The organism is Psychrobacillus sp. FSL K6-2836 (assembly GCF_038003085.1).
Taxonomy (GTDB): Bacteria; Bacillota; Bacilli; order Bacillales_A; family Planococcaceae; genus Psychrobacillus.
The window spans coordinates 692057-749727 of record NZ_JBBOOM010000001.1 but is presented as its reverse complement, the minus strand read 5'-3'; the positions used below and the strand labels follow the sequence as shown (position 1 = coordinate 749727).

Annotated in this window: 55 protein-coding genes and 1 other annotated feature (2 of these 56 running past the window's edge); of the genes, 51 read left to right on the top strand and 4 right to left on the bottom strand. The window is 37.2% G+C overall.

Annotation, left to right across the window (positions count from 1 at the left end):
- The 35 genes from MKY37_RS03710 to MKY37_RS03540 form a co-directional block, all read left to right on the top strand.
- Positions 1–1313 carry the 3' portion of a penicillin-binding protein gene (locus MKY37_RS03710; RefSeq protein ID WP_340773902.1) on the top strand. Its footprint begins 853 nt before the window's first position, so 1313 of the gene's 2166 nt are visible here — the last part of the coding sequence; its start codon lies off the left edge, out of view; it ends in the stop codon at positions 1311–1313.
- 113 nt (positions 1314–1426) lie between these two features.
- Positions 1427–3283 (top strand): penicillin-binding transpeptidase domain-containing protein, encoded by a 1857-nt coding sequence (locus MKY37_RS03705; RefSeq protein ID WP_340773900.1) that lies wholly within the window; start codon positions 1427–1429, stop codon positions 3281–3283.
- A gap of 44 nt (positions 3284–3327) precedes the next feature.
- Positions 3328–4299, top strand: coding sequence for a phospho-N-acetylmuramoyl-pentapeptide-transferase (mraY, locus tag MKY37_RS03700; protein WP_340773898.1), 972 nt, complete (start codon positions 3328–3330; stop codon positions 4297–4299).
- Between the two features lies 1 nt (position 4300).
- Complete coding sequence (murD, locus tag MKY37_RS03695) at positions 4301–5656, top strand: UDP-N-acetylmuramoyl-L-alanine--D-glutamate ligase (RefSeq protein WP_340773896.1); 1356 nt, start codon at positions 4301–4303, stop codon at positions 5654–5656.
- A 37-nt stretch (positions 5657–5693) separates the two neighbouring features.
- Positions 5694–6767: an FtsW/RodA/SpoVE family cell cycle protein gene (locus MKY37_RS03690; RefSeq protein WP_340779836.1), complete on the top strand. Its 1074-nt coding sequence runs from the start codon at positions 5694–5696 to the stop codon at positions 6765–6767.
- A gap of 1 nt (position 6768) precedes the next feature.
- Entirely contained in the window at positions 6769–7566 is a 798-nt protein-coding gene (locus MKY37_RS03685) for a cell division protein FtsQ/DivIB (protein WP_340773894.1), read from the top strand.
- Positions 7544–8269 (top strand): DUF881 domain-containing protein, encoded by a 726-nt coding sequence (locus MKY37_RS03680; RefSeq protein WP_340773893.1) that lies wholly within the window; start codon positions 7544–7546, stop codon positions 8267–8269. The genes MKY37_RS03685 and MKY37_RS03680 overlap by 23 nt, the downstream gene beginning before the upstream one ends.
- Positions 8270–8289: 20 nt before the next feature.
- The gene (locus tag MKY37_RS03675; protein ID WP_340773891.1) at positions 8290–9012 is read left to right on the top strand and encodes a DUF881 domain-containing protein; all 723 of its coding nucleotides are present in this window, start codon (positions 8290–8292) and stop codon (positions 9010–9012) included.
- 1 nt (position 9013) lies between these two features.
- The gene (locus tag MKY37_RS03670) at positions 9014–9364 is read left to right on the top strand and encodes a small basic family protein (protein WP_340773889.1); all 351 of its coding nucleotides are present in this window, start codon (positions 9014–9016) and stop codon (positions 9362–9364) included.
- Positions 9365–9464: 100 nt separating this feature from the next.
- Positions 9465–10754, top strand: a complete 1290-nt coding sequence (gene ftsA / locus MKY37_RS03665; protein WP_340773887.1) for a cell division protein FtsA — start codon at positions 9465–9467, stop codon at positions 10752–10754.
- Positions 10755–10796: 42 nt separating this feature from the next.
- Complete coding sequence (gene ftsZ, locus MKY37_RS03660; RefSeq protein ID WP_340773885.1) at positions 10797–11951, top strand: cell division protein FtsZ; 1155 nt, start codon at positions 10797–10799, stop codon at positions 11949–11951.
- 293 nt (positions 11952–12244) lie between these two features.
- Entirely contained in the window at positions 12245–12367 is a 123-nt protein-coding gene (locus MKY37_RS03655; protein WP_340773882.1) for a hypothetical protein, read from the top strand.
- Positions 12368–12788: 421 nt separating this feature from the next.
- The gene (locus MKY37_RS03650; protein WP_340773879.1) at positions 12789–13631 is read left to right on the top strand and encodes a sigma-E processing peptidase SpoIIGA; all 843 of its coding nucleotides are present in this window, start codon (positions 12789–12791) and stop codon (positions 13629–13631) included.
- Positions 13631–14338, top strand: coding sequence for an RNA polymerase sporulation sigma factor SigE (gene sigE / locus MKY37_RS03645; protein WP_211893551.1), 708 nt, complete (start codon positions 13631–13633; stop codon positions 14336–14338). The genes MKY37_RS03650 and sigE overlap by 1 nt, the downstream gene beginning before the upstream one ends.
- A gap of 89 nt (positions 14339–14427) precedes the next feature.
- The gene (sigG, locus tag MKY37_RS03640) at positions 14428–15207 is read left to right on the top strand and encodes an RNA polymerase sporulation sigma factor SigG (RefSeq protein ID WP_340773876.1); all 780 of its coding nucleotides are present in this window, start codon (positions 14428–14430) and stop codon (positions 15205–15207) included.
- Between the two features lie 346 nt (positions 15208–15553).
- Positions 15554–15787: a YlmC/YmxH family sporulation protein gene (locus MKY37_RS03635; protein ID WP_340773874.1), complete on the top strand. Its 234-nt coding sequence runs from the start codon at positions 15554–15556 to the stop codon at positions 15785–15787.
- A gap of 82 nt (positions 15788–15869) precedes the next feature.
- Complete coding sequence (locus MKY37_RS03630; RefSeq protein WP_340773872.1) at positions 15870–16562, top strand: YggS family pyridoxal phosphate-dependent enzyme; 693 nt, start codon at positions 15870–15872, stop codon at positions 16560–16562.
- Positions 16559–17038 carry a cell division protein SepF gene (locus MKY37_RS03625; RefSeq protein ID WP_340773870.1) on the top strand — a complete coding sequence of 160 codons (480 nt, stop codon included), beginning with the start codon at positions 16559–16561 and terminating at the stop codon, positions 17036–17038. The genes MKY37_RS03630 and MKY37_RS03625 overlap by 4 nt, the downstream gene beginning before the upstream one ends.
- Positions 17039–17056: 18 nt before the next feature.
- On the top strand, positions 17057–17320 hold the full coding sequence (locus MKY37_RS03620; RefSeq protein WP_340773867.1) for a YggT family protein: 264 nt from the start codon (positions 17057–17059) through the stop codon (positions 17318–17320).
- Between the two features lie 47 nt (positions 17321–17367).
- The gene (locus tag MKY37_RS03615) at positions 17368–18156 is read left to right on the top strand and encodes a YlmH family RNA-binding protein (RefSeq protein ID WP_340773865.1); all 789 of its coding nucleotides are present in this window, start codon (positions 17368–17370) and stop codon (positions 18154–18156) included.
- Between the two features lie 88 nt (positions 18157–18244).
- Entirely contained in the window at positions 18245–18754 is a 510-nt protein-coding gene (locus tag MKY37_RS03610; protein ID WP_340773863.1) for a DivIVA domain-containing protein, read from the top strand.
- A 49-nt stretch (positions 18755–18803) separates the two neighbouring features.
- Positions 18804–19025 (top strand) — a binding site (T-box leader).
- Between the two features lie 74 nt (positions 19026–19099).
- On the top strand, positions 19100–21856 hold the full coding sequence (gene ileS / locus MKY37_RS03605) for an isoleucine--tRNA ligase (RefSeq protein WP_340773861.1): 2757 nt from the start codon (positions 19100–19102) through the stop codon (positions 21854–21856).
- A gap of 543 nt (positions 21857–22399) precedes the next feature.
- Positions 22400–22876 carry a signal peptidase II gene (gene lspA / locus MKY37_RS03600; RefSeq protein ID WP_340773858.1) on the top strand — a complete coding sequence of 159 codons (477 nt, stop codon included), beginning with the start codon at positions 22400–22402 and terminating at the stop codon, positions 22874–22876.
- Positions 22876–23802: an RluA family pseudouridine synthase gene (locus MKY37_RS03595; RefSeq protein WP_269921344.1), complete on the top strand. Its 927-nt coding sequence runs from the start codon at positions 22876–22878 to the stop codon at positions 23800–23802. The genes lspA and MKY37_RS03595 overlap by 1 nt, the downstream gene beginning before the upstream one ends.
- A 204-nt stretch (positions 23803–24006) precedes the next feature.
- Entirely contained in the window at positions 24007–24546 is a 540-nt protein-coding gene (pyrR, locus tag MKY37_RS03590; protein ID WP_090562776.1) for a bifunctional pyr operon transcriptional regulator/uracil phosphoribosyltransferase PyrR, read from the top strand.
- A 28-nt stretch (positions 24547–24574) separates the two neighbouring features.
- Entirely contained in the window at positions 24575–25894 is a 1320-nt protein-coding gene (locus MKY37_RS03585) for a solute carrier family 23 protein (protein ID WP_340773851.1), read from the top strand.
- Between the two features lie 245 nt (positions 25895–26139).
- Positions 26140–27018 carry an aspartate carbamoyltransferase catalytic subunit gene (locus tag MKY37_RS03580; protein WP_340773848.1) on the top strand — a complete coding sequence of 293 codons (879 nt, stop codon included), beginning with the start codon at positions 26140–26142 and terminating at the stop codon, positions 27016–27018.
- Position 27019: 1 nt separating this feature from the next.
- Positions 27020–28300 carry a dihydroorotase gene (locus MKY37_RS03575; RefSeq protein WP_340773846.1) on the top strand — a complete coding sequence of 427 codons (1281 nt, stop codon included), beginning with the start codon at positions 27020–27022 and terminating at the stop codon, positions 28298–28300.
- Positions 28297–29397, top strand: coding sequence for a carbamoyl phosphate synthase small subunit (locus tag MKY37_RS03570; RefSeq protein ID WP_340773843.1), 1101 nt, complete (start codon positions 28297–28299; stop codon positions 29395–29397). Before MKY37_RS03575 ends, MKY37_RS03570 begins: the two co-directional genes overlap by 4 nt.
- The gene (gene carB / locus MKY37_RS03565; RefSeq protein WP_340773840.1) at positions 29390–32587 is read left to right on the top strand and encodes a carbamoyl-phosphate synthase large subunit; all 3198 of its coding nucleotides are present in this window, start codon (positions 29390–29392) and stop codon (positions 32585–32587) included. The genes MKY37_RS03570 and carB overlap by 8 nt, the downstream gene beginning before the upstream one ends.
- The gene (locus MKY37_RS03560; RefSeq protein ID WP_340773838.1) at positions 32584–33360 is read left to right on the top strand and encodes a dihydroorotate dehydrogenase electron transfer subunit; all 777 of its coding nucleotides are present in this window, start codon (positions 32584–32586) and stop codon (positions 33358–33360) included. Before carB ends, MKY37_RS03560 begins: the two co-directional genes overlap by 4 nt.
- Positions 33357–34271, top strand: coding sequence for a dihydroorotate dehydrogenase (locus tag MKY37_RS03555; protein ID WP_340773836.1), 915 nt, complete (start codon positions 33357–33359; stop codon positions 34269–34271). The genes MKY37_RS03560 and MKY37_RS03555 overlap by 4 nt, the downstream gene beginning before the upstream one ends.
- Positions 34268–34978, top strand: coding sequence for an orotidine-5'-phosphate decarboxylase (gene pyrF / locus MKY37_RS03550; RefSeq protein WP_340773834.1), 711 nt, complete (start codon positions 34268–34270; stop codon positions 34976–34978). The genes MKY37_RS03555 and pyrF overlap by 4 nt, the downstream gene beginning before the upstream one ends.
- Positions 34975–35607 carry an orotate phosphoribosyltransferase gene (pyrE, locus tag MKY37_RS03545; protein ID WP_340773831.1) on the top strand — a complete coding sequence of 211 codons (633 nt, stop codon included), beginning with the start codon at positions 34975–34977 and terminating at the stop codon, positions 35605–35607. Before pyrF ends, pyrE begins: the two co-directional genes overlap by 4 nt.
- A 36-nt stretch (positions 35608–35643) precedes the next feature.
- Complete coding sequence (locus MKY37_RS03540) at positions 35644–35832, top strand: hypothetical protein (RefSeq protein WP_340773828.1); 189 nt, start codon at positions 35644–35646, stop codon at positions 35830–35832.
- Between the two features lie 209 nt (positions 35833–36041).
- Here MKY37_RS03540 and MKY37_RS03535 read toward each other — a convergent pair whose 3' ends face one another.
- Positions 36042–36713 carry a DUF421 domain-containing protein gene (locus MKY37_RS03535; protein ID WP_340773825.1) on the bottom strand — a complete coding sequence of 224 codons (672 nt, stop codon included), beginning with the start codon at positions 36711–36713 and terminating at the stop codon, positions 36042–36044.
- A 246-nt stretch (positions 36714–36959) separates the two neighbouring features.
- On the opposite strand from MKY37_RS03535, the gene hprK reads away from it, so the two are divergent.
- Positions 36960–37898, top strand: a complete 939-nt coding sequence (hprK, locus tag MKY37_RS03530; protein WP_340773823.1) for an HPr(Ser) kinase/phosphatase — start codon at positions 36960–36962, stop codon at positions 37896–37898.
- Between the two features lie 81 nt (positions 37899–37979).
- Here the strand turns inward: hprK and MKY37_RS03525 are convergent, their stop codons facing one another.
- Positions 37980–38801 carry a hypothetical protein gene (locus MKY37_RS03525; RefSeq protein ID WP_340773821.1) on the bottom strand — a complete coding sequence of 274 codons (822 nt, stop codon included), beginning with the start codon at positions 38799–38801 and terminating at the stop codon, positions 37980–37982.
- A gap of 177 nt (positions 38802–38978) precedes the next feature.
- Positions 38979–39251: an alpha/beta-type small acid-soluble spore protein gene (locus MKY37_RS03520; RefSeq protein WP_340773818.1), complete on the bottom strand. Its 273-nt coding sequence runs from the start codon at positions 39249–39251 to the stop codon at positions 38979–38981.
- Positions 39252–39399: 148 nt separating this feature from the next.
- Here MKY37_RS03520 and MKY37_RS03515 point away from each other — a divergent pair, with 148 nt between their 5' ends.
- The 5 genes from MKY37_RS03515 to MKY37_RS03495 all read left to right on the top strand — a co-directional run bounded on the left by MKY37_RS03515 (position 39400) and on the right by MKY37_RS03495 (position 45136).
- Positions 39400–40338: a Gfo/Idh/MocA family protein gene (locus tag MKY37_RS03515; RefSeq protein ID WP_340773814.1), complete on the top strand. Its 939-nt coding sequence runs from the start codon at positions 39400–39402 to the stop codon at positions 40336–40338.
- 352 nt (positions 40339–40690) lie between these two features.
- Entirely contained in the window at positions 40691–41116 is a 426-nt protein-coding gene (locus tag MKY37_RS03510) for a nucleoside 2-deoxyribosyltransferase (protein ID WP_340773812.1), read from the top strand.
- 516 nt (positions 41117–41632) lie between these two features.
- On the top strand, positions 41633–42535 hold the full coding sequence (locus MKY37_RS03505; protein ID WP_340773809.1) for a LysR family transcriptional regulator: 903 nt from the start codon (positions 41633–41635) through the stop codon (positions 42533–42535).
- Between the two features lie 81 nt (positions 42536–42616).
- A complete protein-coding gene (locus MKY37_RS03500) occupies positions 42617–43453 on the top strand; it encodes a YitT family protein (RefSeq protein WP_340773806.1) in 837 nt (278 codons plus the stop codon).
- Between the two features lie 1326 nt (positions 43454–44779).
- Positions 44780–45136: a hypothetical protein gene (locus MKY37_RS03495; protein WP_340773804.1), complete on the top strand. Its 357-nt coding sequence runs from the start codon at positions 44780–44782 to the stop codon at positions 45134–45136.
- Between the two features lie 75 nt (positions 45137–45211).
- Here the strand turns inward: MKY37_RS03495 and MKY37_RS03490 are convergent, their stop codons facing one another.
- Positions 45212–46897, bottom strand: a complete 1686-nt coding sequence (locus MKY37_RS03490; RefSeq protein ID WP_340773801.1) for an Rqc2 family fibronectin-binding protein — start codon at positions 46895–46897, stop codon at positions 45212–45214.
- Between the two features lie 292 nt (positions 46898–47189).
- Here MKY37_RS03490 and gmk point away from each other — a divergent pair, with 292 nt between their 5' ends.
- The 10 genes from gmk to rsgA form a co-directional block, all read left to right on the top strand.
- Positions 47190–47810: a guanylate kinase gene (gene gmk, locus MKY37_RS03485; protein WP_340779835.1), complete on the top strand. Its 621-nt coding sequence runs from the start codon at positions 47190–47192 to the stop codon at positions 47808–47810.
- A complete protein-coding gene (gene rpoZ, locus MKY37_RS03480; protein ID WP_340773800.1) occupies positions 47811–48035 on the top strand; it encodes a DNA-directed RNA polymerase subunit omega in 225 nt (74 codons plus the stop codon).
- Between the two features lie 108 nt (positions 48036–48143).
- The gene (gene coaBC / locus MKY37_RS03475; protein ID WP_340779834.1) at positions 48144–49349 is read left to right on the top strand and encodes a bifunctional phosphopantothenoylcysteine decarboxylase/phosphopantothenate--cysteine ligase CoaBC; all 1206 of its coding nucleotides are present in this window, start codon (positions 48144–48146) and stop codon (positions 49347–49349) included.
- A complete protein-coding gene (priA, locus tag MKY37_RS03470) occupies positions 49346–51757 on the top strand; it encodes a primosomal protein N' (protein ID WP_340773796.1) in 2412 nt (803 codons plus the stop codon). The genes coaBC and priA overlap by 4 nt, the downstream gene beginning before the upstream one ends.
- 23 nt (positions 51758–51780) lie before the next feature.
- Positions 51781–52269, top strand: coding sequence for a peptide deformylase (gene def / locus MKY37_RS03465; RefSeq protein WP_340773794.1), 489 nt, complete (start codon positions 51781–51783; stop codon positions 52267–52269).
- The gene (fmt, locus tag MKY37_RS03460) at positions 52266–53207 is read left to right on the top strand and encodes a methionyl-tRNA formyltransferase (protein ID WP_340773792.1); all 942 of its coding nucleotides are present in this window, start codon (positions 52266–52268) and stop codon (positions 53205–53207) included. The genes def and fmt overlap by 4 nt, the downstream gene beginning before the upstream one ends.
- On the top strand, positions 53204–54556 hold the full coding sequence (gene rsmB / locus MKY37_RS03455; RefSeq protein WP_340773790.1) for a 16S rRNA (cytosine(967)-C(5))-methyltransferase RsmB: 1353 nt from the start codon (positions 53204–53206) through the stop codon (positions 54554–54556). The genes fmt and rsmB overlap by 4 nt, the downstream gene beginning before the upstream one ends.
- 40 nt (positions 54557–54596) lie before the next feature.
- Positions 54597–55334 (top strand): Stp1/IreP family PP2C-type Ser/Thr phosphatase, encoded by a 738-nt coding sequence (locus tag MKY37_RS03450; RefSeq protein WP_340773788.1) that lies wholly within the window; start codon positions 54597–54599, stop codon positions 55332–55334.
- 2 nt (positions 55335–55336) lie between these two features.
- Positions 55337–57337: a Stk1 family PASTA domain-containing Ser/Thr kinase gene (gene pknB / locus MKY37_RS03445; RefSeq protein WP_340773786.1), complete on the top strand. Its 2001-nt coding sequence runs from the start codon at positions 55337–55339 to the stop codon at positions 57335–57337.
- Between the two features lie 11 nt (positions 57338–57348).
- Positions 57349–57671, top strand: partial view of a ribosome small subunit-dependent GTPase A gene (gene rsgA / locus MKY37_RS03440; RefSeq protein WP_340773784.1) — the start only. Its footprint extends 559 nt past the window's final position; the window shows 323 of its 882 coding nt (coding positions 1–323); its start codon is at positions 57349–57351; its stop codon lies off the right edge, out of view.

Genomic DNA, 57671 nt, shown 5'->3' with positions numbered 1-57671 from the left:
ATGGATTATCTACCAACTGGCTAAATGAAGTGACAGAGCAGACGATTGAGCCAGGATCTACCTTTAAGATATTCACGCTAGCCTCTGCAATTGAAGAGGGAGTATGGGCACCTAATGCTACGTTTAAATCTGGTTCCTATACAATATATGATACAACAATTCGTGATCATAACGTTGTAGGGTGGGGGAATATAACGTATTTAGAAGGTTTTCAACGTTCATCTAACGTATCTATGGCTTACTTACTCAACCAAATTGGAGAGAAAACATTCAATGAGTACATTAAACTTTTTGGATTTGGACAAAAGACTGGAATCGACCTTCCACATGAAGCAACTGGAATTATAGCGGATTCTGGTCCAGTTGAACGTATTACTACAACATATGGTCAGGGGACAACTGTTACACCTATACAAATGGTGCAAGCTATGACTGCTATAGCAAATGAAGGCAAGATGATGCAACCCTATATTATAGATGAAATTGTCGATCCAAATACAAATGAAGTAGTACAAAATCATAAACCGACTGAAAAAGAATCTCCTATTTCTGAAGCAACTGCACAACAGGTAAAAGAAATCCTGGCGAGTACCGTAACATCAGAAAAAGGTACTGCCAAGAAGTTTAAGTTAAATGGATATACATCAGCTGGTAAAACTGGAACTGCCCAAATAGCTAAACCCGGTGGTGGTTACTATTGGGGGAAAAATGACTTCCTATACTCATTCTTAGGGATGGCTCCGGTAGAGGATCCACAGTTAATCGTGTATATCATGGTTCATCGACCTAATCTGGAATTAACAGAATTTGGTTCTGATACGACATCTGAAATTTTCAATACAGTGACGGAGAGAAGTTTAAAATATTTGAACATCGAGCCTGAGAATTTGGAACTTGCAAATCCAATTGAAATGCCTAATGTAATCGGAGAAAATATGATAGAAAGTCAAAGCAAACTGGAAGCACTTGGGTTGAAAACTGTAGTTATTGGTCAGGGCGACAAGGTAGTAGAGCAGTATCCAGATGCTAATACATCAACTATTTCTAATGGCACAGTCTTTATAAAGGGACAGGGAGATAGCAGGTTGCCTAATTTTAAGGGGTGGTCAAAAAGAAATGTCATGATCTATAAATCATTATCCAATTTACAGATTGATATTGTTGGAGAAGGATTTGTAACAGACCAGAGCTTGACTGGCGGATCGATTGTAACGGCTGATACTCCAATCGTCGTCCAATTTGCAACTCCAGAGGAAGTTACGAATATGGAGACAAACACAGAAGAAATAAAAACAGATCTACCTCAGGATTAAAAGAGGGAGAGAATAGTTAGAGTCTTTTTCTCATAAGTTATCTAAAACGGACTAAAGGGGATTTGGCAATTTCTAAAATAAAACAAATTATGCGTCTACGAATGATTTGGATTATGATTATTTTATTATTCTTGTTGGTACTTTTCAAATTAGTTCAACTTCAATTCTTTCAATTTGATGAGCTTACGACGAAAGCGAAAGAAAGCTGGGATAGAGAGCTACCTTATGCATCACTTCGAGGAAACATCTTGGATCGTAATGGAGAAGTAATCGTTGGAAATCAGCTTGCACCTACCTTATTTTATATGCCATCTCAAAATGAGGATCCTGAGCAGGTAGCAAATGAAATTGGACCTTTAATTGGTATGGACAAAGGTGAGCTTTTGGAGCAAATAAACAAGAGAAGTTACTTGGTAAAAATCGCACCAAAAGGAAAAAATATTTCTAGTGAACTAGCAATGGACATACAAGATAAGAATATTAAAGGATTGTATGCTGGAGTAGATTATATAAGAGACTATCCTTATGGTAATATGTTATCTAGATTAGTAGGATTCACAGGATATGATGCACAAGGACTTGCTGGAATCGAGTATCAATACGATTCAATTTTAAAAGGAAAGTCCTCCGCTGTTCGAATGTTTACTGACGCAAAAGGAGTACCGCTTCCTCATGTGGACGACGGCTGGAAAAATGGGGTAAAAGGTAATCATGTTCAACTTACAGTAGATTTAGATATTCAAAAAGTAGTTGAACGTGAGCTTACTCAGGCTATGCAAAAGTATGAGGCAACCCAAGCGATTGCAATCGTTATGAACCCTAAAAACGGTGAAATTTTAGCTCTTGCTTCTGCTCCCAATTTTGACCCATCTAATTACCAAGAGGTGGATTCAACTATTTATAACCGAAACTTACCAGTTTGGATGACCTTTGAACCAGGTTCAACTTTTAAGATTATTACATTAAGTGCGGCATTAGAAGAGAAAGTAGTAGACTTGGAGGAGGATCACTTTCATGATATTGGGTATACCATGGTTGAAGGGTCTAGGCTCCGTTGTTGGAAACGTGAAGGTCATGGAGATCAAACATTCTTAGAGGTTGTTGAAAATTCTTGTAACCCGGGTTTTATTGAACTAGGAAATAGAGTTGGTGCAGAAAAGCTATCAGAATACATACGTAGCTTTGGCTTTGGAGAATCAACAGGGTCAGGGATGGCTGGGGAATCCACGGGTATTCTATTTAGTAAAGAAAACTTTGGACCAGTTGAACATGCTACAACATCCTTCGGCCAAGGAATATCTGTTACCCCTATTCAACAAGTGCAAGCTGTAGCTGCAGCGGTTAATGGTGGTTATCTATATAAGCCATATATTGTAAAAAATACAATCGACGGTGAAACAAACGAAATATTGTCAAGTAGCGAGCCGGAGATGAAGCGTCAAGTTATTAGTGAGGAAACGTCAGCTATCGTACGAGATGCTTTGGAACACGTAGTTGCGGAAGGATCAGGTAGAAATGCATATCGTGACCAGCTTCGGATTGGCGGAAAAACAGGTACAGCGCAAAAGGTTCAAGATGGCCGTTATATGGAAGGGGAATACATCGTTTCCTTTATCGGTTTTGCACCTGCAGATGATCCAGAACTTATTGTATACGTGGCAATTGATAACCCAAAGCATAGCAGTCAATTTGGAGGAGTCATAGCAGCACCAATTGTAGGCCAAATTTTGGAAGACTCCCTGAAGACAAAAGGTAGTGGTACCCAACTGGAAAAAGAATATAGATGGGGAGATGTGGAACAAGTCCGTACACCAAACCTAGTGGGAACGAAAAGAAAAGAAATCACGTCCTATATGTATCCTTTCACTATTGTTTGGCATGGTGAGGGAGACGAAATAATATCCCAGCTACCAAAAGAAAATGGGCTCATCCCATTAGATGGAACGATACATGTTTACACAAATAAATAATAGTACATTCATTAATAGTTGATCGTATTTAAGGAGATTTTTTCATGACATTATCTACAACGGTAATTACACTTATTGTTAGTTTTTTACTTTCTGTTATTCTTGCTCCAATCGTTATTCCATATTTAAGAAGAATGAAGTTTGGTCAAAGTATAAGAGAAGAAGGACCTCAGTCGCACCAGAAAAAGGCGGGTACTCCTACAATGGGAGGGCTAATCTTCTTAGCTTCCATTATTATTTCTACACTTGGTCTTTCATTTTATTTTGATAAGTTAACGACTCAATCCATTGTTTTATTAGTTATTTTGGTAGGATTCGGTGTCATTGGATTTTTAGACGATTTTATAAAAGTTGTATTGAAAAGAAATCTAGGTCTAACATCTATTCAGAAGCTAATTGGTCAAATTCTTATTGCAGTCATCGCATACTTCTTACTAAAGCAAGGTCCATTTGATACAACAATTGAAATACCGTTTACACAAATGGACCTGCCTTTAGGTCAATTGTATATTGCGTTCCTAATATTCTGGCTAGTTGGATTTTCAAATGCCGTCAACTTAACAGATGGCTTAGATGGTTTAGTAGCAGGAACTGCAACGGTTGCCTTTGCAACATTCGGTGTTCTAGCACTTGCATATGAACAAACAGATATAGCTATATTTACATTTAGTGTTTCAGGTGCGCTTTTAGGTTTTTTATTGTTCAACAAAAATCCAGCAAAAGTGTTTATGGGAGATACGGGTTCTTTAGCCTTAGGTGGGGCATTAGCCATGGTATCCATTCTAGTTAAACATGAATTGTTATTACTACTAGTTGGGATTATTTTTGTAATTGAAACGCTGTCGGTAATATTGCAAGTAATTAGTTTTAAAACAACCGGTAAACGTATATTCAAAATGAGCCCGATTCACCATCATTTTGAATTATCAGGATGGAATGAGCGTAAAATAGTTACCGTATTTTGGGCAATAGGTTTTATAGCTGCAATGATTGTAGTCTGCTTGGAGGTTTTGTGAGATGAAGAAATTACCAATTGTATTTCATAAAAAAATACTCGTTTTGGGATTAGCAAAAAGTGGTACTGCAGCTGCAGAAATACTTCATGATTTAGGAGCTTTCGTTACTGTAAATGATTCAAAGCCATTCGAGCAAAATGAAAATGCTCAATATTTGTTATCCAAAGGGCTAACTGTTATATGTGGAAGTCATCCGGAGGATCTTTTGGACGAAGGATTTAGCCTTATTGTGAAGAATCCTGGGATACCTTATACGAACCCAGTCATTGCGGAGGCAAAGAAAAGAGGTATTCCTGTTTGGACGGAAGTAGAGCTTGCTTATCGTATTAGCGATGCCCCAATGATAGGAATTACAGGCTCAAACGGAAAGACTACAACTACTACATTAATATTTGAAATGCTTACCGCAGCAAATCAAAAGCCAAAAATAGCTGGGAATATTGGGACGGTGGCAACTAGTGTTGCAAAAGAAGCGACAGCAGACAATATTATCGTAACCGAATTATCTTCGTTCCAGCTCATGGGTACCGAAGAGTTAAAGCCTAAAGTTTCCGTATTACTCAATCTGTATGAAGCGCATTTAGATTATCATAAGGATTTTCAAGAATACACAAATGCTAAATTTAAAATTACTGAAAAACAAGATGCTTCCGATTGGCTTGTTTTTAATGGGGAGCAGCAAATTGTTAAAGACTATGCCCAAAAGAGTATGGCATCCAAAATACCTTTCTATGTAAGCAGTAAAACAAAGGAAGGTATTAGTGCGGATGATCAATACGTTTACTGGAATGGCGAAATATTATTTAAACGATCGATTATTGCCCTACGAGGTAAACATAATTTAGAAAATGTACTGGCTGCTACGGCTACTGCATTAATGATGAATTGTTCAGTTGAAGCTATTATTAATGTGTTATCGACATTCCACGGAGTTAAGCATCGTACTCAGTTCATCAGGGAATGGAAGGGGCGTAAGTTTTATAATGATTCAAAGGCTACAAATGCACTTGCCACTAAAAGTGCTTTGGAGGGATTTACGGAGCCAGTTATTTTAATAGCAGGCGGTGTGGATCGGGGACATTCATTTGATGAACTAATACCATACTTATACCGTGTGAAAGCATTGGTCCACTACGGGGCAACTAGGGATCGACTGCAAAAGTTTGGGGAAGTGCAAGGAATATCTTCAGTAGTTAGTGTCCAAACATTAGGAGAAGCATTTGAAACGGCAATAGAATCATCTTCGGAAGGGGATATCGTATTATTATCCCCAGCTTGTGCAAGTTGGGACCAATACGAAAGCTTTGAGATACGTGGAGAAGAATTTATCGACCGAGTTATTTCTTTAGAAGAGTAATGAAAGGATGACCTAAACGAAAGATACAAGAAAATTTATTTTCCTATCTTCTGTACTGTTTTTATCCCTCATTGGTATATTGTTTGTCCATTCAGCGGGATCCTATTGGAGCGAAGTCCATTATAAAGGGCAAATGCCTTTTGCGTTGAAACAAGCTGCTTATTTAGTTGTAGGGATCGTTGGAGCATATATTATTCAAAGATCGAATTTCATACTGTCTGATGGATTTTGGAAAGGCTTATATATAGTTGCCATCCTTATGCTAATTGGCGTTTTGATCCCAGGTATTGGAGTAGTTCGAAATGGATCTCAAAGCTGGATCTCACTTGGATTTATGAATTTTCAGCCAGCTGAGTTAGCTAAAATAGCTGTTTTAGGAGTTTTAGCTATCTCTCTAGCAGATGAAAAAAAATCTAGAATGAAAATGTATATTCAGAGTGCAGTCCTGCTATTATTGCCAATTGGCTTTATCATGGTTCAACCAGATTTTGGCTCAGCATTTGTATTGGTCGTTGCTGTATTCTTTTTATTGTTTGCAGCAGGTCTTCCTTTTAAGTTCTTCCTTTGGATAGGCTTAAGTGGAATTATTGCTTTTGTGTTATTAATCGTTTCAGCACCATACAGACTTGTACGAATTCAAGCCTTTTTAGACCCTTGGAACGATCCACTTGGCTCCGGGTTTCAGGCTATACAATCTTTGCTGGCAATAGGACCAGCCGGATTATTCGGATTTGGTTATGGAAATAGCCGCCAAAAGTTTTTATATTTACCGGAACCCCAAAATGATTTCATCTTTTCTATTCTGCTAGAAGAGTCGGGTTTCATCGGGGGATTCATAGTAGTACTTGCATTTGTGATTTTCTTTACGACTAGTTTCACGATGGCTGCACGTGCAAAAACACGTGAACGTCAGTTAATGATTATTGGATTTACCTCCCTATTAGCGGTCCAAACATTTTTAAATATGGGGGTAGTTACGGGCCTTTTGCCAGTGACGGGAGTAACTTTGCCATTCATCAGTTATGGGGGATCTTCGTTAGTGATGACATGGGGGATAATTGGAATAATTTTAAATTTAGCCAAAGAAACTGATATAGAAGGGAGGCGGTAGAATGGAAAAAATCATCGATATTGAAGATCGTATACCTACACTAAAAGAGCGCAGAAGACGTAGAACAAATAAAAAATTTTCCATTCTACTTTTTCTCTTTGTTACTACGCTATTGATTGTTTTATATTTTCAATCTTCCTATAGTCAAATTCAAACGATCTCACTAGATGGTGCAAAGCTTGTTCCTGAACAATTGTACATAGAAGAAAGTACATTAGTTACCGGCGAATCGATGTGGAGTTTTAATGAAAGTAAAATTGAAAACCTATTGGCTCAGAATGCTTGGGTAGAATCAGTGCGAGTAAAGCGTGAATGGTTAACAACCGTTCATATACAGGTAAATGAATTTAAACAAATAGGATACCTAGAGGATGGAGATTTTCTTCATATTGTTTTAGAAAATGGACAGATTATTAAGACCGATGGACAAGTTATACCTAAGGATGGTCCCATTTTTACTGGGTTTGAAGATGAGAAAATTCGTCAAAGAATGATTAAGGAATTAAAACTATTGGATAGTGAAGTGTTAACGGGTATTTCGCAGATTAAATATACACCAACGGAAAATGATGCCTATTCCATACTAGTATATATGAATGATGGCAATGAGGTTCAAGCAATCATTCCATCGTTCGGAGAGAAAATGAATTATTATCCTTCGATTGTTTCTCAGCTGAACCCAGAGGTGAAAGGGATTGTAGATTTAGAAGTAGGAACATTTTTTCAACCATATGTAGATGTGTACAATGTACCAGTAGAGGAGGAAGTTGTGGAAAATGAGGAAGACCAAACTCCTTAAAGTGCCATCCAGAGGACTTATTACTATATCGATGGTAAGTTTAGTGTTAGGATTTATACTTGCATATTCGTATAGCATCTCCTCAGATGACGCCAAAGAAAACGCTTCAGATGTCTCGGGGTTCCAAGAACAAGAAAAGTATCGAGAAAAATTAGTGGAACAAAAAGAACGAAATAAAGAGCTAACGGAAGAAATTATCGTTAAGCAGCAAAAAGTTCGGGATTATGAACACTCCTTTGTAGAGAGCGAAGAAAGCGTGGAAGATCTAGTTGAAGAAGCAGAATTACTTCGTTTATTAATTGGTGATATTCCATCACAAGGAAAAGGAATTACTGTTGCATTGGAAGACGGGGCTTATAATCCTTCTCAAGAAAACCCGAATGATTATATTGTACATGAGAGTCATGTTTTTAAAGTGATAAATGAATTGAAAATCTCAGGTGCAGAAGCTATATCCATTAATGGTCAGCGACTTCATGCAAACTCCTATATAAGATGTACAGGCCCTGTAATTGTGGTAGATGGGAAAACCTTTCCTGCTCCATTTACAATTGAAGCGGTAGGAGATCCAAAGGTATTACTTGCTTCTGTGAATTTAGGTGGAGGCGTTGTAGACCAACTTACTAGTGATAATATAGTGGTAACTGTTGGAGAAAAAGATTTAATAACGATGCCTGCTCTACGGGATGATGATTATAGCTAATTAATAAAGGAGGCCGAATAATGAAAAAAACCGTCTATATTCGGTTCACCATAATTTTGTTAATAATTGGTTTTATGTTAGCAGTACAATATAACACTGTTCAAAATCCAGAAACTAGAGACACACGTGACATATGGGCTATCCGCCAAGAGCTGTCCAAAGAAACTGAAACACATTCAGAATTACTATCGGAAGTTTATATGCTAGATCAGACAATCCTTAAATATGAGAACATGGTGAGTGAAAGCGCTGCGTTTGCTTTAGAAGATACAGTGGGGCAATTAAAAGAAGATATTGGTCTTGTTGAATATACAGGTCCAGGACTCACTATAAAAGTGGAACCTTCTTTAGAAAGCATTGCATTTGGACAACCTGTAGAAGGTATTTCACCAGATTTACTCATTCGTCTAATCAATGAAATCAATCGTTTTAAAGCAAAAGATGTAGAAGTGGACGGTAAACGTATTATATATTCTTCACCAATAAGAGATGTTAATGGTAAAACTACAGTGAATAATATACCCGTAAGAAATGCTCCATTTACGATTAGAATCGGAACCTCCACTTATGAGGATGCACAAAAAATGTACAATCAGTTAGAGGCCTCTACAATTGGCGATGACTTCTATATCGACAATTTAAAACTAAAGATTGGTGAGCCAGAGCAAAATATAACGATCTCAGCTTATGACCAAACAGTAAATAACCAATTTTTAAAAGAAGTGCCAGAAGGGGAGTCATGAAATGTGGTTGCCATTATTAGGGCTGATACTTGGGATTTCCCTCGGCTTATTAACTGAAATCCAGATTCCTGAAATATATGAAAGCTATTTATCGATAGCTGTATTGGCAGCGCTCGATACTCTATTTGGAGGGATACGTGCTCATCTTCAGCGTGTCTATGATGACAAAGTATTTGTTTCAGGGTTTTTCTTCAACATTGGACTTGCAGCAGCTTTAGCGTTTTTAGGTGTACACTTAGGAATAGATTTATACTTAGCTGCAATTTTTGCTTTTGGGGTACGACTATTTCAAAATATTGCAGTTATTCGTCGAATAATGCTGACTAAATGGTCCGAAAGAAAAAATCAATAAGTTTTTATATACAAATTGACTATTTCTTTAGAAAATTTTAGACTTTATACTATTTTTACACTAGAATAATAAATAAAGAGTTTATAGGAGGTGCCACGGGTTGAATCAATCAGAATTATACGTATCACTAGATATTGGGTCGTCATCAATTAAGGTCTTAATCGGCGAAATGAATGATGACTCGCTGCATGTAATTGGTGTAGGAAATGTAAAATCAAATGGAATAAGAAAAGGCACCATTGTGGATATAGACGCAACTGTACAATCTATAAAAAAAGCCGTTAGTGAAGCCGAAAGAATGATTGGCATGTCTATTAATGAAATTGTATTAGGCATTCCAGCAAATATGGCAAATATACAAAATGTTAAAGGCGTGGTAGCTGTAAATCGTGAAGATAGGGAAATTACAGATGGAGACTTAGAACGTGTGATCGAGTCTGCTCAAGTGATGTCTATTCCTCCCGAGAGAGAGCTTATTAATATAGCACCAAAACAGTTCATCGTAGATCACTTAGAGGAAATCAAAGATCCACGCGGGATGATTGGCACCCGTTTAGAATTAGACGGTATTATGATGACTACATCCAAAACAATTTTACATAACGTGTTAAGATGTGTGGAAAGAGCTGGTCTCCAAATAAGAGAGATTTATTTACAGCCTTTAGCTGGTGGTCATTTTGCATTAACTGAAGATGAAAAAAATCATGGCACAGCTTATATTGACATAGGCGGTGGTTCTACAACGATTGCCATTTTCAATGAAGGTCATTTAATCAATACTTCTGTTATTCCAGTTGGCGGAGATCATATTACAAAAGATTTATCGATTGTATTGAAAACACCGACGGAACAAGCTGAAATGATTAAACTAAAGTATGGACATGCTTTCTATGATGATGCTTCAGATGATGAACTATTTGAAGTACCAGTAATAGGGGCAGATATGAAAGAACAATACTCACAACGGTATATTGCTGAAATCATTGGAGTTCGACTAGAAGAACTATTTGAATTGGTTCTGGAAGAATTTTATCGACTTGGTTTACAGGACTTACCGGGAGGAGTAGTAATTACTGGTGGGGTTTCAAAACTGGAAGGCTTGGGGCAGTTGGCCAGACATATTCTTCAAACAAGAGTAAGACTATATACTCCAGACTATATTGGGGTTCGTGAGCCACAATATACAACAGCTGTTGGTCTTATAAGATATGCCTATAAAGAAGATCTTTTCTATGGTAAAATTGGTAATAGCCATGCGTTAGCGCATTCGGTCCCAAATGAAGCAGTTGCCGTATCTAAAAAACAAAAACAATCTGCTCAAACGACAAATGAACAAAAAGATAGCGCAATGACAAAAGCGAAGAGATTTTTTGACAAGTTTTTTGAATAACAAACCCTTTATCATAGCAGAGAGAGCATAGGAGGCAATAGCATGTTAGAATTTGAAACAAATGAAGATCAATTAGCGATCATTAAAGTTATTGGAGTAGGTGGTGGCGGTAATAACGCTGTAAATCGTATGATTGAACACGGTGTTCAAGGAGTAGATTTTATCGCTGTTAATACAGATGCACAAGCTCTCAATATGTCAAAAGCCGAAGTGAAGTTACAAATTGGTGGAAAACTAACTCGCGGTCTGGGTGCAGGAGCAAACCCTGAGGTAGGGAAAAAAGCGGCAGAAGAAAGTAAAGAATTGATCGAGGAAGCTCTAAGAGGAGCAGATATGGTATTCGTCACTGCGGGTATGGGTGGCGGTACAGGAACTGGTGCAGCACCGGTTATTGCTCAAATTGCACGTGATTTAGGGGCATTAACAGTAGGTGTAGTAACACGTCCATTTACTTTTGAAGGTCGTAAACGTTCTACACAAGCCGTTGGTGGAATTAGTATGATGAAAGAATCTGTAGACACGTTAATCGTCATTCCAAATGACCGTTTATTAGAAATCGTAGATAAAAACACGCCAATGCTAGAAGCATTCAGAGAAGCGGATAATGTTTTACGCCAAGGGGTTCAAGGTATTTCTGATTTGATAGCAGTACCGGGTCTTATCAATCTTGACTTTGCAGATGTAAAAACAATTATGTCCAATAAAGGTGCTGCACTAATGGGGATTGGTATTTCGGCAGGAGAAAATCGTGCTGCAGAAGCTGCGAAAAAAGCAATTTCAAGTCCACTTCTTGAAACATCAATCGATGGTGCGACTGGTGTGTTGATGAATATTACTGGTGGTTCTAACTTAAGTTTGTTTGAAGTTCAAGAAGCAGCTGATATTGTTGCCTCTGCTTCAGATGAAGAAGTTAACATGATCTTTGGTTCGGTTATTAATGATAACTTGAAAGATGAAATAGTTGTAACAGTAATCGCAACTGGATTCAATGAAGAGCTTCTAACACAAAAACAGCCACGAAACACTGGCTTCGGTGGAAACAGAGCGCCACAACCAACTGCACCACCTATCAGGGAACAACGTAAAGAAGAAGTACAACAACAAGCACCTCAACAGGATAGACATGTATCTCACAATCAACAAGAGGATGCATTAGATATCCCAACATTCTTAAGAAATCGTCAGCGTAGAAACTAATATGCAAAAAAAGCAATCACTTCGGTGGTTGTTTTTTTTTTGTTAATAAAATCGTAGATGAACACTGGGTACATGGAACTTGAAAATGAATAATACTACTGCTTTCCGTTTCAGGCGACGCGTTCGTTGTGATGTCTTATCAGCATCACTCATCTCGCTGGAGTCGCCGCCTTTCACTACAATCAATTAAGTGACTAGTACTCCACTATAAGATAACTTATCGCTTAGATGACAAGAGTAGTCAAAGTTAGTATAGGGATAAAACGGTCTGTTGAATTTGGGATATTTCTGTAATGGAGAATGAAGCAAGTAGATTTACTTTTTTACTAGTGGAAATAAAGAGAAATAGTAATTGTTTGTTAAATATAGAAGCGGAAGAGCGAACGAAATTGCATCTTCGTGAGCTTTCTCTATAAATAAGAAAGTATCATTTCTCTAGTTATCCAAAAACGTACTTACCTGTTTTTAAGTGTTGGGAGGGCGACGGACAGACTAACGCCATAAGATTACCGAAAATAAGATACTGGTTGGTTGTGACGGAGGTCACAACCGACCAGTATCTTTAAAAACCTCACACGGTAATAATATCGCAACAAGTCTGTCCAAAGCACTTCGGAAAGGCTAGAAATAGGTTTTGCCTTAAAGGACCTGGCGTATTTTTGCCTGCTTTTTCTTATGCATTAAATAGTTGGAGCAAATATGTTTTATTTAACTTGTTGTGAAAATAACAATTTAACTTAAATTATTATTTGTCGTAAAAAAAGAACGTTTTCGAGCGTTCTTTTGACAAATTTCTTACACTTTGGATGCTAAGCTTTAATCAAAAGGAGGGAAATTATGTACGCGGAAGTAATGATTGTAACCAATACTTTTTTCAATTATACCGTATTGGCATTTGCCAATAAAATTGGGTGGATTGAAAATCAGAAAAGGTATTTATTCCTATCTGCTTTAACTGCTGGAGTAATCACAGTTGTTTTCTCTCATTCTATGAGTACAATATTTTTATCTTTTTTTGTAATGATTGCTATCGCTTTTTGGAAAAAACGTTCACAAATAGTTAAAGCAATTATATTAACGTTATTAGCTAGTGTTTTTGCTGGTGGATTACTCACAGCTATTGCTCCTTTGTATGACAAAAGTAGTAATTTGTTTATGATTATTAACTTTGCTTTGATTGCTACTGGTGGTTTATATTTGTTGACCAAACATGTCCTTCATTTGAATATAGCACACGGTGAAAGGGAGCTCTTATATTCATCTAATGTTACGTTATTTGGTGTTTCTAAAGAGCTGACACTTTTTATAGACTCAGGAAATGTGTGTACAGAACCGTTATCCAATGATCCTGTCCACTTTGTGGCAGCAGAAATGCTACAGGAGGTATTGCCAAATGCGTTATTTAAAGCTATTAGTGATTGGGAGTTTAATGGAAGGAACGGATTGGACAAGATTCCAAAAGAATATTCAAGTAAATTACGATTAATCCCAATTGCAACGATTCAAAAGCATAAAACATGGGTTGTTGGTATTAAGTATGATCAGTGGACAATTGGCGATCAGACATTACCTAAAGGATATATTGTAATGACGAAAGCAAAAGAAAAGTTTCCACATGAGGCAGATGGAATTTTGCATAGTTCCTCATATTTTCATTTGAAGAAAAGGAGTGTAGGGTAATGCTGATGAAATGGTTGCGTAAGATTTACTATTGGGTACTTTCCTTTAGAAGAAAAAGTGTACATTATATTGGTGGTAATGAATCATTACCTAAGCCATTATCGAGAGAAGAGGAACGAGAGATGCTACTGGCGTTTATGGATGGGGATGAACATGCCAGAGATGTATTAATCGAACGCAACTTAAGATTAGTTGTTTATATTGCGAGAAGATTTGATCAGACAAATACGAATATAGAGGATCTAATAAGTATAGGTTCTATTGGTCTAATAAAGGCCGTAGAGACATTTAATCTTGAAAAAGGTATCAAGCTTGCAACTTACGCTTCCAGATGTATAGAGAACGAAATTTTAATGCATTTACGAAAGACAAATCGTATGAAGTCAGAAGTCTCTTTTGATGAACCTTTAAATTCTGATTCTGATGGAAATGAACTATTACTATCAGATATTTTAGGTACTAGTGAAGACTTAATCATTGAAGATGTGGAGAAAAAATTAGAGCGCCAACATGTATTTGAAGCGATAAATCTACTCGGCAATAGGGAAAAGTATATTATGCAATGTCGATTTGGGCTAAATGGTAAAGAAGAAATGACCCAAAAAGAAGTAGCTGATCATTTAGGTATTTCGCAATCATATATATCTCGTTTAGAAAAGAAAATCATTTTAGACTTAAAGGAGCTATTAAACGAACCAATTGCCTAATGGGTGAAATTGGATAGAATCATAAAGAATAATCTTTTCTTTCCCGGACAAACTGACTTAGAACAATTAAAAAGTCCGGAGGAAGATCTATGACGAGAACAAAAGTTGAATTATGCGGCATTGATACATCTAAGCTTCCTTTACTTAAGCATGAAGAAATGAAAGAATTGTTTATTCGATTACAAGCTGGTGAAGACTCTGTTAAAGATGAGCTAGTAATGTGTAATTTAAGGTTAGTTTTAAGCCTGGTTCAAAGGTTTGCTTATCGGGGAGAGCAAGCAGATGACTTGTTTCAAGTTGGTTGCATTGGGCTCATCAAGTCAATTGAGAATTTCGATCTAAAGCATAACGTCCGTTTTTCTACGTATGCAGTTCCTATGATTATTGGAGAAATAAAAAGACATTTACGTGATCACCATTCAGTAAGAGTATCAAGATCGTTAAGAGATATTGCATATAAAGCTATGAAAGCAAAGGAACAGTTTATAAACGAGCATTTACAAGAGCCAACCTTGGATGATCTGTCTAAAGAGCTTGATATTTCGGTGGAAGATATATTAATTGCTTTAGATGCCATTCAGGATCCAGTATCTTTACAAGAGCCAATATTCAGTGATGGTGGCGACGCTATTTATATGATGGACCAATTATGCGATAATGATGTATCCGAAGATCAATGGGTCACTTATTTTACAGTGAAAGAAAGTTTTCAGAAGCTAGATACAAGACAAAAGAAAATATTAACGAAAAGAATTTACTATGGAGCTACACAAACAGAAATAGCGATGGACCTAGGTTTATCACAGGCACAAATTTCCCGATTAGAGAAGAGTGCTTTATCAACTATTCAAAGCCAATTGAATCCATAAGTGTATTCTATTAACACAAGCGCTTTTTTCTTTCAAGAAAAAAGCGTTTTTTTGTTGCTAAAAATTCAAAAGCGGATAAACTTCCATTTAGCAAGTGAGCTACCGCCCAGAGCAAGTAGACCACAGCGCAAAGCAAGTAAATGTTTGTAGAATCAAGTAAACGGTTGGTCACCGCAAGTAAATGGCTACCAAGAGGTTAATCTTTCCAAGTGTACTGTTCAGTTCCTTGGTTACTTCTACTCGTTTATTAATTGATGTGAACGATTCAATAACCTCCGTTATTTTCTTTTAAGAAAAAAGCGTTTTTTTCATTTTCAGTCATATAATGAATAAAAGGGGGTTAATGATGAAATTTTCAGATGCACAGCAAAAAGAAGTGATAGAAGCGAAAAGTGGACAATTACTAGGCTATATTGTGGATGCGGAAATTGATAAAGACACTGGTTATATTATTTCATTTCTAGTAGAGGAAAATGGCGCTTATCCAACTTTTTTTAATAAAAAAAGAGAGACGAAGAAAATAGCAGTACAAAATATAGCGATAATTGGAAAAGATGTTATAATTGTATCAAAAACTTAGACTAATAATGTTCATCATTGATAAAACGGCTTTTCATTGATACAATAAACAAAAAAACAAATGATGAAAAGTTGGGTTTCGAATGACAAACGTACAACAAAATTTAGAACAAATTCAACAACGAATGCAAAGCGCAAGTGAAAGAGCTAATAGAAAATTAGAAGATGTTACATTAATAGCTGTAACAAAAGAAGTCTCAGTTAATCGAACTAACGAGGTAATTGAGAATGGTGTTCTGCATTTAGGAGAAAATAGACCAGAGGGTTTAAAGAAAAAGTTAGATGCCATTTCTAATGATGTCAAGTGGCATTACATAGGTACTTTACAAACAAGAAAAGTTAAATCGGTTATTAACGATATTAATTTCCTGCATTCATTGGACCGGATGAGTTTAGCGGATGAAATTGAGAAAAGAGCTACCTCCACGAAAGATTGTTTTGTACAAGTAAACGTTTCGCAAGAAGAGTCAAAACATGGGCTTTCTTTTGCTGAAGTGGAAGCATTCGTAGATCAGCTTAAAAAGCATAAACGTATTCGTATCATTGGATTGATGACAATGGCTCCAAATACCGAAGATGACGCAATCATACGCGATGTTTTTCGGAGATTGAAACAGCTCCAAAGTAAAATTGCAGCTAAAAAGATTGTCAACGCACCTTGTACAGAACTTTCCATGGGAATGTCTGGGGATTATGAAATAGCGATAGAAGAAGGTGCTACTTTTATAAGAATCGGAACAGCATTGGTTGGAAAAGAGAGGGAGGGAGTTGTATGAGCATGAAAAACTGGATGAAAAATTTCTTCTACTTAGACGAGGATGAGGAAGCATCAGAAGCGCAGCAATCAAGACCTCAGCATCAAAAACCTGTAGATAATAATATAAAACAGCAATCTGTTAAATCTGCACCTCAAGAGCGTAAATTCAATACGATTCCTAAAGAAGTGAATACTCCTAATCTTGTTAGTATTCAAAATGTACAAAAGTCATCCAAAGTAATATTGATAGAACCAAGAGTGTATGCAGAGGCACAAGATATATCTGAACACTTAAAAAGTAAAAAAGCTGTAATTGTAAATCTGCAACGTATAGATAAAGAGCAAGGAATTAGAATAATCGACTTTTTAAGTGGAACAGTGTACGCTTTAGGTGGAGACATACAAAGAATAGGTACGGATATATTCCTTTGTGCACCAGACTCAGTTGAAGTCGATGGTGCAATATCGGATTATTATTATAACGACCTAGATTAACAGAGGAGTAATTAACTTATGGGATTAGTTTTATATTTAATAAGTTGGGGTGTTCAAATTTATACGTATGCATTAATAGCATATATTTTAATGTCGTGGGTACCGAGCATTCAACAATCGAGTTTTGGTAAGTTTTTAGGAAGAATATGTGAACCATATTTGGAACCGTTTAGAAAGATTATTCCTCCACTAGGTATGATTGATATCTCACCTATTGTAGCAATTTTTGTATTAAACCTAGCAATGAAGGGTATATATTTTATAGCGTATACAATTCTCTAACCTCACTTACGTGGGGTTTTTTACTATACTAGAAAGGGAATATTATAATGGAAAATGTATTGCAACATTTTAGAAAAGAGGAGCAGCCTTTTATTGAACAGGTTGTGAGTATGATGCGGGAAGTAGAAGATAGATATGCTCCTAAGATAACGGACTTTCTCGATCCCAGACAGCAATTTATCGTTGATTCGATTCGTAGGCAATATGAAGATATTGGATCTACAGCAACAGGTGCTCTAGAAGATGCGGAGAGAAAAAGAGTTCTGCTGTTCCCTTCTTATTATACTCCATCAGATAACGATTTCTCTATGAGAGTAGTAGAAGTCCATTATCCTACTAAATTCGTAACATTAAAGCATAAGGATGTTCTTGGTTCGATGATGTCACTTGGAATTGATCGTAGCAAGTTTGGTGATATACGAGTACAGGATGGTTCCATTCAATTCGTTGTTGCATTAGAGGTGTTGGACTATGTTCGTGCTAACTTTACATCCATTGGGAAAGTGAAAGTTCATATAGACGAAATAGAAGATCCAATCGATTACTTTGTCCAGCAGGAGGAATGGATAACTGAGACTTTAACGGTTAGTTCCCTGCGATTAGACACGGTGATTGCCTCGGTTTTTAATATTTCTCGTCAAAAATCAGCAACCCTTATTCAAAGTGGAAAGGTTAAAGTGAACTGGTCAGAAAAAGATCAGGTATCTCTTGAATTACAAGAACTGGATTTACTTTCTATAAGAGGGCATGGAAGAGTAAAATTAATCATGATTGAGGGAAGAACAAAAAAAGATAAAATCCGACTACAAATAGGTAGGTTAGAACTAAAAAGTTAATTTTTATAAGAATATTTCAAATTTAGATGTATTCACCTTCTTAGAAATGTATAATGATAGAAAGAATAGTAGTAAAGGAGATGTTAAAATGCCACTAACACCACTTGATATACATAACAAGGAATTTAGTAAAGGATTTAGAGGATACAATGAAGACGAAGTAAATGAATTCCTAGATCAAATTATGAAAGACCTTGAAATTTTGATGAAAGAAAAAAAGGAATTAGAGACAAAGCTTAAAACTTCAAGCGAAAAGGTTGGTCATTTTACTTCGATTGAAGAAACATTACATAAGTCAATTGTCGTTGCTCAAGAGGCTGCAGAGGAAGTCCGTCGCAATTCACAAAAAGAAGCGAAGCTGATTGTGAAAGAGGCAGAGAAAAATGCTGACCGAATTGTTAATGAAGCACTAACAAAAGCTAGAAGGATTGCATTGGAAATCGAGGACTTGAAAAAACAGTCAAAGGTTTTCCGAAATCGTTTTAAAATGTTAGTCGAAGCCCAACTAGACTTGATCAACACAGATGACTGGAACCATTTAATGGAATATGATGTGGATACAGAAGCGATTGATCGTATATCAGCCACGGAAGATTAACATCTCTTGACTCATAGGCATACTTTACCTATAATAATTTCATATCATATAATATGCGTAGAAAAAGACGTCTAAATTTGTTTTCGACATAGCGACTTGAGGGTGGTGAGAGCTCAGGAAGAGAAACTTATTTAGGATATCACTTTGGAGCAAGGGCACTGAACTTTAGTAAGTGTCTTCGGTTAATGCCCCGTTATGGCATTCTAAGCGGCGATTTTTAAGTTAAATCGCAAGTAGGGTGGTACCGCGAGCATAACTCCTCGTCCCTTTTTGGGATGTGGAGTTTTTTTGTTTTCGGCACACCTTAGACAGTACTCATGCTTTTATTAATCAGGAGGTAATAAGATGGAATACAAAGACACATTATTAATGCCAAAGACAGAATTCCCTATGCGCGGAAACTTACCAGTGAAAGAATTAGATATTCAAGCAAAATGGGCAGAGCAGGATATTTATAAAAAGGTACAGGATCATACAAAAGGTCGACCATTTTTTGTATTGCATGATGGACCACCATATGCGAACGGCGATCTACATATGGGTCACGCATTAAACAAAGTACTAAAAGATATGATTGTCCGTCACAAGTCTATGGCAGGTTTTCATGCCCCGTATGTTCCAGGCTGGGATACACATGGTCTTCCAATCGAGCAAGCACTAACGAATAAAGGCGTAAAACGTAAGGAAATGTCTTTAGCTGAGTTTAGAAAGCTTTGTGAAGAATATGCCTATCAACAAATTGACAATCAACGCTCACAATTTAAACGTCTAGGTGTTCGTGGTGACTGGGATAATCCATATGTTACATTGACTCCCGCGTTTGAATCACGCCAAATAGAAGTATTCGGTGCTATGGCTAAAAAAGGATATATTTATAAAGGATTAAAGCCAGTTTACTGGTCACCATCAAGTGAATCCGCATTGGCTGAGGCTGAAATTGAATATCAAGATAAAAAATCGCCATCTATTTATGTAAGCTTTGAGGTGACAGAGGGTAAAGGTGTGCTTGAAGAAGGAACGAAATTTATCATTTGGACTACAACACCTTGGACAATTCCTGCAAACCAAGCTATTTCTCTACATCCTAAAGTGGAGTACGCTGTTGTTAATACGAAAGGCTCTAATTTTGTTGTTGCATTAGATTTAGTAAAATCTGTAGCGGAAGAATTAGGCTGGGAAGAATATACAGTAGAACGTACGATTGAAGGGAAAGAAATGGACCGTCTGGTTGCTAAGCATCCATTATACGATCGTGATTCACTTATCATTTTAGGAGAACATGTAACAACTGAGTCTGGTACTGGATGTGTTCATACAGCTCCTGGTCACGGGGAAGATGACTTTTACGTAGGTAAAGCTTACGGATTAGATGTTCTTTGTCCAGTTGATGATCGTGGTGTAATGACTGATGAAGCACCTGGTTTTGAAGGGTTATTTTATGACACAGCCAACAAAGCAATTACAGAGGCGTTAGAGGCTGCTGGTGCACTTGAAAAACTTACATTCTTTACACATTCATATCCGCATGACTGGCGTACGAAAAAACCAGTTATTTATCGTGCTACAGCGCAATGGTTTGCTTCTATTGAAGCGTTTAGAGATGAATTGCTACAAGCAATTCGAGATACAAAATTCACACCTGCATGGGGAGAGACTCGTCTATTTAATATGATTCGTGATCGTGGAGACTGGTGTATTTCACGCCAACGTGTTTGGGGAGTTCCAATTCCAGTGTTTTATGGAGAAGATGGAGAACCAATTCTGACAGAAGAAACCATTTCTCATGTTTCTAAATTATTCCGTGAACATGGTTCAAATATTTGGTTTGAAAAAGAAGCGAAGGAATTATTACCAGAAGGATTTACACATATTGGAAGTCCTAACGGTATCTTTACAAAAGAAACAGATATCATGGATGTTTGGTTTGATTCGGGTTCATCTCATCAAGGTGTTCTAGAAGAACGTGAGGATTTAGTATTCCCAGCTGACTTATACCTAGAGGGGTCCGATCAGTATCGTGGATGGTTTAACTCTTCTCTAATCACTAGTACGGCTATGTTTGGTCACGCTCCTTATAAAGGTTTGTTAAGCCATGGTTTCACGTTGGATGGAAATGGTCGTAAAATGAGTAAATCATTAGGAAACGTTATTGTTCCTGCTAAAGTGATAAATCAGTTAGGTGCAGATATTGTACGTTTATGGGTAGCTTCCGTGGATTATACAGCTGATGTACGTGTTTCTGATGCGATCTTCAAACAAGTTTCCGAAGTATATCGTAAAATCCGTAACACATTCCGATTCTTACATGGTAATATCAGTGATTTCCATCCTGTTAATAATCGTGTGGAATTTAAAGATCTTCGTGAAGTAGATCAATATATGTACATGAAGCTTCAAGAAGTTATTACTAGTGTAAACGCTGCATATGATCGCTATGATTTTGCAAGTGTATACCATACAGTGAATAATTTTGTATCAAGTGAACTAAGTTCATTCTACTTAGATATTGCAAAAGATGTTGTATATATTTATGGAGAAGACCATCCAGATCGTCGTGCTATGCAAACAGTTATGTACGATACATTATTAGCGTTATTAAAATTAGTAACGCCGATCCTACCGCATACTACAGATGAACTTTGGGCTTATTTAGAGCATGAAACAGCGGAAAGCATTCAGTTAACAGATATGCCAGAAGCAGTAGATTATCCAGAATTCAAAGAGTTAGCAGCTAAGTGGGATAAAATTATGGAACTACGTGATGATGTATTAAAAGCATTAGAAGAAGCACGTAATGCAAAAACAATCGGTAAATCATTAGAAGCAAAAGTAGCTTTGTATGTAAATGATGATTATAGAGCATTATTTGAAACGGATGCGATTGACTTTGCACAATTGTTTATCGTTTCTAAGTTTGAATTAGGTGGTTCCACTTCTGAAGCACCAGCAGACAGCTTGGCATTAGAGCATGCTTCTGTTGTAGTAGAAAAAGCAGACGGTGAAAAATGTGAACGTTGCTGGACAATTTCCGAAACAGTTGGAACAAGCGAAGCACATCCAACTTTATGTGCACGTTGCGCAGAGGTTGTAGTGACATTGTAAACAAGTATAGAAAATGTGATCCGACTTTTAGTTGGATCACATTTTTTTCGGTCAGGGATAAGAATATTAGATATTGGTATGAAAATGAGGCTAATGATTTCCGTTTCAGGCGAACGCTTTCCGTGAGCGTTGCCTCAGCCTCCTCGCTTCGCTGTGGGGTCTTCGACTTGCACTCCAGTCAATCGGATAAGTAGTACTCATTAGGAAAATAAAACAAATTCTTATGGCTAAAGAATATAAGTATTCAAAGTAAATGAAGGTTAAGATCAAATTCTCATTTTATTATTTCTGTGATACTTTATAAAAAACTTCAATAATAGACTCACCAACTTCGTCCAACCACAAAAGTTAGTGTAAGAATATTTAAATGCTAGGCGGTGATGGTTCATCGCTCTCCCACGGAAAGCTTCCGCTCGTAACGGAAATCTATAGTATTTCTGATATCTCATAACTGTCTCTTTTACGAATGATAGGGTTCTGTGTTAAACTAATAGGAGAGTGTTCAATTTTGCTGAAAAGAATTTGTTATGTGGGGGAAATAATGTGTGGAAATTTTATGGACTGGCGGCTTTTGTCATTGCGTTAGATCAATGGACAAAATGGCTAGTCGTTAAAAATATGATACTTGGTGAACGAATTATTATGTGGGACCCTTACTTAGCGCTACTTTCTCATAGAAATAGAGGAGCAGCCTGGGGCATTCTACAAGGAAAAATAGGATTCTTTACCATTGTTACAATCATCGTCATCATTGGAATTATCTATTATTTTCATAAAGAAGCAAAAGGAAAGCCAATATTTCAGGCTGGCTTGATGATGTTACTTGGAGGAGCAATAGGGAATTTTATTGACCGACTTTGGAGAGGCGAAGTAGTAGATTTCGTCGATGTATTAATACCTATTATTAATTATGATTTTCCAATCTTTAACGTGGCGGATGCTGCACTAACTCTTGGGGTTATAATTATAATATTATTTGTATTTCAAGAAGAACGAGCTGAAAAGAAAAAGGTGAAGTAATGGAAGATTTAACATTTATCATTGAAAATGAACAAGCAAAAGAGCGTATCGATAAAGCAATCGCATCTTTTGAGTCTGATTGGTCCCGCACACAAATTCAAAACTTTATAAAAGATGGATTTGTAACTGTGAACAATGAACCGGCCAAAACTAGCTATAAAGTGAAAGCAGGAGATGTTATTGTCGTTACACCTCCAGATGCTGTACCACTCGATATTGTTGCAGAGAATTTGAATTTAGAAATCATCTATGAGGATGAGGACGTAGTAGTTGTCTATAAACCTCGCGGAATGGTTGTACATCCTGCACCTGGTCACACTACTGGAACGCTAGTTAATGGTCTGATGTATCAGATTAAAGATTTGTCTGGTATTAATGGGGTTATGCGTCCGGGAATTGTGCATCGTATCGATAAAGATACGACAGGTCTATTAATGGTAGCAAAGAATGACGTAGCGCATGTCTCATTAGTGGATCAACTCGTAAAGAAAACAGTTACTCGTAAATACACAGCACTTGTGCACGGTCGCATTGCGCACGATAAGGGTACGATTGATGCTCCTATTGCTCGTGATAAAAAAGAAAGACAAAGTATGGCGGTAGTAGATAATGGTAAGCATGCTGTTACACATTTTCGTGTTATAGAGAGATTTGATAAATTTTCGTTAGTTGAATGCCAATTGGAAACTGGACGTACGCATCAAATTCGTGTGCATATGAAATATATTGGTTACCCACTAGCTGGAGATCCAAAATATGGTCCGAAAAAAACGATTAGTTTTGATGGCCAAGTTTTACATGCGGGATTACTAGGCTTTATTCACCCAAAAACGGGAGAATACTTAGAGTTCTCTTACCCACTTCCAGAGGATTTCACTAATTTGATACAAGATTTAAAAAATCAATCATTGATTAATGAGGAATAGTACTCTATACTAGTGAAAGAAATAATAAAAAATTATATAGCTTCACCTTTAATAACAGTCCAGAGAGGCTGAGAAGGTACTTGTGAACGTGACTCACTATCAATCTGCGGATTTTTAGGAATCACTCTAATTTATTACGCATTTACAACCTTCTGGGCTCTCGAGCTTAGAAGGTTTTTTATTTTTCAAAGGAGATGAAAGTTGATGGGAGAAAAAGCGAATATTCTAGATGAGCAAGCGATAAATCGAGCACTCACAAGAATTGCACATGAAATTATTGAACGTAACAAGGGGATTGATGAATGTATTCTAGTAGGCATCAAAACTAGAGGAGCATTTTTAGCTCAGCGTCTGGCGGGTAGAATCGAACGTATTGAGGGCAAACCGATAAAAACAGGAGAGCTTGATATAACGCTATATAGAGATGATCTTTCCTTGAAGAATGATACAGCTGAACCGCTAGTGCAACAAGTTGATATAACCCATGATGTGAAGGATAAAAAAGTTATTTTGGTTGACGATGTTTTATTTACCGGAAGAACTGTCCGAGCTGCAATGGATGCAGTAATGGATTTAGGAAGACCATCTCAAATTCAGTTAGCAGTTTTAATTGATAGAGGGCATCGCGAGCTACCGATTCGAGCAGATTATGTTGGAAAAAATATACCCACCTCTAGCAGTGAAAGAATCGTAGTAAAAGTGACGGAAACAGACGAAGTAGACGCAGTAACCATTTACGAATAAAAATCTATTCAAAAGGTAGGAAAAATCCATGTCAAACGCCGTTTTAGATGTAAATGATAAGCCATCAGGGGGACAACTCATCACTTTAAGTTTTCAACATATGTTTGCAATGTTCGGATCTACTATATTAGTACCACAGCTTGTAGGTTTGAGTCCTGCCATTGCATTGTTAACTAGTGGAATTGCAACAATAATTTTCTTGCTCGTAACTAAATTTCAAGTACCAGCATATTTAGGATCGTCGTTCGCATTCATCGCGCCGATAATTATAGCAGTAAATGGGTTAGATGAAACAACTGGAAAAGCTATCAATCCAGGGAATGCAATGATCGGTGCCGTTTTCGTAGGATTGGTTTATGGTATCGTTTCCCTTATTATTTGGAAAAGTGGTTACAAATGGATCATGAAGCTTTTACCAGCGATTGTTGTTGGACCAGTCATCATGGTTATTGGACTGGGACTGTCTGGTGTTGCAGTCGATATGGCAATGAATATAACAAATGCAGATACAGGCTTAAAAGAATATAGCTTCTTGCATTTCTCAGCAGCTTTAGTTACTTTGTTTACAGCGATAATTTGTACGGTATACTTCAAAAATATTATTAGTACAATGCCAATCTTAGTTGGATTAGTAGTAGGTTACATATATTCTATCGTGATTGGAATTGTTGACTTTACCCCGATAAAAGAAGCAAAAATATTCGCTTTGCCTGACTTTTTAATACCAGGAGTACATTATGATTTTGTTATAACTACTAATATTTTGCTAGTGATGGTTCCAATTGTAATCGTAACAATATCCGAGCATATTGGACATCAGCTCGTGCTAGGAAAAGTTGTAGAAAGAGATTATATAAAAGAACCAGGACTACATAGATCATTACTAGGTGATGGTTTAGGAACCTTAGTAAGTGCACTTATAGGTGGTCCACCAAAAACGACTTACGGTGAAAATATCGGAGTTTTAGCAATAACTCGTATTTATAGTGTTTATGTCATTTTAGGTGCAGCTATAGTGGCTATCCTACTTTCGTTCTTTGGAAAAGCAATGGCAGTTATTTCAACGATACCAACAGCAGTTCTTGGTGGCGTATCTATCCTATTATTCGGGATTATCGCAGCAAGTGGGTTACGTATGCTAGTGGATGCAAAAGTAGATTTCGGCAATAGTCGAAATTTAGTTATTGCTTCTGTAATTCTAGTAATAGGAATCGGAGGAGCAAAATTCATCGTTACAGAGGCCCTTAGTATTGAGGGTATGGCTTTAGCGGCAATAATTGGGGTTATACTAAACCTCATTCTACCTGGAAGAAAACAAGCAGAAAGCACAGATTTACATCAAACTTAATAATAGACCTTTTAAGAAGTTGAACAGTGAGTCAGCAAAAGGTTCGAATAGCAAGTTGGGACATGTAACATGATCCTGCTACTTGTCTATGCAAAAACGAACCTTCTCGAGACTTTTTCGAGGAGGTTTTAACATTTACTAAACAAGCCTCCAGCGGATGTCACAGACTTTATCGTGCTTCTCGATAAAAGTCTGGACGCAAATCAACCAAGGAGAATTTGATTTAAACAGAAAGGTGGATATTCATGGAAAATTTAGTATCAATGAAAGACTTATCGGCAGATCAAATACATCAGATATTAAAACAAACACAAGCGTTTCGTGATGGTACCACCTCAACTCTGAAGAATAAATATATGGTATCGAACCTGTTTTTTGAGCCTAGCACTAGAACTAAGATGAGCTTTGAAATGGCTGAAAGAAAATTGAATTTAGAAATCCTTCCTTTTGATGCTGGCTTCTCGAGTACGTTAAAAGGCGAAACACTTTATGACACCGTTAAAGTTCTAGAATCCATTGGGCTGGATTTATTAGTAATTAGGCATGAGCAAAATAATTATTTTGAAGAGCTAGTTGGAAAAGTTAAACCTGCGATTATCAACGGTGGGGACGGTACAGGAAATCATCCAACGCAAAGCCTTTTAGATATTTATACAATTTGGCAGGAGTTTGGTACTTTACAAGATAAGGTAATTACGATTGTAGGAGATATCACTCATAGTCGTGTTGCTAGGTCTAATGCAGACGCACTTACAAGATTAGGCGCACAAGTCCGGTTTGTTTGCCCACCCGAATGGCAAGGTGAGTTCAAAGCGTTTAATGAATTCGATGATGTAATACAAGATAGTGATGTGCTCATGATGCTTCGTGTTCAGCATGAAAGACATGATGGGAAGACGACATTTTCTAAAGAGCAATATCATCAATTGTATGGTCTAACAATAGAGCGAGAGCGAAAAATGAAAGAGCATGCAATTATCATGCACCCTGCCCCTTTCAATAGAGGCGTGGAAATTGCTAGTGAATTAGTAGAATGTGAACGGTCAAGGATTTTTAAGCAAATGGAAAATGGTGTTTATGTTCGCATGGCTGTCATTGAAATGATTTTGAAAGGGAGAGAATAACATGACAAAAATTATTCAAAACGTTCAAATAGTTAACAATGAAGGGGAATTAGAAACGACTGCTGTTTTAGTTCAAGAAGGCAGAATTGCTGCAATCGGAGCAAATATAACATCAAATGATGCACAACAAATAGATGGCAAAGGACGTTTGCTTTCTGCAGGTTTCATCGATGTACATGTTCATTTACGTGAACCGGGTGGAGAGCAGAAGGAAACAATTGAAACGGGAACGAAGGCAGCGGCTAAAGGTGGGTATACAACCATTTGTGCTATGCCGAATACAAGACCAGTACCTGACACGGTAGAAAACTTCTCACATGTTTTAGGTTTAGTGGAGAAAAATGCACTTGTTCGTGTCCTTCCTTATGGTTCTATTACAATACGACAAGCGGGTAAAGAAAGAACAGATATCGAAGCATTGAAAACTCTTGGAGCCTTTGCTTTAACAGATGATGGTGTTGGTGTTCAAACCGCAGGAACAATGCTAGAAGCAATGGAGGAGGCAGCAAAATTTAATATTCCAATTGTCGCTCACTGTGAAGATAATTCACTTATTTACGGTGGCGTTATGCATAAAGGAAAACGCAGCGAAGAACTTGGGTTAAAAGGTATTCCCTCTGTTTCTGAATCAGTACATATTGCACGTGATATTTTACTCGCGGAAGCAACAGGAGCTCATTATCACGTATGTCATGTTAGTACAAAAGAATCTGTTCGGGTAATAAGAGATGCTAAAAAAGCGGGTATCCATGTGACAGCAGAAGTAAGTCCGCATCATTTGTTGCTTTGTGAGGATGATATTCCTTCCAATGAAGCAGCTTGGAAGATGAACCCTCCACTAAGAGCTAAAGAAGATATGATGGCACTTCGAGAAGGATTAGAAGATGGAACTTTAGATTTTATAGCGACGGATCATGCTCCACATACAGAAGAAGAGAAGTCATATGGGTTTGAAAAAGCTCCATTCGGAATTGTCGGATTAGAAACAGCATTCCCACTTTTATATACTCACTTTGTAAAAAATGGCGATTGGACTCTTAAGCAACTTTTGGATTACTTAACGATCAAACCAGCGAAGGTATTCGGATTTGAATTCGGAAAGCTTGAAGTAGGGGCACCTGCCGATTTAGTTTTATTAGATTTAGAAAAAGAACAAAATATTGATAAAGAAGCATTTGTATCCAAAGGAAAGAATACACCATTTAATGGATGGCCGTGCACTGGTTGGCCGCAACTTACAATGTATAACGGAGAAATCGTATGGCAGGAGGAACAAGCATGAAAACAAGATACTTAATATTAGAAGACGGTACGGTATTTAAAGGAAATGCATTTGGAAGTGAAACGGGGACAATTGGGGAAGTAATTTTTACAACTGCAATGACAGGCTATCAGGAATCGATTTCAGATCCTTCTAACTGTGGGCAAATATTAACGTTTACGTATCCAATGGTTGGTAACTATGGTATAAATCCAGATGATTTTGAAGCTATAACAATTGGACTTTCCGGAGTAGTAATAAGAGAGCTTGCTGAACAACCATCGAATTTCAGAAATACTGGTACTTTAAGTGAATTTTTAAATGCGAAAAACGTTCCTGGAATTGAAGGAATTGATACAAGAAAGCTAACTCGTATTATTCGTATGCATGGTTCTTTAAAAGGAAGACTTACAAATGCTGACGAAGAAGTGAACGTGGAGCAAGTAGTAAAAGAACTTCAAGCAACTGAAATCCCTAAAAACGTAGTAGAACAAGTTTCGATAACTAGACCATATCCAAGTCCTGGACGTGGAAAAAGAGTAGTACTAGTGGACTTTGGTATGAAACACGGCATATTAAGAGAACTAAACAAACGTGATTGCGATATTATTGTAGTCCCTTATAACACATCTGCAACTGAAATTTTAGGAATGTTCCCAGATGGTGTTATGTTATCCAATGGACCTGGAGATCCAACTGATATTCCAGAAGCAATCGAAATGGTAAAAGGAATTATCGGGAAAGTACCGATTTTCGGAGTATGTCTAGGACATCAACTTATTTCACTTGCAAGTGGTGCCACATCCTTTAAATTGAAATTTGGACATCGTGGAGGAAATCATCCAGTAAAAGATTTAAGAACTGGAAGAACAGAGTTAACTTCTCAAAACCATGGTTATGCAATTGATGCAGATTCCATCGCACAAACAGATTTAGAAATAACACATATTGCGTTAAATGACGGCACAGTCGAAGGGGTAAGACATACTAAATTCCCAGTATTTTGTGTTCAGTTCCACCCAGAAGGTTCATCAGGACCAGAAGATTCAAAACATTTATTTGACGAGTTTATCGAATTAATGAATCTAGAGAGCAAAAAGGAGAATTCACATGCCTAAACGTAAAGATATAAAAACAATATTAGTAATAGGTTCCGGTCCAATTGTCATCGGTCAAGCTGCAGAATTCGACTATGCTGGTACACAAGCATGTATTTCCCTAAGAGAAGAAGGCTATAGTGTTATTTTAGTGAATTCTAATCCCGCAACTATTATGACGGATACAGAAATTGCAGATAAGGTTTATATTGAACCCCTTACCTTACCATTTGTGAGTAAAATCATACGTAAAGAGCGTCCAGATGCGATTTTACCTACACTTGGTGGACAAACTGGGTTGAATATGGCTATTGAGCTCGATGAATCTGGTATTTTAGATGAGCTAGGAATAGAAATATTAGGTACAAAATTAGAAGCAATTCACAAAGCAGAAGATCGGGATCTATTCCGTACGCTGATGAATGAATTAAATGAACCGGTTCCAGATAGTGATATTATCCATAATCTTGAAGAAGCGAAGGCATTCGTAGAACGTATTGGCTACCCAGTTATCGTCCGTCCCGCATTTACAATGGGTGGAACAGGTGGTGGTATTTGTTACAATGATGCAGACCTAGTTGAAATTGTAACAAGCGGTTTAAAATACAGCCCTGTTACTCAATGTTTACTTGAAAAATCAATTGCAGGATATAAAGAGATAGAGTACGAAGTAATGCGTGACTCTGCCGATAACGCAATTGTTGTATGTAATATGGAAAACTTCGATGCTGTTGGGATTCATACAGGGGACTCAATCGTAGTTGCTCCAACACAAACATTATCTGATCGTGAAAACCAAATGCTTCGCAATGTATCTTTAAAAATTATTCGTGCACTTAAAATTGAAGGTGGATGTAACGTACAATTAGCACTTGATCCGCATAGCTTCAATTACTATATTATCGAGGTTAACCCGCGAGTAAGCCGTTCTTCTGCGCTAGCTTCAAAAGCAACTGGTTATCCAATTGCAAAACTTGCAGCTAAAATTGCAGTAGGTCTTACATTGGATGAGATGATGAATCCAGTTACACAAAAAACATATGCTTGCTTCGAGCCGGCATTGGATTATATTGTAGCGAAAATTCCAAGATGGCCATTCGATAAATTTGAATCAGCTAAACGTAATCTTGGAACTCAAATGAAGGCTACTGGGGAAGTAATGTCACTAGGACGTACATTTGAGGAAGCAATACTTAAATCAGTTCGTTCACTTGAAACAGGTCATTTCCATATCGAAATGAAAAACAGTGAGTCGATTACAGATGCATGGATGGAAAAACGTATTCGTCGTGCAGGAGATGAGAGACTATTCTTCATAGGAGAAGCGCTACGTCGTGGAGTATCGGTTGAAACAATTCATGAGTGGAGCCAAATTGATTTATTTTTCTTAAACAAACTTCAAAATATCGTGAAGTTTGAACAAGTCATCCAAGAAAATCCTTTCGATCAAGACGTATTATACAAAGCAAAACGTATGGGCTTCGCTGATAAAACTATTGCGAAATATTGGAACGTGACTGAATTAGAAGTTTATAACTTTAAAAAAGAAAATGGAATTGTACCTGTTTACAAAATGGTCGATACTTGTGCGGGAGAGTTTGAATCTGAAACACCATACTTCTACGGAACGTACGAAGAGGAAAATGAATCTATTCGTACGGAAAAAGAAAGCGTAATTGTACTAGGTTCTGGTCCGATTCGTATTGGTCAAGGTGTTGAGTTTGACTACGCAACAGTACATTCTGTATGGGCTATTAAAGAAGCAGGTTATGAGGCAATCATTATAAATAATAACCCTGAAACAGTTTCAACCGACTTCTCTATTTCGGATAAATTATACTTTGAACCACTAACACTTGAAGATGTTATGCATATTGTCGATTTAGAGCAGCCAAAGGGAGTAGTTGTACAATTTGGAGGACAAACAGCTATCAACTTAGCTGCTGGACTTGAAGAAAGAGGCGTTAAAATTCTAGGCACAACGCTAGAAGACATTGACCGTGCCGAAAACCGTAACAAGTTTGAAGCTGCTCTTCATGAAATAGATATTCCACAGCCACTCGGAAAAACTGCAGTATCTGTGGAAGAAGCAACTCAAATTGCCAACGAAATAGGGTATCCAGTATTAGTTAGACCCTCTTACGTACTTGGTGGTCGTGCAATGCAGATTGTATATACCGAAGATGAGATTAAACACTATATGGAGCATGCGGTAGAAGCGAGCCCTGAAAAACCAGTTCTAATCGATCGTTACTTGACAGGAACAGAAATTGAAGTAGATGCAATTTGTGACGGGGAAAATGTATTAATACCAGGGATTATGGAACATATAGAACGTGCAGGTGTTCACTCAGGTGACTCAATAGCTGTATATCCGCCACAAAAACTATCACCACAACAGATTGATACACTGGTAGATTATACAACAAGACTTGCAAAAGGATTGAAAATTGTTGGATTGATGAATATCCAATATGTCATTTCCAAGGATGAGGTTTACGTAATTGAAGTAAATCCACGTTCAAGTCGAACGGTACCATTCTTAAGTAAAATCACATCTATTCCAATGGCGAATATTGCTACAAAAGCGATTTTAGGTCACTCAATCGTTGAACAAGGATACACACCAGGACTTGCCCCAACTAGCCCAGGAGTATATGTAAAAGTACCAGTGTTCAGTTTTGCAAAACTTCGCAGAGTAGACATTACGCTCGGACCTGAGATGAAATCTACTGGGGAAGTAATGGGGAAAGACATTACACTAGAAAAAGCGTTATATAAAGGACTAGCGGCAGCAGGAATGGAAATCAAAGATCATGGTACAGTACTTATGACCATTTCGGATAAAGACAAGGCTGAAGGCACAGAAATTGCGAAAAGATTTTACGCAATTGGATTCCGAATTATGGCTACTCAAGGAACTGCAGAAGCAATTAAAAATGCTGGAATTCCGGTAGATATCGTAGATAAAATCGGTGCAAAAGGAACTACCTTACTAGATGTAATTCAAAAAGGGGAAGCACAATTTATTATCAACACGCTAACTAAAGGAATGCAACCTGAACGTGATGGATTCCGTATTCGTAGAGAGTCTGTAGAAAATGGCATACCTTGTTTAACATCATTAGATACTGCAGAAGCAATGCTACGTGTTATTGAATCGATGACATTCTCAACCGAGACTATGAAACATCAGGAGGTTAAAGCATGATTAGACAAGAACAAATGCAAGTCGTACAACAAAGATCAATTGCGACGAACATTTTTGAACTCACATTGACTGGGCGTCTTGTACTGGATATGAAACAGCCAGGTCAATTTGTCCATCTACGAGTGTCTAATCAAATGGAGCCTTTGCTAAGAAGACCAATAAGCATTTCTACAATAGATAAGGAATCATTAGAATTTACAATGATTTACCGAGCAGATGGAAGTGGAACTACTCTTCTTTCAGAGAAAAAACAAGGGGATCTAGTAGATGTACTAGGACCTCTTGGAAATGGTTTTCCGATTGATAAGGTAGAAACTGGTCAAAAGGCTTTGCTAGTTGGTGGAGGAATTGGTGTGCCTCCTCTATATGAATTATCCAAAAGACTCGTGGAAAAAGGTGTACAGCCTATCCATGTGCTAGGATTTCAATCCGAGGATGTTGTTTTTTATGAAAAACAATTTCAAGAACTTGGAGAAACTCATATCGTAACAGTGGATGGTAGTTATGGTCATACCGGATTTGTAACAAATGTATTGGAGACATTAAAGGATGATTTTGAGGTTTACTATAGCTGTGGACCAACTCCAATGCTTGCTGCACTTGAAAAAATGTACCCAGAAAAAGAAGGGTACTTATCTTTTGAACAACGAATGGGTTGTGGAATTGGTGCATGCTTTGCATGTGTTTGTGATACAACTGAGAAAATAGATGCTGATTATGTGAAGGTTTGTTCAGATGGTCCAGTGTTCCCGTCAGGAGTGGTTCGAGTATGAATAGATTAGCTACCCAATTACCAGGTCTTTCTTTGAAAAACCCAATCATGCCGGCGTCAGGTTGTTTTGGGTTTGGAAAGGAATATGCAAAATTATACGATTTGTCTAAGTTAGGTGCCATTATGATTAAGGCAACAACTCCTGAAACAAGACTTGGTAATCCAACACCACGCGTGGCAGAAACACCAGCAGGAATGTTAAATGCCATTGGTCTACAAAATCCTGGATTAAAAAAAGTGATGGAAAACGAACTTACATGGCTTGAACAATACGAAGTACCAATTATTGCAAATGTAGCTGGCTATACAACTGAAGATTATGTCACTGTTGCAGAAGCGATTTCAAAGGCACCGAATGTGCACGCACTTGAACTAAATATCTCTTGTCCAAATGTCAAACAAGGTGGTATTACATTTGGAACAGACCCCCTTATTGCAGAAGAGTTAACCAAGGCGGTAAAAGCAGTATCATCTGTCCCTGTATACGTGAAGCTATCTCCAAATGTAACTGATATTGGAGAGATTGCAAAAGCGGTAGAATCAGGTGGAGCTGATGGTATTACAATGATTAATACATTACTTGGCATGCGCTTAGATACTAAAACTGGTCGTCCAGTAATTGCAAACGTAACAGGTGGATTATCAGGTCCAGCTATTAAGCCAGTGGCACTTCGCATGGTATATGATGTAGCAAAACAAGTGTCCATTCCAATTATCGGAATGGGTGGAGTTGCAACAATCGATGATGTGATTGATTTCTTATCAGCTGGTGCGAGTGCGGTTGCCGTGGGAACAGCAAATTTTGTAGATCCGTTTGTTTGTCCGAAGTTAATCGAACAGCTTCCAGAAAAATTAGATGAACTAGGATTTGAGACAGTAACAGATTTAGTTGGAAGGAGTCATCGACTATGAAAAACAGTCCAATTATTGCACTAGACTTTTCCTCAGCGAGTGATGCATATAAATTTCTAACTCCGTTTGAGCAGTCATTATTTGTAAAAGTAGGGATGGAATTATATTTACAGGAAGGACCATCCATTGTTTATAAATTGAAAGAAATGGGTCATGATGTATTTCTAGATTTGAAATTGCATGATATTCCTAATACTATTGGCCAAGCGATGAAAGGTCTTGCTCGTTTAGGGGCAGATTTAGTAAATGTACATGCAGCGGGTGGAGCGGCTATGATGATTGCAGCACGTGAAGGGTTAGAGGCAGGTACGGCAGCGGGTAATAATAGACCTTCCATTATTGCAGTAACTCAACTAACTTCTACATCTGAACAGCAAATGAAACAGGAACAGCTGATTCAAACGACAATTGACGAATCGGTTGTTCATTATGCGGGGCTAGCTAAAATAGCAGCGCTGGATGGAGTCGTATGCTCTGTATTGGAAGCCAAGAAAATTGCAGCTGCTTGTGGTCAGGAATTTCTCCGTGTTACCCCTGGTATCCGATTAACAGAGGGAGAAGCACATGATCAGGTTCGTGTAGCAACTCCAACTAATGCAAGAATATTAGGCTCCTCCCATATTGTTGTGGGACGAGCAATAACAAAAGCGAAAAATCCAGTTGAAGCTTACCAAACTATTTTGAAAATGTGGGAGGAAAACGCATGAGCTTAGAAAACAAAATTGCCAAGTCACTTCTTGAGGTTGGTGCAGTTGCATTAAAACCTAACGACCTATTCACATGGGCTTCTGGTATTAAATCCCCAATCTACTGTGATAACCGAATTACTATGTCGTCACCGACGATTAGAAAAGAAATTGCACAAGGCTTAGCGCAAGCAATCGAGAAGAACTTCCCAGGAACTGAAGCAATAGCAGGTACGGCAACTGCGGGTATTCCTCATGCTGCATGGGTGAGTGATGTATTGGAACTTCCAATGTTATATGTTCGCTCAAAAGCAAAAGAGCATGGCCGTGGCAATCAAATCGAAGGTAAAATAGTAGCTGGACAAAAAGTAGTGGTTATTGAGGATTTAATCTCCACAGGCAACAGCAGCTTAGTAGCGGTAGAGGCTCTTCGAAAAGCGGGCTTTGTAGTACTTGGAGTAGTAAGCATTTTTACATACGGACTATCTAAGGCTGAACAAGCATTTGAAGAAGCTGACATTTCGTTTGTAAGCTTAACAAATTATGATGCGTTAACAAATGCAGCTCGTGAAGCCGGAACGATTAAAGATGAGGATCTACCATCGCTTTCAAAATGGCATAATGATTTAAAAGAAGGATTGTTGAAATAAAATTTAAAACGTCCACAGATAAAGGAATCATTATCTATGGACGTTTTTCAGTTGATTGCATTAGTCGGTATACTGAATGTGGGGAGTGGCTTAGGACTATCCATTGTGAAAACAATTATTGATATGCATAATAGTAACGTTTCTATTCAAAGCAAGCTTAGGGAACGGAGAATATTTACGACAAAACCTATAAAGGAAGAAAAAAGCAATGCTATCGAAAACTAGTAATGCATATTTAGTTTATTAATTTGTATACTTCTTTTCGCTCTGAATCTTGTATCAATATCTTAAATAAGAGCATTTTTGTAAGTCTAAAATGATATTTGAATTATTAGAGAAAATTACTTCACATTCCACACTGAAATCTTCCGATAATGATTCATAATACTCAATATAATCGTCTCCAGAAGATTTTGGTTATGTGAGTTCTTTTCTTAATAGCTTCTTATAAAAAAACCTTCTGTTTCGGACCATTCACAATAAGCGATAGTTTTCGGATCGTGATAACCATTTTCCGAGAGTTTCATCATTAACCATGGATGATCTTTTTTTATAAAAGCTAATACATCTTCTTTTATTTTCCCCTCGTCTATTAAAAGGACGGTCGGCTCTTGATCACTTGCCTTTGTTGGAAAATCTTTATTTTTCACTGGTTCATAGAGTACATATTTATTGATAGTTATATCTCCGCCAGGCTCTAAAAACAAATCTCGTACTTCCTGAAGTGAAAATATCCCTTGTTTTCGTAGGGCAGAACGAAGCTGTTCCATTTCTAACTGATGTTTGTTAAACTTTTGCATATCAAGTTTCCCGTCACTGATCAGTTTAACCGGTTCTCCTTTTAAAAGTACACGAATAGGATTCCATTTCTTGGTCGCTTTTTCGATTAAATAGATTAATAATCCCCAAACCACAATTGCAAATAAGAAGTGGGTAATTTTCACTTTCTCGTCAAACAAACTTTCTTCTAAAATACCCCCTAGCACAAGGGTGTAAATAAAATCATAAGGTGTTAGTTGAGCGAGCTCTTTTTTACCAAGAAGTCGAATGATAGTTAACAAAGCGGCAAGTCCCACGCTAAGTTTTAGTAATGTATCAAGATACAATGGTGATCCCCCCGATTTAATATGATACAAAAATATACCCCTTTAATCGTGAATATAAGCATTGGATATGTTTCATATCGCATCCACTAGTTGGAAATTTCTTTTATCATTGTAAATATTATGTGTCTTTTAATAATGTACTTGTGATGTATGAGTTATTAAGGTATTATTACTAATAATTTAATGGTAATAAATGAAAGTATATTAATGTTTCAAGGTGCAATCTAGAAGGCGAGTGGAAGAAAAATGAAAACAATTACAATAAAAAATATTGTCCGCAGATTTTCATTTGATGTGTTAATAGGACATGATCAATTAAATCGAGTATTAAAAAAGTCAAAAGTACGTCGTCCAGGGCTAGAATTTATGGATAAATTTGATTTCATTGCGACAGAGCATGTACAAATATTGGGAAAGAATGAAATAAATTATTTACATACCCTTTCTGAGGAGGAGTGTAAGCTACGCATTGGTAATATTGTGCAATATGATCCACCGTGCATTATTATTACATCCAATCAAGAAGAACCTCTAGGACTCATCCATTATTGCGTGGAGAAGAAAATTCCAGTATTGCGAACACATGACTCGACAAGTGTGGTAAGTGCGAAACTAGATGCTTACGTTGTAAAGGCAATGGCAGAGGAGATTTCCATTCATGGTGTTTGCGTTAATGTTTCGGGGATTGGGATTTTGTTACGTGGTAAGTCTGGCGTTGGAAAAAGTGAAACCGCTCATACGTTAATCGGAAGAGGGCATCGTCTAGTGGCGGATGATATCGTCGTGTTGAAGAAGTTAAGCCCGCAAACGCTTCTTGGATCGCATAACGAGAAAAACAAGGAATTTCTTGCCCTGCGTAGCATTGGATTATTAAATGTGGTGCGTTTATATGGAAGGGCTGCTTTTCAGGATGAAACACGCATAGCGCTCGATATTGAATTGACGAAATGGGAGCATAATGCGTTGAATAATGAGCTGGAATTAGAGACGAAATTCACGGAATATATGGGTGTGCAAATTCCGCATATCCAAATACAATTACAGCCAGGTCGAGATGTTGCTGGATTAATAGAAGCAGCTGCAAATAACTGGTATTTAAAGCAGCAGGGATATAGTGCGGCAGAAGAATTTGTGAAACGACTTGAGCAAGATTTCGATGATTCTATTTCAACTGATGCAAAATAATTTTAGGTTTTCTAAACAAAAGACATCCTCAAGTGAAGGATGTCTTTTGTTTTATTTAATTACAGTGGCATGTTTTGAGGTTTATTGAAGAATATTAGGTGTAGATGTGGTTTTTTGACCAGATTTCGAAATTGCATCTATTACAGATGGATCTAAATTTGAATTATTAGCTGCACCGTCTAGCTGAGATTTTTTTGGAGAAGCAGCTTGCTTATTATGGGGACTAGAGGCTGATTTGGTATTGCCGGCATTTGCAGAAGCATTTTTCTTGTTAGCATTTCCATTTACTTCTGCATTCTTGTTGGGTGCTCCGGTAGAAGTAGAGGCTTGTTTTCCTCCATTATTCGACCCAGAGGAATTTTGTGAACTGGCCATACCCGAGACATTTTTGACTATTTGGCTAACTTGAGGTGCGACAGTTTGAGCGATGCTACCGATTGTTTGAGCATTGGTACCCGAAGTATTTTGTCCAGCACCACTACTGTTTTGGTTACCTACCGTACTTTGGGAGCTAGTAGTACTTGCAGAATTACCACCAGTTAATGTTTGTGCAATATTTCCAACCATCTGCATGATGTTACCGTTCATTTGACCAGCACTGCTACCTGAAGCATTTTGTACGGATTGAGTTCCGCTATTCATCTTAGTACCGGCATTGGCCTGTGTACTTTGAGTAGCATTTTCACTCATCATTTTTTCCATAATTGTACTCATCGCTTTAGTTGGGCAAAACTTTGTTGCACCTTCTGCAGCTTTCATGGAACCAAATAAGACAAGCATCCTCCCACTTCTACTTTTTGGTTCGCGCAAAAGTCGTATGGTACCGTAAGCAGTCATTACCGAGCCTAACATGAAGCGAACGTATGCAGTTCCAGGACTTAAATTTTGTTGGTTATGTGCCATCTGTGTAGACCTCCTATCTTTAAATTCCCGATTAATTTGTTCTTGCAATGGCAAATACTACAAATAGAATGAACAACATAGTAAAAGTAAGGAAACAGAATGAACCTCCTGCTCATCCATTTCAGCTTTATAATCCCCATTCTTTCGTTTTTTATGTGTCTTAGGGTTTTGGGACATTTATTTTTTAATCATTTGTTCTTGAGCCATTCTGATCATTTCTTTCACCATACTACCGCCAATCGGTCCGCCTATTTTTCCTGCTTGTTCTGAGGTGAGTTTGCCGTTGTATTCCTTATTTAATGGAATACTTAATTCATCTGCTATTTCGTACTTTACGTCATCCGGATTTTTACTTTTCACCTCATAACCTTGCTCCTTCATAACTCGGACTTTTAACTTATCTAATTCTTCACGAGCAGAAGGTACTAATATTTTATTTTTATTGGCCATTTTTTTCTTCACTCCTTCTTGTTTAGTCTTTCCGAAAAATGAAACATTACTCTATAAAAGGTCACTGTTTATCTTTCATTTCTTCTTTTGCTATGATTAACTATTGACATAGCAAAGAAAATTTTTAAATGATAAGGAGTATACATATATGTCAAAAACTAAATTTGCATTAATTGGTACAGGAATTGTAGGAGAACGAATCATCAATCAAATTTTAGCTCATGCTAAGTGTGAAATTGTCTCTGTATTCGATGAAAATAAAAAAAGGCTAATGGAAATTTCAGCAAAGTATCAACTTCCAGTTTCCGAAACGCTGCACGATCTTTTACAAACAGAACCAAACTGGGTCTATATAGGAACGCCACCGGTAAGCCATGCTCCTTTGGCTGAACAAATAGCTAAGCATGGTTTAAATATTCTTTCCGAAAAGCCTCTTGCACATAATTATAAGGATGGTATGAAAATGGTAAAGTCAGCAGTTACTGCAAATATCCATACAGCGATGCATTTTCCATTAATGTATAGTCCTACTATACACAGTCTCAAAACAGCGCTATCTACCGCTTCACTAGGAGATATTATGCGCATAGAATTACATACATACTTCCCAAACTGGCCAAGAAAATGGCAACAAAATCCGTGGATTGCCTCAAGAGAACAAGGCGGTTTCATAAGAGAAATATTCCCACATTATTTGCAAGTCATGTATCATTTATTCGGAGATTTGACGATTAGTTCTCACGAAACGACCTATCCAGAAAATAAGGAACTTTGTGAGACAGGAGTAACTGCCTTAGGGAGAACAAAAAGTGGAATTCCAATTTTATTAAATAGTTTGTCAGGAATTGGACAGGAAGAATATCTCGAATTTAAGGTTTTTGGAACAAAAAAAGTGATGACAATTAAAAATTGGTCAGAACTTTGGGTAAGCGAAACGGAACAGGAAGCTATTCAAGTCTTTCCAACTAGTCAACCCGAGAGCCTCCTGGACGCATGTCATGGCTTGATAAATGGTCAAGAGTCTCTTATTGTGCCGTTTGAAGAGGGGTTGAAGGTACAAGGGTGGATTGATCAGTTGCTGAAGTGATGAAATGCAAGTAAAAAAACAAAAAGAGAATTAATTCAGTTTTTTTATTGAATCTGTTTTTCCAAATTCTCGTTGAGTGTAACAAATCTATAAAATAGTCCTTTTTAGTTTTTTTGACTTACTTTATATTGTTTTATAGTAGATATGTATGCAAAAATTAGGCAAGGTGGACGGAGAAAGTCGAAATTATAGATTTAGGAGGATTAAGAAATCATTATCATGGAGAACATAATATGATACAAGGGATTTCCTTACATAGGAAACGAAGATATGAACATTACTTGTTCAATTAATTTATTTTGTAATAAGTTCAAGAACTTACTTTACAAATTGTCGAGGAGGAAAACAGAAATTGAAAAGAGTTTATTTAGCTAGCCCTTTTTTTAATGATAAAGAGGTTGAAGTTTTGGAACAGGTTGAGAAAATTTTAGAAGAAAAGAGTTTGAAGGTTTTCTCCCCAATGAGAAATCCTATGGACAAACAAATTCAAATTGGTTCACGTCAATGGTCAATCGAGACATTTATGAATGATATTAAATACATTAAGTGGTCAGAAATCGTTGTAGGTATCTATCATGGCAATTATTCAGATAGTGGAACGGCTTGGGAACTTGGTTATGCTTACGCTACCGACAAGCCTGTTATTTTAGTACATATTGGTGAAAACAGTAATCTAATGGTACATGAAGGTGCACACGCAAATATCACTTTAGAAGAACTTAAAGACTATGATTTTGACCAACTAGCTAGTTCTTTCTATTCGGGTGAGATGCTTTAAAGTTCAAATTAGAGTAAAAGAATATGTTTAAAATGTGTAACCCAAAAATGAATGAATACAGAGAGTCTATTGGCTTACAAATTTCAAGGTGCGACAACAATTTTTGCTGTCACTCCAATCCCAGCTGAATTCAAAAAAGAGCTGTACTACTAAAGGAACAGAACACTTTCGATGCACTTTTGCATCCAAAGTGTTCTATTTTTTATTTAAAAGATTATTTATATTCAAAAATCATTTTTCGGTACTTTCTCTATGTTCCTGTAGGTTCTTGACTGTCTCGCTTTTTGTAGGATCTAAGCTGGCGCTTCTTTCTTTTCTCATTGCGCTTTCTACTATGTTGAAAATTATTCATCAAAAGATGTAAAGACTCCAATATTTTAAATGATTTTGATTAAAATAATTCATTTTATTAATGTTGGAATAGATACTATAATATCACTTGGCGGTAAAAAGTATAGTCTTTCAAATATGATTCCTATACAATATGAGGAATATTATTGGTGTGGGGGAATAACTATGGAACTTCGCAATTTAAAAACCTTTTTGGTTGTGGCTGATTGTGGTGGATTTACGAGAGCTGGTGAACAGTTGGGCTATACACAGTCAACAGTGACTAATCATGTTAGAACTTTGGAGGAGGCAGTTGGGAATCGTCTTTTTGACCGATTAGGAAAAACAGTCGTTTTGACGGATGCCGGAATACATTTAGCCTCGTATGCAAAGGAAATCTTACAACTCTATCAAGAAGCGGTCGACTCCTCCAGGTTAAGCAATGAGCCTTCTGGTACAGTATTAATCGGAGCAAATGAATCTTTAATGGTATATAGGTTACCATCTATTTTGTTTGAATTTAAAAGGATGTATCCAAATGTTCAACTTATTTTGCAACCGTCCGAAAGCCAAGAGTTAAATAATGAATTGAAATCAGGAAAATTTGACTTGGCATTATTTACAAATCCTGAGAAGCTAGGATCTGATGTTGTCACGAGTGATTTAGTTAAAGAGACGCTAGTAATGATTGCGCCGGCAGGTCACCGTTTATGTGATAAAACCGTTATATCTCCAAAAGATTTGGAAGGTGAAGTATTACTTCTTACTGAAACGGGGAGCTATCGCGATTTGCTAGAAAGATGGATTAAAGAAGAAGGCATTGGATGTTCACGCATTGCTTTTTGGAATATCGAAGCTATTAAACAATCCGTGAAATGTGGTTTAGGTCTTTCTTACTTACCATTGATGACGGTGAGAGAAGAACTGGAGCGAGGCAGTTTAGTTGCTTTACCCTGGGAGCATAGCGAAGAATACGTCACTACTCAACTTGCATATCACAAAGATAAGTGGCTAACTCCAGCTATGAATAAATTAATTGAAATAATCGAGAAACATGCGAAGAAATGGGAGTCGGAAGACATACAGTAAATTACATAAAGTGACATTTTAGATTTATTTTAACTAAATGTCTATTTTGGCTGATTCAATCAGCAGGAGGAACTACATAATATGGCACAGCAACGTATCAAAGAAATATTATTAATCATAATTGGATCACTATTATTCGCAGTAGGTATCAACTTTTTTGCAATACCATACCGTTTATCCGAAGGAGGAGTAATCGGGGTCACCGTAATTACTTACTATTTATTTGAATGGTCGCCGGGTGTTGTAAACTTAATTATCAATGCAATTCTTTTGGTAATAGGCTATAAGTTCTTTGATAGAAAGACAATGATTTATACGGTGCTTGGGATTATTTTCTCCTCCTTTTTTCTGTTCATAACAGAAGACGTAGGACATCAATTGAATGGTGACACCTTACTAGCTGCACTTTTCTCAGGGGTATTTGTTGGCCTTGGTCTAGGCATGATGTTTAGAGCGGGGGGAACCTCTGGAGGGTCTGCTATTATAGCGCGTTTAGCCAACCAATACTTAGGCTGGAGTCTGGGGAAGGGTGTTCTCATCATTGATATTGTCGTTATTGCCGGTTCTGTATTCATTATTGGACAAGAAAAAGCAATGTACACGCTTGTTGCGGTGTTTTTAGGTTCCAAAGTAATTGATTATGTAATTGAGGGACTGAATAATCGGACTGCAGTGACAATAATTTCGGATCATTCCGACGCAATACGCCAATTTATCGTAGCTAATATGTCGCGCGGGGTAACAATTCTAGAAGGTCGTGGAGGCTATAGTCAGAACCAAAAAGAAGTTCTCTATATTGTCATCAATCAACAGGAACTAATGCAATTAAAACAAACGGTTAGCAGCGTAGATGAGCAGGCATTTGTTGTCGTCCATGAAGTCCGCGATGTATTGGGTAGTGGTTTTAGTGTCAGCTAGATAAATCCTATAATTTTATCAAAAAAAAGAAAGGGTGGTTGTGACGACGTCAGTCACGACCATCCTTTCATATTAATAGCTTTAAAAATATAGCAAGTCTGTTAAAGACCTACGAAAACAATAGAAACAGGTTTTGAGTGTAAAGAACCGGGCGTTTTTGCCCGGTTTTTCTTAAAAGATAGGAAAGTAGATAAAAATGACCTGGGAACACTGGGTTTGTATCACTTTTAAAAATGAATAATACTACTGATTTCCGTTTCAGTTGGGGTACAAAGGCTAAGTGCGCCACGTCATGTGGCGACGCCTTCGTGACCAACATCCTGTTGACCTCCGCAGGGTGAGTGATGAACCATCACCGACGCTCCGCGTTCCCTTGAGATGTTTCATCTGTCTCACTCATCCTGTCGGAGTCGCCACCTTCCACTGCAATCAATTAGTACTCCACTAGTAGATTTAGCGTAGCTTATTACTTAGAAAATAAGATGGGTCAAATTATAGAGAGTGATCAAATTATTTGCAATATCTTTTGAATTAGAAATGCGATTATCCAATGTTAGTAGAAGAAAGTAGATTTTCTTTTATACTAGTGGAAAAAAAGTAGTAAGTGTTTGACTCATAAAGAAGAGAAATAGCGAACGAAATTGCATCTTCGGGGCCCGCACGATGCGGGTCAGGCAGTCGTTGCGAAATGTTTCTTTATTTTGCGACAAGCTTTGCGCAGGAGCACCACGATGTCGCGTACTTAGACTGTCATCCCCTCTATAAATAGGAAAGTAGCTTTTCTCTAGTTATCCAAAAACGCATTTACCTGTTTCTAAGAGTTGTAGGAGGGCGACGGACAGACAAACGCCATAAGATTTCCGAAAAAAAGGATGCTGGTTGGTTGTGACGTCCGTCACAACCAACCAGCATCTCTAAAAATTCACTCGGTAATAATATAGCGACAATTCTGTCCAAAGCACTTCGGAAACTCTAGAAATAGGTTTTGTACTTAAAGGATCGGGCGTTTTTTTTCCCGGTTTTTTCTTATGATTAAAAAACATAATCCCTATTACTGCAAAAGCTACTTTAACCTCAAAGGTAATAGAATACGTTTAACCATGTAAATTCAGCATAAACTTTTCTGGGTTTGGGTAAACTTTTATTGACTTGAAGTATAGGAAATAATATTTTCACCGGATGATGCACAGTGATTCGGATCTTGCCCATGTTTAGTTTTTGTATGATGAAGTGTTATCTACAAAATTTTACGAATAGATTAGTGTAATGCTTATTGGAAGTCTAACAAATTAAAAATATTTTACCTTATTATGAAAGAGGTGCTCAATGAGTTTTAAGATTGCCATTCTTGTTTGTTTTACTTTAATGTGTCTAGTTGCTTGTACTACTTATTTCCTGGGGAAAAAGGTATCTAAAAACTTCATGAAATACATTCCGGTATTTTCTTTTGGAGTAGGTATACTCTTTTTTTATATCAAACTCAGCTTTATTTCTAATTACACAAATTCTTTCGAAAGAATTACTGATATGATTGCAATTATTATACTTCTTATTGTATTTAGTATTGCTTTGTTAGAAGCGGTCATCATTGATATTGTAGAAAACACAGAAATATTTAGGAAAGGCTTTATGGTTTTACGAAAAGCTATGAAATTAGTGGACGTAAAAAAAGACCAGGTCTGATAGAAGTGATGATGTTACTTCCAACAGACCGGTCGTTCTATAAGTAAATGTGTATTAGATGTTCAGTCTAAATTTCTATTTCTTCATATGTCTAATTTTCTCTTCATCCGGAGTTACGAATAATGTTGTCTGCTCAAAATAAATAACAAAACCAGGTTTTGCTCCACTTGGCTTCTTCACCTGTTTAATCACTGTATAATCTACCGGTACCGAAGCAGATTCACGAGCCTTACTAAAATACGCTGCCAGGTTCGCTGCTTCTAATAGTGCAGTTTCCGAAGGGTTATCAGAATGTATTACTACATGTGATCCAGGAATATCCTTCGTATGAAGCCATGTATCGGTTTTACGAGCTAACTTAAATGTAACGAAATCATTCTGTTTATTGTTTTTACCGACTGAAATCTCGGTGCCGTCCGATGCAATGAATTTTTCAGGTATCGGTTTCGTTGGTTTTTTCTTCTTTTTCGAGGCCCTTGCTTTTAATAAGCCCTGCTCCATAAGTTCTTCTCGAATTTCTTCTATGTCAGTTGGAGATGCTTGCATTACTTGTTGAAGTAACAATTCGAAATAAGCTATATCTTCTTTGGTTATTTCAAATTGCTGTTCAATTTTTAGTAATGCAGTTTTAGCTTTTGTATAGCGGCTATAATACCTTTGTGCATTTTGTGTAGCTGTTTTTCTAGTATCTAACGGAATAACAACTGTTTTTTCATTTTCGTCATAATAATTAACAAGCTCTATTTCCTTCAATCCTTTATCAATTGCGTAGGCATTTGCCATTAATAGCTCACCAAAGAGCTGATACGTATCTAAGTTCTCAGCTTGTTCAAAATCTTTTTGGAGTTTTTTCATTTTTAACTTCAATTTGTTTAATTCGTTTTGAAGCCATTTTTCTAAATCGCCAGCCTGTTGTTTTACACGGTCGCGTTCTGCCTTCGCAAAATAGACGCGGTCTAGTAAATTACCTAGACTTTCTTCATTAAATTTGTCGCCATTTAAATGTGTCAAAGCATTAGGTGAATAGAAGGTTTTCCCTTTTACTTCTATAATTTGCTTTGTAGAGCCACCTTGCTTAATCTCCTGAATAAATTCCTTATAAATTTCAACTCTATCTTTAGAATTTTGGAATCTAAACATTAATTCTTTAGCGTGCAGTGGAGAAAATCCAGAAATTTGGTCCATAATTTCTTTAGGATCACTGGCTGATTGAAGTACTCCTTCAAGTGCTTCCGAAATTTCCAGTGGATTAAGCTTATTTTGGGAAGGAGGCGCGATATACGGTTGACCAGGTAAAATAGTACGATAACTATTCATGGAAGGGGATAAATGCTTAATACTCTCCAAAATTAGATTACGAGAAGGGTCAACTAAAAGCAAATTGCTATGACGTCCCATAATTTCCATATGAATTTCACGTGTGATATCATCACCAATTTCATTTTTGCTCTGTATTTGGAAAATAATAATTCGATCGCTTTCATATTGGTGAATACCAGTAATAATTCCACCTTCTAAATGTTTTCGTAACACCATGCAAAAAAGCGGTGGTTGGGCTGGGTTGTCTATTGTTTCATTGGTGATTTGTACCCGTGAATAGGATGAATGAACAGAGAACAACAGTTTATAATTTTTGCCTTGAGCTCTTATATGCATTAATATTTCCTGAGCATTTGGTTGGTGTATTTTAGAAATACGACCTGTTACGAGTTGCTGTAATTCAGTTGTCATTGATATTGTAAATAAACCATCAAAAGCCATAAGTAATCCTCTTTCAAAAAGTTATTTTGTATTTAGCGACCGATGCTGCCCTCAAAGTAAAAGGCGTCTTTCTGCAAAATTCTCCCAGTGCTTTTACTCCTGCGCAAAGCTCGTCGCAGAAAGTGCGTTTGCTCCTGCGCAAAGCTTCTCGCGGAAGAACGTTGTCGGGGCTTGCATGGGTGCTTGCACTTTTCTTATATATCTTATCATTTTCCACCGTACTTGTGTTATAATCAGTAAAGTATGTAATTGTAGAAGTCGACGTAGTATGACTGTATTTGAAGGAGACGTTATGCGAAGAGAAAAAGGTATATTGATCGTTTTATCAGGTCCGTCAGGAGTAGGTAAAGGGACAGTGAGAAAAGAATTATTTTCGGAACCAGGTACAAACTATGAGTATTCTATATCCATGACTACAAGAAGCCCTCGTGAAGGGGAAGTAGATGGAGTAGATTATTTCTTTAAACAAAAGTCCGAGTTTGAACAACTGATTGAAGAAGGTAAATTGTTAGAATATGCATCCTATGTTGGAAATTACTATGGGACACCTATCGACTATGTAAATGCTACGTTAGATTCTGGACGAGATGTGTTTTTAGAAATTGAAGTCCAAGGAGCAGCGCTTGTTCGAGAAAAAGCTCCAGAAGCTCTATTTATTTTCCTTGCACCACCTAGCCTGTCTGAGCTTGAACAAAGGCTAATTGGTAGAGGAACGGAAACAGAAGATGTCATTAGTTCAAGGATTAAAGCTGCACGACAAGAGCTTGAAATGATGCATTTATATGATTATGTTGTGGAAAACGATGAAGTGGCTAAAGCTTGCGCAAAGATTAATGCGATAGTAGTAGCCGAACATTGTCGACGCGAACGTGTAGAAAAAAGATATTCAGCTATGCTGGAAGGAGAAATTTAAATGTTATATCCATCTGTAGATTCATTAAAAACCCAAATTGATTCAAAATATTCTTTAGTGAGTGTTGCTTCTAAAAGAGCACGTCAACTACAAGAAGAAGGCGGAGAACGCCTAACTTCTTATGTATCTCATAAGCAAGTTGGGAGAGCGTTAGAAGAAGTTGCAGCTGGTGAACTTGCTATACAATCATCTAATGATTCTGTAGTTTATGAAGACGAAGTATAATATTTAACAATACGCAAGTAGATGTCTCAACAAGCTACGGATTAACAACAACCTCCCAAAGAATGTATGTTTCTTTGGGAGGTTGTTGTTTAGAGGGGAGAATTTATGGTGTTAACATCTAAAAAAGTTCTTGTTTGTGTCACCGGTGGTATTGCCGTTTATAAAACGGTTGCATTGGTTAGTAAATTGGCTCAAGCAGGGGCAAATGTAAAAGTAATGATGACAAAATCAGCGATGGAATTTGTTCAACCATTAAGTTTTCAGGCTATGTCAAGAAATGATGTGTATTTTGATACATTTGATGAAAAAGACTCTAGCGTTATTGCGCATATCGATTTAGCAGACTGGGCAGATTTAGTGATTGTGGCTCCTGCGACTGCCAATGTAATCGGGAAGCTAGCAAATGGCATCGCAGATGATATGGTGACTACTACATTATTGGCAACAACTGCGGATGTATGGATAGCACCTGCAATGAATGTACATATGTATGAACATGCTGCTGTTATTCGGAATATTACTCAACTTTCAAGAGATGGTTATCATTTTATCGAGCCTTCTGAAGGTTTTTTAGCATGTGGATATGTAGGAAAAGGTCGATTAGAAGAACCGGAGAAAATAGTACAACTGGTAGAGGCGCATTTTGTACCGAAACAACTACCTTTAAAAGGAACCAAGGTTGTTGTAACAGCAGGTCCAACTAGAGAGAGAATTGATCCTGTCCGATTTTTGACTAATTTTTCTAGTGGGAAAATGGGCTATGCTATGGCCGAGGCTGCTGCAAATCTAGGAGCAGAAACTATTTTAATTTCTGGTCCTGTCAGTTTGAGTGCACCAGCAAATGTAAAGCTTGTTTCCGTGGAAAGTGCACAGGAAATGCTTGATGCAGTGTTGCTCCATTTTGAGACGGCTACTATAGTTATTAAAACTGCTGCCGTGGCAGATTATAAACCAAAAGAAGTATATTCCCAAAAGATGAAAAAGCAAGTTGGTGACTCTACTATTGTGTTAGAAAGAACTACCGATATTCTTATGGAACTGGGTAAACGAAAAAAAGACCAATTGTTGATAGGTTTTGCTGCAGAAACAAACGATGTGATCCATTATGCTAAAGGCAAGCTGGTAAAGAAAAATGCAGATTATATTATTGCCAATGACGTGACCGAAGCAGGTTCAGGATTTGGAACAGATACGAATGCTGTTACGTTAGTCGGTAAAAATATGGAACAGTATTTTCCTCATCAAAGCAAGAAAGAGCTTGCGTTACAATTACTGCAAACCATTATTCAATTGGAGAAAGATGATTCCAAATGATAGTAGAAGTTATCGTCGATGTATCAGCTTATCCTATTGATCGGCCTTTTGACTATACTGTTCCTGACGAATTAGAAACAGTTGTAGAATGTGGAAGTCGTGTACATGTTCCTTTTGGAAATAGAAAAGTACAAGGATTTATAACGAATATTAAAGAGCATTCTGATTTGGATGTGTCCAAGCTAAAAGAGATTATTTCAATTATCGATGTGGAACCCGTAATAACCGAAGAATTATTACAACTTTCCAAATGGATGACCAATAAAACATTATGTTATGAAATAGATGCACTTCAAGTAATGCTACCAGCTGCTCTTCGTGCTACATATAAAAAAGAGATACGACTTGTGAAACCAGATGAAGTAGATATAGAAACCCTAGCATTATTTGGGTCAAAAGAAACGATTTCTTATGAAGTATTTGAAAAAGCTGGGCTATTACGACAGATGAAAAAGTATTTAGATCAAGGAAACTTCCAGTTGGAGACTGTTATTAAGCAACATGGAAAGGTAAAAACAATCGCCAAATATCGTATGGTGGAAAACAAGAAATTAGTACATACCCTACTAAGTGAACTTCCCAAAAATGCGATTAAACAAAAAGAGCTAATCGAATGGCTTTTAATGCAAAAGCAAACTTCCTATACAATGACAGAACTTAAAGATTCTGCACAAACAAATAATCATACGGTTAAAGCATTAATCGATAAAGGAATACTAGAAAAAGAAAATAGAGAAATATACCGTGAGATAAGCAGCCTAGAGTATAACGACCAGGACCTTAGATTTAAATTGACGGATGAACAACAAGATGCTCTAGCTCAGATTAATGATGCACAAAATAATGACCAGGATACTACTTTTCTTCTACACGGCATTACTGGTAGTGGCAAAACGGAGATTTATTTAAATGCAATTGAAAAGTCAATCAATGAAGGCAAACAGGCAATTATGCTTGTACCGGAAATATCATTGACGCCTCAAATGACTAGAAGATTTAAATTGCGTTTCGACGATCAAGTAGCTGTAATGCATAGTGGGTTATCAGTCGGAGAAAAATTTGATGAATGGCGTAAAATCCGGCGTGGTGAAGTAAAGGTTGTTGTTGGAGCTAGATCTGCAATATTCGCACCTTTTAAAAATCTAGGCTTGATCATTTTAGACGAGGAGCACGAGTCTACTTATAAGCAAGAAGATACACCAAGGTATCATGCGAGAGATGTAGCTATTTGGAGAAGTAATTTTCACAGATGTCCAGTTATTTTAGGAAGCGCAACTCCTTCACTTGAATCCTATGCACGTGCTTCAAAGGGAGTGTACAGTTTGTTAACCTTAAAGATGCGTGCGAAAGAACAATCTTTACCAATTGTAAATATAGTGGACATGCGTGCAGAGTTAAAAAGCGGAAATCGTTCTATGTTTAGTATAGACCTTGCGGATGCTGTAAGAGAAAAGTTAGAGAAGAAAGAGCAAATCGTTTTATTTTTAAATAAAAGAGGATTTTCTTCCTTTGTATTATGTCGAGATTGTGGGACTGTGGTAGAATGCGACAATTGTGATATTTCGCTTACCTATCACCGAGAGGGTGAGCAGCTTAAATGTCATTATTGTGGACATGAAGAACCAGTACCGAAGCAATGTCCAGAATGTTCTAGTGAGCATATTCGCTTCTTCGGAACAGGAACTCAAAAGGTGGAAGAAGAGATTACAAAGCTGTTCCCTTATGCAAGAGTTCTTCGAATGGATGTAGATACAACTAGAACGAAAGGTTCACATGAACGGATTTTGAAACAATTCGGAGATGGCGAAGCGGATATCTTACTAGGAACTCAAATGATTGCAAAAGGGCTAGATTTTCCCAATATTACGCTTGTTGGTGTATTAAATGCAGATACAACTTTGCACTTAGCCGATTTTAGAGCAGCAGAAAAAACATTTCAGCTAATGACACAGGTTAGCGGCCGAGCTGGCAGACATGATAAAGAAGGGCAAGTGTATATCCAAACGTATACACCGGAGCATTATGCAATAGAATATTCAAAATCACAGTTGTATGAGCCGTTTTATCATAAAGAAATGCTGGTGCGAAAACAGTTTGAATATCCACCTTTCTACTATTTAACTCTTGTTCAGGTAACGCATGAAAATGTCCTCTTAGCCTCGGAATATGCAAAATTAGCTACCGATTGGTTACGTGCGAATTTATCTACCACCACAATGGTAATTGGACCAACTTCAAGTGCAATCAGTAAAATACAAAATAGATATCGTTACCAATGTTTGATAAAATACAAAAAAGAACCAATATTAGTGGAAAAGCTTCAACAATTAATAAAAATATACCGAACCGAGTGGATAAAAAAAGGAATCAATTTAACAATTGATTTGGACCCATCTACTATTTTATAAGGTGTTTGAAATGAGGAAAAGAAATGGCAATACGTCCAATTATTACACATCCAAATGATGTACTATTAAAGAAATGTGAAGAAATTACTGTATTTGATAACAAACTAGCAGGGCTTTTAGATGATATGTACGACACGATGGTCGCTTCTGATGGAATCGGAATAGCAGCGCCACAGGTCGGAGAGGCTATTCAAGCAGCAATCGTTGACCTAGGCGAAGGTCAAGATATTATCGAAATGATCAATCCAGAGGTAGTGGAAATCGGAGGATCAGAAATAGAAGTGGAAGGATGCTTAAGTTTCCCTGAAGTTTATGGAGAAGTAGAACGTCCATTTTATGTAAAAGTAGAAGCTCAGGATCGCACAGGGGCTTTATACGAGTTACAAGCAGAGGATTATGAAGCAAGAGCCATTTTACATGAAATAGATCATTTACATGGTGTTTTATTTACAACAAAGGTTATTCGTTATGTAGAATTGGAAGAACTTGAAAATGAGGTGGAAGAAGTATGACATCTATTATCTTCATGGGTACCCCAACTTTCTCAGCGCCTATTTTGAGAATGTTAGTGGAAGAAGGCTATAATGTAAAGGCTGTCGTGACTCAACCAGATCGACCAGTTGGTAGAAAAAAAGTATTGACCGCACCTCCTGTAAAAGAAGAAGCCGTTCAACTTGGTTTGCCTGTCATTCAGCCGAATAAATTAAAGGGATCGGATGAACTAGATCAAATTATCGCCCTAAAGCCAGATTTAATCGTTACCGCCGCTTTCGGTCAGATTCTCCCAAAAGAACTGTTAGAAGTTCCAGAGCTTGGTTGCATTAATGTCCATGCATCGTTGCTTCCTGCTTACCGTGGTGGTGCCCCAATTCATCAGGCAATTATAGATGGTCAAAGTAAAACAGGCGTAACGATAATGTATATGGAAGAAAAGTTAGACGCTGGAGATATAATATCGCAAAGCGAAATACCTATTGAACATACGGACGATACTGGTCTGTTATTTGAAAAACTAAGTGCAGTAGGTTCCGAGCTACTCAAAGAGACACTGCCTTCAATTATTGCAAAAACGAATAATCGTACTAAGCAGGATGACACAAAAGTAACTTTTGCTAAAAATATTTCACGTGAACAAGAAAGAATAGATTGGAATAACTCTTCATTACAATTACACAATCAAATTCGGGGACTTCACCCTTGGCCAGTAGCTTATACAACATTAGATGGACAAGTTGTGAAGATCTGGAAGGCGGATACTATTTCCGTTCAAACAAATGAAAAACCTGGAACTGTTGTGAAAATTGAGTCAGATTATTTTGTTATACAAACTGGAAAGTCGGAAGCAATTCGCATTAATGAGTTACAACCAGCTGGTAAAAAGAAAATGTCAGCAGAAGATTATTTGCGTGGCGTAGGTTCGAAATTGCGAATAGGAGATATATTTGAATGACGAAAAAAAGCGAAAAGATTTGGACAGGTAATGTTCGAGATGCTGCACTTACTATTTTAATGGCTGTTGAAAAGCAACAAGCGTATAGTAATTTACTGTTACACCAAACGATAGAAAAGTATACGATTGACGCGAAAGATCGAGCATTACTTACGGAACTAACATATGGCACCCTTCAATATAAAATGACACTCGATTACTACTTACAGCCGTTCATTAAAGGGAAATTAGATGACTGGGTTAAACAATTACTCCGCCTATCCCTATATCAAATCCATTACCTATCGCGTATTCCCGATCATGCGGCGGTGAATGAGGCGGTCGAAATCGCGAAAAGAAGAGGTCATAAAGGAATTGCCTCAGCAGTTAATGGAATATTGCGGTCTATTTTAAGAGAAGGCGTTCGTTCAACTGAAGATATTAAAGATAGAGAAGAGCGATTGTCCATCGAGACAAGCCATCCACTATGGATGGTTAAGCGTTTCATATCACAATATGGTTTTGAAACGACGGATAAGATGTTGAAGGAAAATAATGAACCGCCTGTTACGACGCTTCGTGTAAACTTATTTAAGCGTACGGTTGATCAAGTACTTCATCTAATGACACAAGAGGGACATGTAGTGGCTAAAAGTGAAATCATTCCCGAGTGTATTTACTTATTTAACGGACAAGCAGCTAGAACAACTGCTTATCAAGAGGGCTTTGTAACAATTCAAGATGAAAGTTCTATGATTCCTGCTTATGTTCTTCAGCCAGAACCCGGGATGACCGTATTAGATATGTGTTCAGCACCTGGTGGTAAAACTACTCATATTGCCGAAAAAATGAAAAATACAGGGAAACTTGTGGCAATGGATATTCATCAGCATAAATTAAAGCTAGTGAAAGAAAATGCAGAGCGTTTAGGTTTTAGTTTTATCGAAACAGTGGAAATGGATGGAAGAAAAGCTAGTGAAAATTATGCACCACAATCATTTGATCGCATACTTGTGGATGCACCATGCAGTGGACTTGGCGTTATGAAACGTAAGCCTGATATTAAATATACAAAAAAAGAAAAGGATTTTGCTTCCCTTAAACCAATTCAGATGAATTTATTAGAAGAAGCATATAAACTTTTAAAACCGGATGGATTAATGGTATATAGTACTTGTACAGTCGATTTGGAGGAAAACGAAGGAACGACTCAGCAATTTCTAGATGCACATCCAGATATGGAACTTCAGCATTTCCCAGACGTTATTAAACGTATAAAGAAACAGGAAAAAGAAGGAACGCTTCAGATCTTCCCGCAAGATTTACGTAGTGATGGATTTTATGTAGCTCTATTTCAAAAAAAGATATAGAGACCACTCTTTGCCAAATTCAAAAGAGGTGAATGATAAGATGAAGTTTGTTGTGAAGACGGATGTAGGCATGAAAAGAACTGTAAATGAAGATAGAGTAGAAGTTTTTATGCGTGAGGACGGTCGGTTATTGGCTGTTGTTGCTGATGGTATGGGTGGTCATAAAGCGGGTGACGTTGCGAGTGAGTTAGCTGTTTCAGAGTTTAAAAAGTATTTTGCTGCATTCAATCCGTTTATCGTAAAGGCAAGAGATTGGTTAACCTATACATTTCAATCGATCAATCAAACAGTTAGTAGACATTCTAAAATGAGTGCAGAATGTGCTGGTATGGGAACAACATTAATCGCAGGCTTATTTGAGAAACATCAAGGGATTGTTGCTCATGTTGGTGATAGTCGTGTCTATTTGATATCACACGAGCAAGTACTTCAAATTACACGAGACCATTCGTATGTTAACGTCCTCATCGATTCAGGTGAAATAAGTGAGGAACAAGCGAAGACCCATCCCAATAAAAATGTATTGATGAAAGCGATTGGTACTGAACGTACAATTCAACCTGACTTTTATGATATCGCTTTCCATCCAAACTCTTATTTACTTTTTTGTACAGACGGTTTAAGCAATAAGATAAGTGAACGACTTATGCAATCCATTTTATATTCCAATAGGACGCTTGAAGAAAAAGGGCAAGATTTAGTAGATGAAGCAAATAAGTCAGGCGGAGAAGATAATATTTCTTTAATCCTATTATCTAACAATGACGAGGAGGTGTAAGGATGCTGATAGGTAAACGAATAAGTGGCAGATACAAGTTACTTGAAATGATTGGTGGAGGCGGCATGTCCAATGTTTATTTGGCACATGATATGATTTTAGACCGTGATGTAGCTATTAAAGTATTACGTTACGATTTTTCTAATGAGGAAGAATTACACCGTCGATTTCAGCGTGAGGCCCTTTCTGCAACTAGCCTTACTCACCCCCATATTGTCAATATTTATGATGTTGGGGAAGATGAAGATATTCACTATATTGTCATGGAATATGTGAAGGGCGAAACATTAAAAGAATACATACTGCTGAATGCACCGGTTTCTCCAACGAAATCTGTAAAGATTATGAAACAACTTACATCGGCTATTTCTACTGCGCATAATAATCATATTATCCATCGTGACATTAAGCCACAGAACATTTTGTTGGATGAAGAGGAAAATGTAAAGGTAACTGATTTTGGTATTGCAATGGCACTCAGCGCAACCTCTTACACGCAGACAAATTCCGTATTAGGTACAGTACATTATCTATCACCTGAACAAGCACGAGGTGGTACAGCAACGAAGCAGTCAGACATATACGCATTAGGTATTGTGTTATTTGAACTATTAACTGGACAACTCCCATTTTCAGGAGAGTCCGCGGTATCCATCGCATTAAAGCATTTACAAACTGAAACGCCATCTATTCGAAAAATTATTCCTACTATACCGCAAAGTATTGAAAATGTCGTTTTGAAGGCTACTGCAAAGGACCCGAAAGATAGATATCTTTCCTCAGAAGAAATGGAAGCAGATTTAGCAACGGCCTTATCTCCTGAACGAGCAGGAGAAGAGAAGTTTGTAGTAGCAATTGATGATGATGCAACGAAGGTGTTACCTGTTATTAAAGAACCTGTATCATTTAATGAGGTTTCTGACACCAAAAAAATGTCGGCATCAAACAAGGTTACCAAACCGGTAAAACCAAAAACTAAGAACAAGAAACGGAAAGTAATTGGTGGGGTATTAGCAGGAGCTATCCTATTATTATTGCTAATTTTCATCGTATTTCCAGGTCTTTTTAAAGCAGATAAGATACAAGTTCCAGATGTATCGAACTTAGAACTGGAAGAGGCTATTGAACAATTAGAGTCAGAAGGATTTACGATCGGCGATGAAACATTAGAAGTGTCAGATGAAGTAGAAGAAAATAAGATAATTCGAACGACACCTGAAGCAGGCAAGCTTCGTGAAAAAAATAGTGAAATCCATTTATTTGTATCTTCGGGTAAAGAAACCTTTGTCCTTGAAAATTATATTGGTAAAGATATAGATCAAGTAAAAGTATTGTTGCAAAATCAGAATCTAAAAATAGATGTAAAAGAAGTATTTGATAATAAGGCAAAAGGAACTATACTTAAGCAAACACCTGCTGAAGGAGAAGAGATTATCCCAGATGAAACCGATCTTCTATTCACTGTAAGTAATGGTCCTGAATTACGCACGGTTAGTGATTTGACTGATTGGAATGAGAAAGCTTTAAGTGATTATGAAAAATCATCTGGATTTAAAATAGAATATGCGAACAGAAAAAATTCCGACTCTATTCCAAAAGGAAATGTGATAGATCAAACACCGAAACCAAATACAAAAGTTAGTCCTGGAAGCACGATAGAAGTAATTCTTTCTGATGGTCCAAAGGCCAAGCCTCCTAAATTTGTAGTGAAAACTGTTACGATTCCATATGAACAACCTGTAGTAGAAGAAGAGGATGAAGAAGATGGTAGTGATGAGGAAGAAAATAAGGAAAAACCAGTTGCAGAGGAGCAAGTAGTTCGAATTTATATTGAAGATAAAACTCGTTCAATGTTGGAGCCCGTCGAAGAATTTGTCTTAACTGAAACAGTTGTAAGGCAATTGAAATTAGAAATTAGTGAAGGCGAAAAAGCAGCATATCGAATTGAGGTAAATTCAAAAACAATCTTAAAAGAAACAATTGCGTATGAAGATTCAGAATAGGGAGGTTTCGGATGCCAACAGGTCAAATTAGAAAAGCGTTAAGTGGGTTTTATTATGTTTATGATAATGGTAAAGTTGTTCAATGTCGTGGAAGAGGTGTATTTAGAAACAGAGGTGAATCACCTTTAGTAGGGGACTTTGTCGATTATACAGTGGAAGGAAATAATGACGGAACAATTACAGTCATCCATGAACGAAAAAATAATTTAGTTCGTCCACCTATTGCAAATATTGATCAAGCAATATTGGTTTTTTCCATTAAGGAACCAGATTTCAATACAATCTTATTGGATCGTTTTCTAGTAGTATTAGAATCATTTCATATTGAACCAAT

Excerpts from the sequence above, each read along its gene's own strand:
- def (WP_340773794.1), top strand. The coding sequence starts at position 51,781 with ATGGCAATACGTCCAATTATTACACATCCAAATGATGTACTATTAAAG.
- MKY37_RS03585 (WP_340773851.1), top strand. The coding sequence starts at position 24,575 with ATGTCAAACGCCGTTTTAGATGTAAATGATAAGCCATCAGGGGGACAA.
- MKY37_RS03635 (WP_340773874.1), top strand. The coding sequence starts at position 15,554 with ATGAAATTTTCAGATGCACAGCAAAAAGAAGTGATAGAAGCGAAAAGT.
- MKY37_RS03540 (WP_340773828.1), top strand. The coding sequence starts at position 35,644 with ATGGACGTTTTTCAGTTGATTGCATTAGTCGGTATACTGAATGTGGGG.
- MKY37_RS03555 (WP_340773836.1), top strand. The coding sequence starts at position 33,357 with ATGAATAGATTAGCTACCCAATTACCAGGTCTTTCTTTGAAAAACCCA.
- pknB (WP_340773786.1), top strand. The coding sequence starts at position 55,337 with ATGCTGATAGGTAAACGAATAAGTGGCAGATACAAGTTACTTGAAATG.
- murD (WP_340773896.1), top strand. The coding sequence starts at position 4,301 with ATGAAGAAATTACCAATTGTATTTCATAAAAAAATACTCGTTTTGGGA.
- MKY37_RS03620 (WP_340773867.1), top strand. The coding sequence starts at position 17,057 with ATGGGATTAGTTTTATATTTAATAAGTTGGGGTGTTCAAATTTATACG.
- priA (WP_340773796.1), top strand. The coding sequence starts at position 49,346 with ATGATAGTAGAAGTTATCGTCGATGTATCAGCTTATCCTATTGATCGG.
- MKY37_RS03610 (WP_340773863.1), top strand. The coding sequence starts at position 18,245 with ATGCCACTAACACCACTTGATATACATAACAAGGAATTTAGTAAAGGA.
- MKY37_RS03450 (WP_340773788.1), top strand. The coding sequence starts at position 54,597 with ATGAAGTTTGTTGTGAAGACGGATGTAGGCATGAAAAGAACTGTAAAT.
- MKY37_RS03560 (WP_340773838.1), top strand. The coding sequence starts at position 32,584 with ATGATTAGACAAGAACAAATGCAAGTCGTACAACAAAGATCAATTGCG.
- MKY37_RS03675 (WP_340773891.1), top strand. The coding sequence starts at position 8,290 with ATGAAAAAAACCGTCTATATTCGGTTCACCATAATTTTGTTAATAATT.
- MKY37_RS03595 (WP_269921344.1), top strand. The coding sequence starts at position 22,876 with ATGGAAGATTTAACATTTATCATTGAAAATGAACAAGCAAAAGAGCGT.
- MKY37_RS03570 (WP_340773843.1), top strand. The coding sequence starts at position 28,297 with ATGAAAACAAGATACTTAATATTAGAAGACGGTACGGTATTTAAAGGA.
- ftsZ (WP_340773885.1), top strand. The coding sequence starts at position 10,797 with ATGTTAGAATTTGAAACAAATGAAGATCAATTAGCGATCATTAAAGTT.
- MKY37_RS03505 (WP_340773809.1), top strand. The coding sequence starts at position 41,633 with ATGGAACTTCGCAATTTAAAAACCTTTTTGGTTGTGGCTGATTGTGGT.
- MKY37_RS03500 (WP_340773806.1), top strand. The coding sequence starts at position 42,617 with ATGGCACAGCAACGTATCAAAGAAATATTATTAATCATAATTGGATCA.
- MKY37_RS03575 (WP_340773846.1), top strand. The coding sequence starts at position 27,020 with ATGACAAAAATTATTCAAAACGTTCAAATAGTTAACAATGAAGGGGAA.
- pyrE (WP_340773831.1), top strand. The coding sequence starts at position 34,975 with ATGAGCTTAGAAAACAAAATTGCCAAGTCACTTCTTGAGGTTGGTGCA.
- MKY37_RS03680 (WP_340773893.1), top strand. The coding sequence starts at position 7,544 with ATGAGGAAGACCAAACTCCTTAAAGTGCCATCCAGAGGACTTATTACT.
- MKY37_RS03630 (WP_340773872.1), top strand. The coding sequence starts at position 15,870 with ATGACAAACGTACAACAAAATTTAGAACAAATTCAACAACGAATGCAA.
- gmk (WP_340779835.1), top strand. The coding sequence starts at position 47,190 with ATGCGAAGAGAAAAAGGTATATTGATCGTTTTATCAGGTCCGTCAGGA.
- sigG (WP_340773876.1), top strand. The coding sequence starts at position 14,428 with ATGACGAGAACAAAAGTTGAATTATGCGGCATTGATACATCTAAGCTT.
- MKY37_RS03705 (WP_340773900.1), top strand. The coding sequence starts at position 1,427 with ATGATTATTTTATTATTCTTGTTGGTACTTTTCAAATTAGTTCAACTT.
- mraY (WP_340773898.1), top strand. The coding sequence starts at position 3,328 with ATGACATTATCTACAACGGTAATTACACTTATTGTTAGTTTTTTACTT.
- hprK (WP_340773823.1), top strand. The coding sequence starts at position 36,960 with ATGAAAACAATTACAATAAAAAATATTGTCCGCAGATTTTCATTTGAT.
- MKY37_RS03490 (WP_340773801.1), bottom strand. The coding sequence starts at position 46,897 with ATGGCTTTTGATGGTTTATTTACAATATCAATGACAACTGAATTACAG.
- MKY37_RS03655 (WP_340773882.1), top strand. The coding sequence starts at position 12,245 with ATGGAGAATGAAGCAAGTAGATTTACTTTTTTACTAGTGGAAATAAAG.
- fmt (WP_340773792.1), top strand. The coding sequence starts at position 52,266 with ATGACATCTATTATCTTCATGGGTACCCCAACTTTCTCAGCGCCTATT.
- ileS (WP_340773861.1), top strand. The coding sequence starts at position 19,100 with ATGGAATACAAAGACACATTATTAATGCCAAAGACAGAATTCCCTATG.
- MKY37_RS03495 (WP_340773804.1), top strand. The coding sequence starts at position 44,780 with ATGAGTTTTAAGATTGCCATTCTTGTTTGTTTTACTTTAATGTGTCTA.
- pyrF (WP_340773834.1), top strand. The coding sequence starts at position 34,268 with ATGAAAAACAGTCCAATTATTGCACTAGACTTTTCCTCAGCGAGTGAT.
- sigE (WP_211893551.1), top strand. The coding sequence starts at position 13,631 with ATGCTGATGAAATGGTTGCGTAAGATTTACTATTGGGTACTTTCCTTT.
- rpoZ (WP_340773800.1), top strand. The coding sequence starts at position 47,811 with ATGTTATATCCATCTGTAGATTCATTAAAAACCCAAATTGATTCAAAA.
- MKY37_RS03650 (WP_340773879.1), top strand. The coding sequence starts at position 12,789 with ATGTACGCGGAAGTAATGATTGTAACCAATACTTTTTTCAATTATACC.
- carB (WP_340773840.1), top strand. The coding sequence starts at position 29,390 with ATGCCTAAACGTAAAGATATAAAAACAATATTAGTAATAGGTTCCGGT.
- rsmB (WP_340773790.1), top strand. The coding sequence starts at position 53,204 with ATGACGAAAAAAAGCGAAAAGATTTGGACAGGTAATGTTCGAGATGCT.
- MKY37_RS03670 (WP_340773889.1), top strand. The coding sequence starts at position 9,014 with ATGTGGTTGCCATTATTAGGGCTGATACTTGGGATTTCCCTCGGCTTA.
- MKY37_RS03615 (WP_340773865.1), top strand. The coding sequence starts at position 17,368 with ATGGAAAATGTATTGCAACATTTTAGAAAAGAGGAGCAGCCTTTTATT.
- MKY37_RS03685 (WP_340773894.1), top strand. The coding sequence starts at position 6,769 with ATGGAAAAAATCATCGATATTGAAGATCGTATACCTACACTAAAAGAG.
- MKY37_RS03625 (WP_340773870.1), top strand. The coding sequence starts at position 16,559 with ATGAGCATGAAAAACTGGATGAAAAATTTCTTCTACTTAGACGAGGAT.
- MKY37_RS03525 (WP_340773821.1), bottom strand. The coding sequence starts at position 38,801 with ATGGCACATAACCAACAAAATTTAAGTCCTGGAACTGCATACGTTCGC.
- pyrR (WP_090562776.1), top strand. The coding sequence starts at position 24,007 with ATGGGAGAAAAAGCGAATATTCTAGATGAGCAAGCGATAAATCGAGCA.
- MKY37_RS03520 (WP_340773818.1), bottom strand. The coding sequence starts at position 39,251 with ATGGCCAATAAAAATAAAATATTAGTACCTTCTGCTCGTGAAGAATTA.
- MKY37_RS03580 (WP_340773848.1), top strand. The coding sequence starts at position 26,140 with ATGGAAAATTTAGTATCAATGAAAGACTTATCGGCAGATCAAATACAT.
- MKY37_RS03515 (WP_340773814.1), top strand. The coding sequence starts at position 39,400 with ATGTCAAAAACTAAATTTGCATTAATTGGTACAGGAATTGTAGGAGAA.